Origin of the sequence: Microbacterium zouquanmingi, from assembly GCF_052266675.1 — a bacterium.
GTDB lineage: Bacteria > Actinomycetota > Actinomycetes > Actinomycetales > Microbacteriaceae > Microbacterium.
Genome location: NZ_JBQPRA010000002.1, coordinates 112,771 through 169,983 on the forward strand (window position 1 = coordinate 112,771; position 57,213 = coordinate 169,983).

The 57,213-nt window shown below is 66.3% G+C and carries 50 protein-coding genes (2 of these 50 cut by a window edge); 31 read left to right on the plus strand and 19 right to left on the minus strand.

The window, feature by feature from the left end:
* Positions 1-74 carry the final stretch of a DUF805 domain-containing protein gene (locus tag ACTU6V_RS04605; protein WP_443475069.1) on the plus strand. It extends 643 nt beyond the left edge of the window, so the window shows 74 of its 717 coding nt (coding positions 644-717); the start codon falls outside the window, past its left edge; it ends in the stop codon at positions 72-74.
* A 68-nt stretch (positions 75-142) separates the two neighbouring features.
* Here ACTU6V_RS04605 and ACTU6V_RS04610 read toward each other — a convergent pair whose 3' ends face one another.
* Positions 143-829 (minus strand): NUDIX hydrolase, encoded by a 687-nt coding sequence (locus tag ACTU6V_RS04610; protein WP_443467790.1) that lies wholly within the window; start codon positions 827-829, stop codon positions 143-145.
* 30 nt (positions 830-859) lie between these two features.
* Between ACTU6V_RS04610 and ACTU6V_RS04615 the strand changes: the two genes are divergently transcribed.
* A complete protein-coding gene (locus ACTU6V_RS04615; RefSeq protein WP_443467789.1) occupies positions 860-1,228 on the plus strand; it encodes a sterol carrier family protein in 369 nt (122 codons plus the stop codon).
* 36 nt (positions 1,229-1,264) lie between these two features.
* Positions 1,265-1,579, plus strand: coding sequence for a potassium transporter Trk (locus ACTU6V_RS04620; RefSeq protein ID WP_443467788.1), 315 nt, complete (start codon positions 1,265-1,267; stop codon positions 1,577-1,579).
* Positions 1,580-1,582: 3 nt separating this feature from the next.
* On the opposite strand, the gene ACTU6V_RS04625 is transcribed toward ACTU6V_RS04620, so the two are convergent.
* Positions 1,583-2,188, minus strand: coding sequence for a zinc-binding alcohol dehydrogenase (locus tag ACTU6V_RS04625; RefSeq protein WP_443475070.1), 606 nt, complete (start codon positions 2,186-2,188; stop codon positions 1,583-1,585).
* 79 nt (positions 2,189-2,267) lie between these two features.
* On the opposite strand from ACTU6V_RS04625, the gene purM reads away from it, so the two are divergent.
* Genes purM through ACTU6V_RS04640 form a run of 3 tightly spaced genes read left to right on the plus strand, consistent with a single transcriptional unit; the run spans position 2,268 to position 6,172 of the window.
* A complete protein-coding gene (gene purM / locus ACTU6V_RS04630; RefSeq protein WP_443475071.1) occupies positions 2,268-3,407 on the plus strand; it encodes a phosphoribosylformylglycinamidine cyclo-ligase in 1,140 nt (379 codons plus the stop codon).
* A 6-nt stretch (positions 3,408-3,413) separates the two neighbouring features.
* Positions 3,414-4,871, plus strand: a complete 1,458-nt coding sequence (gene purF / locus ACTU6V_RS04635; protein WP_443475072.1) for an amidophosphoribosyltransferase — start codon at positions 3,414-3,416, stop codon at positions 4,869-4,871.
* Positions 4,868-6,172 carry an MFS transporter gene (locus ACTU6V_RS04640; protein ID WP_443467784.1) on the plus strand — a complete coding sequence of 435 codons (1,305 nt, stop codon included), beginning with the start codon at positions 4,868-4,870 and terminating at the stop codon, positions 6,170-6,172. Before purF ends, ACTU6V_RS04640 begins: the two co-directional genes overlap by 4 nt.
* A gap of 8 nt (positions 6,173-6,180) precedes the next feature.
* On the opposite strand, the gene ACTU6V_RS04645 is transcribed toward ACTU6V_RS04640, so the two are convergent.
* Positions 6,181-7,005 carry an MOSC domain-containing protein gene (locus ACTU6V_RS04645; RefSeq protein ID WP_443467783.1) on the minus strand — a complete coding sequence of 275 codons (825 nt, stop codon included), beginning with the start codon at positions 7,003-7,005 and terminating at the stop codon, positions 6,181-6,183.
* A gap of 106 nt (positions 7,006-7,111) precedes the next feature.
* Positions 7,112-7,300 carry a DUF3073 domain-containing protein gene (locus ACTU6V_RS04650; RefSeq protein ID WP_206494397.1) on the minus strand — a complete coding sequence of 63 codons (189 nt, stop codon included), beginning with the start codon at positions 7,298-7,300 and terminating at the stop codon, positions 7,112-7,114.
* A gap of 149 nt (positions 7,301-7,449) precedes the next feature.
* On the opposite strand from ACTU6V_RS04650, the gene ACTU6V_RS04655 reads away from it, so the two are divergent.
* A complete protein-coding gene (locus ACTU6V_RS04655; protein ID WP_443467782.1) occupies positions 7,450-7,992 on the plus strand; it encodes a universal stress protein in 543 nt (180 codons plus the stop codon).
* A 6-nt stretch (positions 7,993-7,998) separates the two neighbouring features.
* Here ACTU6V_RS04655 and ACTU6V_RS04660 read toward each other — a convergent pair whose 3' ends face one another.
* Positions 7,999-8,631, minus strand: coding sequence for a PadR family transcriptional regulator (locus ACTU6V_RS04660; RefSeq protein WP_443467781.1), 633 nt, complete (start codon positions 8,629-8,631; stop codon positions 7,999-8,001).
* Complete coding sequence (locus ACTU6V_RS04665) at positions 8,628-9,467, minus strand: DUF4097 family beta strand repeat-containing protein (RefSeq protein WP_443467780.1); 840 nt, start codon at positions 9,465-9,467, stop codon at positions 8,628-8,630. The genes ACTU6V_RS04660 and ACTU6V_RS04665 overlap by 4 nt, the downstream gene beginning before the upstream one ends.
* Before the next feature lie 146 nt (positions 9,468-9,613).
* Between ACTU6V_RS04665 and ACTU6V_RS04670 the strand changes: the two genes are divergently transcribed.
* The 3 genes from ACTU6V_RS04670 to ACTU6V_RS04680 are packed head-to-tail and all read left to right on the plus strand — an operon-like array spanning position 9,614 to position 11,643.
* A complete protein-coding gene (locus ACTU6V_RS04670; protein ID WP_443467779.1) occupies positions 9,614-10,402 on the plus strand; it encodes a MerR family transcriptional regulator in 789 nt (262 codons plus the stop codon).
* 46 nt (positions 10,403-10,448) lie between these two features.
* The gene (locus tag ACTU6V_RS04675) at positions 10,449-10,835 is read left to right on the plus strand and encodes a hypothetical protein (RefSeq protein WP_443475073.1); all 387 of its coding nucleotides are present in this window, start codon (positions 10,449-10,451) and stop codon (positions 10,833-10,835) included.
* Positions 10,836-10,839: 4 nt separating this feature from the next.
* The gene (locus ACTU6V_RS04680; protein WP_443467777.1) at positions 10,840-11,643 is read left to right on the plus strand and encodes a nitroreductase family protein; all 804 of its coding nucleotides are present in this window, start codon (positions 10,840-10,842) and stop codon (positions 11,641-11,643) included.
* An 8-nt stretch (positions 11,644-11,651) separates the two neighbouring features.
* Here the strand turns inward: ACTU6V_RS04680 and ACTU6V_RS04685 are convergent, their stop codons facing one another.
* Entirely contained in the window at positions 11,652-13,166 is a 1,515-nt protein-coding gene (locus tag ACTU6V_RS04685; RefSeq protein ID WP_443467776.1) for an FAD-dependent oxidoreductase, read from the minus strand.
* Between the two features lie 105 nt (positions 13,167-13,271).
* On the opposite strand from ACTU6V_RS04685, the gene ACTU6V_RS04690 reads away from it, so the two are divergent.
* From ACTU6V_RS04690 to ACTU6V_RS04700, 3 genes are all read left to right on the plus strand, one after another.
* A complete protein-coding gene (locus ACTU6V_RS04690) occupies positions 13,272-13,661 on the plus strand; it encodes a fluoride efflux transporter FluC (RefSeq protein WP_443467775.1) in 390 nt (129 codons plus the stop codon).
* Entirely contained in the window at positions 13,658-14,017 is a 360-nt protein-coding gene (locus ACTU6V_RS04695; RefSeq protein WP_443467774.1) for a fluoride efflux transporter FluC, read from the plus strand. Before ACTU6V_RS04690 ends, ACTU6V_RS04695 begins: the two co-directional genes overlap by 4 nt.
* A gap of 77 nt (positions 14,018-14,094) precedes the next feature.
* Positions 14,095-17,277, plus strand: coding sequence for an efflux RND transporter permease subunit (locus ACTU6V_RS04700; protein ID WP_443475074.1), 3,183 nt, complete (start codon positions 14,095-14,097; stop codon positions 17,275-17,277).
* A gap of 32 nt (positions 17,278-17,309) precedes the next feature.
* On the opposite strand, the gene ACTU6V_RS04705 is transcribed toward ACTU6V_RS04700, so the two are convergent.
* Entirely contained in the window at positions 17,310-18,206 is an 897-nt protein-coding gene (locus ACTU6V_RS04705; RefSeq protein ID WP_443467772.1) for an aldose 1-epimerase family protein, read from the minus strand.
* A gap of 236 nt (positions 18,207-18,442) precedes the next feature.
* Between ACTU6V_RS04705 and ACTU6V_RS04710 the strand changes: the two genes are divergently transcribed.
* Positions 18,443-20,713: a DEAD/DEAH box helicase gene (locus ACTU6V_RS04710; protein ID WP_443475075.1), complete on the plus strand. Its 2,271-nt coding sequence runs from the start codon at positions 18,443-18,445 to the stop codon at positions 20,711-20,713.
* 107 nt (positions 20,714-20,820) lie between these two features.
* Here ACTU6V_RS04710 and ACTU6V_RS04715 read toward each other — a convergent pair whose 3' ends face one another.
* Complete coding sequence (locus ACTU6V_RS04715) at positions 20,821-21,360, minus strand: YaeQ family protein (protein ID WP_443467770.1); 540 nt, start codon at positions 21,358-21,360, stop codon at positions 20,821-20,823.
* A gap of 32 nt (positions 21,361-21,392) precedes the next feature.
* Positions 21,393-22,442 (minus strand): Rv2578c family radical SAM protein, encoded by a 1,050-nt coding sequence (locus tag ACTU6V_RS04720; RefSeq protein ID WP_443467769.1) that lies wholly within the window; start codon positions 22,440-22,442, stop codon positions 21,393-21,395.
* Between the two features lie 167 nt (positions 22,443-22,609).
* Between ACTU6V_RS04720 and ACTU6V_RS04725 the strand changes: the two genes are divergently transcribed.
* The 3 genes from ACTU6V_RS04725 (at position 22,610) to ACTU6V_RS04735 (ending at position 25,830) form a co-directional block, all read left to right on the plus strand.
* Positions 22,610-23,539, plus strand: a complete 930-nt coding sequence (locus tag ACTU6V_RS04725) for a ribokinase (protein WP_443467768.1) — start codon at positions 22,610-22,612, stop codon at positions 23,537-23,539.
* A 44-nt stretch (positions 23,540-23,583) separates the two neighbouring features.
* Positions 23,584-24,498 carry a M15 family metallopeptidase gene (locus tag ACTU6V_RS04730; RefSeq protein WP_443475076.1) on the plus strand — a complete coding sequence of 305 codons (915 nt, stop codon included), beginning with the start codon at positions 23,584-23,586 and terminating at the stop codon, positions 24,496-24,498.
* A 168-nt stretch (positions 24,499-24,666) separates the two neighbouring features.
* The gene (locus ACTU6V_RS04735) at positions 24,667-25,830 is read left to right on the plus strand and encodes an acyl-CoA dehydrogenase family protein (protein WP_443467766.1); all 1,164 of its coding nucleotides are present in this window, start codon (positions 24,667-24,669) and stop codon (positions 25,828-25,830) included.
* 82 nt (positions 25,831-25,912) lie between these two features.
* On the opposite strand, the gene ACTU6V_RS04740 is transcribed toward ACTU6V_RS04735, so the two are convergent.
* The 6 genes from ACTU6V_RS04740 to ACTU6V_RS04765 all read right to left on the minus strand — a co-directional run bounded on the left by ACTU6V_RS04740 (position 25,913) and on the right by ACTU6V_RS04765 (position 31,660).
* Positions 25,913-26,746 (minus strand): energy-coupling factor transporter transmembrane component T, encoded by an 834-nt coding sequence (locus ACTU6V_RS04740; RefSeq protein ID WP_443475077.1) that lies wholly within the window; start codon positions 26,744-26,746, stop codon positions 25,913-25,915.
* Positions 26,743-28,479 (minus strand): ABC transporter ATP-binding protein, encoded by a 1,737-nt coding sequence (locus tag ACTU6V_RS04745; RefSeq protein WP_443475078.1) that lies wholly within the window; start codon positions 28,477-28,479, stop codon positions 26,743-26,745. The genes ACTU6V_RS04740 and ACTU6V_RS04745 overlap by 4 nt, the downstream gene beginning before the upstream one ends.
* Positions 28,480-28,522: 43 nt before the next feature.
* On the minus strand, positions 28,523-29,065 hold the full coding sequence (locus tag ACTU6V_RS04750) for an ECF transporter S component (RefSeq protein WP_443467763.1): 543 nt from the start codon (positions 29,063-29,065) through the stop codon (positions 28,523-28,525).
* A gap of 9 nt (positions 29,066-29,074) precedes the next feature.
* On the minus strand, positions 29,075-29,602 hold the full coding sequence (locus tag ACTU6V_RS04755) for a gluconokinase (protein WP_443467762.1): 528 nt from the start codon (positions 29,600-29,602) through the stop codon (positions 29,075-29,077).
* A gap of 40 nt (positions 29,603-29,642) precedes the next feature.
* The gene (locus ACTU6V_RS04760; protein WP_443475079.1) at positions 29,643-31,253 is read right to left on the minus strand and encodes an HNH endonuclease signature motif containing protein; all 1,611 of its coding nucleotides are present in this window, start codon (positions 31,251-31,253) and stop codon (positions 29,643-29,645) included.
* A gap of 80 nt (positions 31,254-31,333) precedes the next feature.
* On the minus strand, positions 31,334-31,660 hold the full coding sequence (locus tag ACTU6V_RS04765) for a GNAT family N-acetyltransferase (RefSeq protein WP_443467760.1): 327 nt from the start codon (positions 31,658-31,660) through the stop codon (positions 31,334-31,336).
* 71 nt (positions 31,661-31,731) lie between these two features.
* On the opposite strand from ACTU6V_RS04765, the gene recQ reads away from it, so the two are divergent.
* Positions 31,732-33,756 carry a DNA helicase RecQ gene (gene recQ, locus ACTU6V_RS04770; RefSeq protein WP_443475080.1) on the plus strand — a complete coding sequence of 675 codons (2,025 nt, stop codon included), beginning with the start codon at positions 31,732-31,734 and terminating at the stop codon, positions 33,754-33,756.
* Between the two features lie 10 nt (positions 33,757-33,766).
* On the opposite strand, the gene ACTU6V_RS04775 is transcribed toward recQ, so the two are convergent.
* Positions 33,767-34,183 carry an OsmC family protein gene (locus ACTU6V_RS04775; protein WP_443475081.1) on the minus strand — a complete coding sequence of 139 codons (417 nt, stop codon included), beginning with the start codon at positions 34,181-34,183 and terminating at the stop codon, positions 33,767-33,769.
* 177 nt (positions 34,184-34,360) lie between these two features.
* Here ACTU6V_RS04775 and ACTU6V_RS04780 point away from each other — a divergent pair, with 177 nt between their 5' ends.
* The 11 genes from ACTU6V_RS04780 to ACTU6V_RS04830 all read left to right on the plus strand — a co-directional run bounded on the left by ACTU6V_RS04780 (position 34,361) and on the right by ACTU6V_RS04830 (position 53,734).
* Positions 34,361-36,430, plus strand: coding sequence for an acyl-CoA dehydrogenase family protein (locus ACTU6V_RS04780; RefSeq protein ID WP_443475082.1), 2,070 nt, complete (start codon positions 34,361-34,363; stop codon positions 36,428-36,430).
* A 27-nt stretch (positions 36,431-36,457) separates the two neighbouring features.
* Entirely contained in the window at positions 36,458-37,027 is a 570-nt protein-coding gene (locus tag ACTU6V_RS04785) for a DNA-3-methyladenine glycosylase I (RefSeq protein WP_443467756.1), read from the plus strand.
* 118 nt (positions 37,028-37,145) lie between these two features.
* On the plus strand, positions 37,146-43,241 hold the full coding sequence (locus ACTU6V_RS04790) for an Ig-like domain-containing protein (RefSeq protein WP_443475083.1): 6,096 nt from the start codon (positions 37,146-37,148) through the stop codon (positions 43,239-43,241).
* Between the two features lie 46 nt (positions 43,242-43,287).
* On the plus strand, positions 43,288-44,259 hold the full coding sequence (locus tag ACTU6V_RS04795) for an AAA family ATPase (RefSeq protein ID WP_443467754.1): 972 nt from the start codon (positions 43,288-43,290) through the stop codon (positions 44,257-44,259).
* Complete coding sequence (locus ACTU6V_RS04800) at positions 44,259-45,518, plus strand: DUF58 domain-containing protein (protein WP_443467753.1); 1,260 nt, start codon at positions 44,259-44,261, stop codon at positions 45,516-45,518. Before ACTU6V_RS04795 ends, ACTU6V_RS04800 begins: the two co-directional genes overlap by 1 nt.
* Positions 45,515-47,911, plus strand: a complete 2,397-nt coding sequence (locus ACTU6V_RS04805) for a transglutaminase TgpA family protein (protein WP_443475084.1) — start codon at positions 45,515-45,517, stop codon at positions 47,909-47,911. The genes ACTU6V_RS04800 and ACTU6V_RS04805 overlap by 4 nt, the downstream gene beginning before the upstream one ends.
* On the plus strand, positions 47,908-49,215 hold the full coding sequence (locus ACTU6V_RS04810; RefSeq protein ID WP_443475085.1) for an RDD family protein: 1,308 nt from the start codon (positions 47,908-47,910) through the stop codon (positions 49,213-49,215). The genes ACTU6V_RS04805 and ACTU6V_RS04810 overlap by 4 nt, the downstream gene beginning before the upstream one ends.
* Positions 49,212-50,027: a PP2C family protein-serine/threonine phosphatase gene (locus tag ACTU6V_RS04815; protein WP_443467750.1), complete on the plus strand. Its 816-nt coding sequence runs from the start codon at positions 49,212-49,214 to the stop codon at positions 50,025-50,027. Before ACTU6V_RS04810 ends, ACTU6V_RS04815 begins: the two co-directional genes overlap by 4 nt.
* Entirely contained in the window at positions 50,027-51,241 is a 1,215-nt protein-coding gene (locus ACTU6V_RS04820; protein ID WP_443475086.1) for an FHA domain-containing protein, read from the plus strand. Before ACTU6V_RS04815 ends, ACTU6V_RS04820 begins: the two co-directional genes overlap by 1 nt.
* On the plus strand, positions 51,238-52,857 hold the full coding sequence (locus ACTU6V_RS04825; protein WP_443475087.1) for a serine/threonine-protein kinase: 1,620 nt from the start codon (positions 51,238-51,240) through the stop codon (positions 52,855-52,857). Before ACTU6V_RS04820 ends, ACTU6V_RS04825 begins: the two co-directional genes overlap by 4 nt.
* Before the next feature lie 106 nt (positions 52,858-52,963).
* Positions 52,964-53,734 (plus strand): FHA domain-containing protein, encoded by a 771-nt coding sequence (locus ACTU6V_RS04830; protein WP_443467912.1) that lies wholly within the window; start codon positions 52,964-52,966, stop codon positions 53,732-53,734.
* Positions 53,735-53,736: 2 nt separating this feature from the next.
* Here the strand turns inward: ACTU6V_RS04830 and ACTU6V_RS04835 are convergent, their stop codons facing one another.
* Positions 53,737-54,183 (minus strand): recombinase family protein, encoded by a 447-nt coding sequence (locus ACTU6V_RS04835; RefSeq protein WP_443467747.1) that lies wholly within the window; start codon positions 54,181-54,183, stop codon positions 53,737-53,739.
* 53 nt (positions 54,184-54,236) lie between these two features.
* Positions 54,237-55,226 carry a malate dehydrogenase gene (locus tag ACTU6V_RS04840; protein ID WP_443467746.1) on the minus strand — a complete coding sequence of 330 codons (990 nt, stop codon included), beginning with the start codon at positions 55,224-55,226 and terminating at the stop codon, positions 54,237-54,239.
* Positions 55,227-55,273: 47 nt separating this feature from the next.
* On the opposite strand from ACTU6V_RS04840, the gene ypfJ reads away from it, so the two are divergent.
* Together ypfJ and pip are read left to right on the plus strand one after the other, a co-directional pair.
* Positions 55,274-56,143: a KPN_02809 family neutral zinc metallopeptidase gene (ypfJ, locus tag ACTU6V_RS04845; RefSeq protein ID WP_443467745.1), complete on the plus strand. Its 870-nt coding sequence runs from the start codon at positions 55,274-55,276 to the stop codon at positions 56,141-56,143.
* A 119-nt stretch (positions 56,144-56,262) separates the two neighbouring features.
* Positions 56,263-57,213, plus strand: partial view of a prolyl aminopeptidase gene (pip, locus tag ACTU6V_RS04850; RefSeq protein WP_443467744.1) — the 5' portion only. The gene runs 15 nt beyond the window's last position; 951 of the gene's 966 nt are visible here — the first part of the coding sequence; its start codon is at positions 56,263-56,265; its stop codon lies beyond the right edge, outside the window.

Sequence of the window (57,213 nt, forward strand, 5' to 3'; positions counted from 1 at the left end):
TCGGCTCGCTCGTCGTGCTGGTCTTCACGATCCTGCCGTCGAACCCGCAGGGACAGCGTTTCGACCAGCGCTGACTCGCACTGACCTGAGCCGCCGGCGTCCGCGCTGGCGGCTCTCGTCGTCTCAGAGCAAGGCGGGCTGTTCAGAGAGTGACGGGGCGTTCGTCCGTAGTATCCCAGGGCACGGTCCACCCGCAGTTGTCGAAGAGTCGATCGAGCACCATCGCGGTGAATCCCCACACGATCGTGCCGTCGATGTCGAACGCCGGACCCTTGAACACGTCCGACCCGCGAGCGATCGTCGACGTGTAGCGCGTCGCAGGATCGAGCAGCTGTGCGACCGGAACCCGGAACACCTCGACCGTCTCGGCATGGTCGACAGCGGCGACCTTCGAGGGCTTCGTCCACCAGCCGAGCACCGGTGTGACGTTGTGGTTGCTGGCGGCCAGCGGCAGTTCGGGCAGAGCGGCGAGCACCTCGACCCCGGCCGGATCCAGCCCCGTCTCCTCTTCGGCCTCACGCAGAGCGGTGTCGATGAAGTCACGGTCCTCCGGGTCGCGCCCGCCTCCCGGGAAAGACACCTGCCCCGGGTGAGATGACAGCGTGGACGCCCGCCGCTGCAGCAGGACGTCGAGGTCTCTCGCAACGGCGGCATCCGTTGTGCGGGCGGGGATGCTGTCAAGTACGCCGAACAGGATCAGCACGGCCGAGGCGCGGGCCTTGGCACCCTCGGGCAGCGGCGGAAGCACACGGCGGTCCCAGCCGTTGCCGTGCGCAGCGGCGAGAAGCTGGGCACGCGCGCCTTCCGGTCGCTGGCTGTCGGTCACCATTCGAGCCTAACCCCGCCATAGGCTGAGGGGATGGCTCGCAAGATCGACACCGCTGAAGGGCGCGCGGCTCTGGATGCTGTGCGCACAGCGATGGCTACAGGGGAGAAGCCGGCGCGCACGTCGTCGGCCACCGCGGTCCGGTATCTGCTGCAGCTGCTCGACGAGAAGGCGCCGGGGAACAGTGTCGAAGTGCGGGTGCCGCCCTTCGGGGCAGTACAGGTCGTGCAGGGCCCCCGCCACACGCGCGGCACTCCTCCGAATGTGATCGAGATGGATGCCGCGACCTGGGTCGCGCTCGCGACCGGAGCAGAACCATGGGCGGATGCTGTCGCACAAGGCCGCGTGCATGCCTCCGGCACACGCGCTGACCTGAACGGGCTGCTGCCGCTGCGCCCATAGGGTGATCTCTCGCGCAGACAGTGGGACAATGGATGCATGTCTTCCACCGATTCCAGCGAGACCGTCGAAGCCACCGTGCGGCGAGTGCCTCGCTACGGCGTCTTCATGGCGATCGGCGTGGTGCTCGGCATCATCGCCGCCGGCATCTTGACGATGGTGGGCAGCTACGAGCCGTCCGAGACGCTCGATGTCATCTACACGCCGAACCAGGTCTTCGGGTTCACCCTGCTGTGGACGGTCCCGATCGGACTCGCACTCGGCGGTCTCGTCGCGATCCTGCTCGAGCGGATCGCTCGCCGTCACGACCGCGTCGTGCGCGTCGACCGTGAGACGATCGTCGCCTCCGACTGAGTGCTACGCCAGTTCGCCGATCACCGGGCGAATAGCCGCATCGAAGGCCACGACGTCACGTCGGAGTCCGTCGGTGACCGCGACAGTGAGTGCGCCGATCCACCAGACTCCGCGCTGTGAGAACGGCAGCACCTGCACGTTGAGTTCGAAGGAGTGGGCTCGCCGGCCGATTTCCCGCTCGAACTCGGCGATTGCGCTGGCGTACGCCCGATAGGCGTTTCCGCCCGATGCGGTCTTCATCGTCTGGAAATAGCGGTTGCGCGCGTCCTTCGCATACTGCAGCGCGGCGGCCTTGAGCGGCTCGATCGCCGCGCGAAGCGCTTCTGCTCCCGTGGCGGGCAGCGCGACGAGAGTGTCGAATCCTTCCACGAGTTCGAGCGGAACCTCGGATGTGTGGGCGCGCGGTTCGATGGTCATGTTCCAGTACTCGCGCCACTGCTTCTCGAGTTCCGGCGTTGCTTCGACGGCATCCGGTGCGCGAACCTGCAGGTCGCGCAGCGACGGCAGGTCGTCGGGTTCGCGGATACCGAGCATTTGTCGCAGGGCCAGCGCGATGAGCACCGGAACACCGGCGTCCTCACGAATCAACCACTGCGGCTTGTCGGCCATGGCCCCATCCTAGGGAGATCGCCGGGCAGAAGCTGGCTTCTCGGAATTCAGACCCGTCGCGCGACTGTAGTCTTGTGTCGTGGCTGCCTCCTCCACCAATCCCTATTCCGAAGCCGGCGTCGACACTGCTGCGGGTGACCGCGCGGTAGAGCTGATGAAGACTTCCGTGCGCGCGACGCACGGACCTGAAGTGCTCGGCGGTGTCGGCGGATTCGCCGGCCTGTTCGATGCCTCGGCTCTTCTCAGCTACACCAAGCCGCTGCTGGCGACCAGCACCGATGGTGTCGGCACGAAGGTCGCGATCGCGCAGGCGATCGACAAGCACGACACGATCGGGCAGGACCTGGTCGGCATGGTCGTCGATGACATCGTCGTGGTGGGCGCGAAGCCGCTGTTCATGACCGACTACATCGCCTGCGGCAAGGTCATCCCCGAGCGCATCGCCGACATCGTACGTGGAATCGCCGACGCGTGCACCGCAACCGGCACCGCGCTCGTTGGAGGCGAGACCGCTGAGCACCCGGGCCTTCTTGGCCCGGACGACTACGACGTCGCGGGTGCGGCCACGGGCATCGTCGAGGCCGACGCCGTGCTGGGCGCTGACCGCGTGCAGGACGGCGATGTCGTTCTGGCTCTGGCATCGAGCGGCCTGCACTCCAACGGATACTCGCTCGTTCGGCACATCATCACCGGCGCGGGCATCGGCTACAGCGACCAGGCAGCAGAGTTCGGCAAGACCTGGGGAGAGACGCTACTCGAGCCGACCCGCCTGTACACGCTGCCGCTGCTGCGCCTGCTCGAGACCCTTCGACAGGCTCAGGGGCCGAATGAACCGAGCGCGGTTCACTCGCTCAGCCACGTCACCGGCGGCGGCATCGCAGCCAACCTCGCTCGCGTGCTGCCGGTCGGCAGCTGGGCCGAGGTCGATCGCTCGACGTGGTCGCCGAGTCCCGTGTTCCGGGTTCTCAGCGAGATCTCCGGCACCAGCCTCGAATCGACCGAGGGCACCTGGAACCTCGGCATCGGCTTCCTCGCGGTCATCGACCAGCGTCAGAAGGATGCCGCGATCGCAGCGCTCGCCGCAGAGGGCATCGATGCCTGGCAGGTCGCCACAGTCGGCACGGGTCAGCGCCCGGCCGGAGAGTTCGAAGAAGGCGCCAAGGGCGTCGACGGCGGAGCAGTGCGCCTGGTGGGCGCATACGCGGACGGAGCGAAATAACACCCCATGTGCGGAATCGTCGGAGTGGTCGCAGGCGGCCAGGTCAACCAGGACATCTACGACGCTCTGCTGCTTCTGCAGCACCGCGGTCAGGATGCCACCGGCATCGCTACGGCTGAGCCCAGCGGCATCATGCACATGGCCAAGGCCGAGGGGATGGTTCGCGAGGCGTTCCGCACCCGCGACATGCGCTCGCTCCTCGGCAACGTCGGGCTCGGTCACGTCCGGTACGCCACCAAGGGCACAGCATCCAGCGAAGAAGAGATGCAGCCGTTCTACGTGAACGCGCCCTACGGCATCGTCCTCATCCACAACGGCAACCTCACCAACACCCGTGAGCTCACCGCCGACATGGCCAAGCGCGACCGCCGCCACCTGAACTCCTCCAGCGACACCGAGCTGCTGCTGAACGTGCTCGCCGGTGAGCTGCAGGCCACGACATCCGATGTCGATCTCGACCCGGAGCGCATCTTCGAAGCAGTCGCCCGCACGCATGAGCGGATCGAGGGTGCGTACGCAGTGATCGCGGTGATCGCCGGCTACGGTCTGCTGGCATTCCGTGATCCCTTCGGCATCCGTCCGCTGATCCTCGGGCGCCGCGAGGGCAGGAAGCACGACGAGTGGATCGTCGCGAGCGAGTCGCTGGTGCTCGAGAACGGCGACTACGAGGTCGTCCGCGAGGTCGCACCCGGTGAGGCCATCTTCATCACCGACGAGGGCGAGCTGCACTCGCAGCAGTGCGTTGCCGATCCCAAGCTCTTCCCGTGTGCCTTCGAGTACGTCTACCTCGCCCGGCCCGACTCGACGATGAACGGCATCGCCGTGTACGAGTCGCGTCTGCGCATGGGCGAGCGCCTTGCCGACACGATCGCCAAGCACGTACCGCGCGAGAAGATCGACGTCGTCATGCCGATCCCGGATTCGGCGCGTCCCTCTGCGATGGAGGTCGCCCGCAAGCTGGGCATCGAGTACCGCGAGGGCTTCTACAAGAACCGCTACGTCGGCCGCACCTTCATCATGCCGGGGCAGGCGGTGCGCAAGAAGAGCGTGCGCCAGAAACTCAACGCGATGTCCACCGAGTTCCAGGGCAAGAACGTGCTGCTGATCGATGACTCGATCGTGCGCGGCACGACGAGCAAGCAGATCATCCAGATGGCACGGGATGCCGGGGCGCTCTCGGTCACGTTCGCCTCTGCCGCTCCCCCCGTGCGCTATCCGCACGTTTACGGAATCAACATGCCGTCGAAGCACGAGCTCATCGCGCATGGCCGCACGATCCCAGAGATTGCCGAAGAGCTGGGCGTCGATCACCTCGTGTTCCAGGAGGTCGAAGACCTCAAGGCGGCCATCATCGACGGTTCCGAGCTGACCGATCTCGATATGAGTTGCTTCGACGGGCGCTATGTCACCGGCACCGTCACCGAGGAGTATCTCGACTGGGTGGAGAGCTCGCAGAGTTCGTGACGGCGACCTCTCGGCCGCTGTGGCGGGGGCGGGCCCTTGCAGTCCTCGGCATCCTGTTGTGCGCGTTCTCGTTGCGCTCAGCGGTCGCGTCGCTCTCGCCCCTGCTCGACTACATCTCCGCAGACTTCACCCTGCCGGCCGCGATCGTGGGGCTGATCGGCACGGCGCCCCCAGTGTGCTTCGCCATCTTCGGCCTGAGCACTCCGCTGCTCGAGCGGCGCTTCGGTCTCGAACGCGTCACCGTGTTCGCGCTCATCGTGATCGCCGCAGGTCTGGTGCTGCGCGGGCTGTCCTTCGGCGCTCTGCCGCTGCTCGGCACCTCTGCGCTGATCTTCGCCGGAGTCGGCATGGGCAACATTCTCGTGCCGCCGTTGGTGAAGAAATACTTCCCGGATCGCATCGGCATGATGCTGACGCTCTACACGACCGCGATATCGGTGTCGACGTTCCTGCCGCCGCTGGTCGCGGTACCGCTGGCGGATGCCGCCGGCTGGCGGACCTCGCTGGGGATCTGGGGCGTCTTCGCCCTCGCTGGAGCGGTGCCGTGGGTCATCATGCTCGTCACAGGACGAACGGATGCGGTGCGCCCCGTGGCCGCGGCCGAGCCGGCTGCGCCTCGAGACGCTTCGGACTTCGACCCTGCTGAACTGTCGACCGGGCCGGTGATGGTGGCACCGGCGAGCTCACGGGCGTTCGCGCGACTGGCCAGGCTGCCGCTGGCCTGGTCGATCGCCGTCGTCTTTGCCACGTCATCGATCATGGCGTACGTGTCGTTCACCTGGCTCCCGGCGATCGTCACAGATCTCACCGGTGTCTCGGCAAGCGTGGCTGGGCTCCTGATGTCGCTGTTCGCGCTCATGAGCCTGCCGGCATCGCTGCTGGTGCCCGTTCTGGTCGTGCGCTTCCAAGCGACGCGGACGCTGTTCTTCGTCGGCATCGTGTGCGGCCTCGTGGGTATTGCCGGCCTGCTGTTCTGGGCGAATGCGGTCACGGTGTGGCTGTGGGTGCCGATCTTCGGAGTGGTCGGTGTGCTTTTCCCGCTGGCACTGGTGCTCATCAGCATCCGCGCCCGCACGCCGGAGAGCGCAGTGGCGCTGAGCAGCTTCGTGCAGGGCGCCGGTTACATCTTCGCCGCCGTCTTCCCGCTTCTGGTGGGCGTGCTGCACGAGATGACGTCGGGATGGACAGTGCCGCTGCTCGTCATGGCCGCGGTGCTCGTCGTCGCAGCCCCCTTCGGCTACATCGCCGGCAGGCGGCGCACCGTCGAAGACGAGTGGGAACGGCGCCACGGCCGCTGGTGACGCAGAGCTCAGTCGGCGACGACTTCGTCGCCGACGCGGATGACGCCGCCGTGCCCTGAGCGATCGTCGACGTCGCCGCTCACGCCGGAGAGCAGCAGCAGGCGGCCGAGTGCGGGCTCTGCGAGCCCCAACGCGCCGGTGAGTGTGGTCAGCACCGGAGCATCCCGAACGCCGGTGTCAGGATTCGCGTGGGTCGCCAGACACCGGATGATGGGACCCGCGGCCTCGAACGTCACCTCGCCGATCCGGATGCTGCCGGTCCACTCGAGCTCTTCACTGGCTCCGATTCCGTCGATCACGACGTTCGAGCGGAATCGTCGATCATCGATCGGAAGCTGAAGCGCGCCGCCGAGGGCGCTGACGCTGGCCGTGCTGTGCACGGTGACGTAGCCGCGCGATCGGTCCTGAAAGCGCGAGCGCTCGCCGTCACCGACCAGACGCAGCGGCAGCCTCCCCGCGCGCTGCAGGCGGCGCGCATCGGCGGTGCCTTGCACGTACTCCGTGACCACTGCCTCGAGCTGCGCGCGACCGTCGGCATCGAGGGCGGCATCGACCAGGAGCGTCTCGTCGTGGAACAGACTCACCTGCAGGGTCGACTGATCGTATTGGAGGCGGAGCGCGGCGAGAGCGGGGAAGTCCTGCAGCGCCAGGCCCTTGGACTTCGGCCAGTAGTCGAGGCCATCGCGCAGCTCGGGAGTCGCGGCATCGGCGAATCGGAATGCCAGCACGCGATCGCCCGCCACGCGCCCGTCCGGCTGGATCGTCAGCTCGTCGAGGCGCTCGGGAGTGAAGCCCTTGATCGGGTGGCGGAAGAGAGCGACGACGCGAGGCATGATCGTCATTCTCGCAGGTGCGGGCGACGACAGACCCCGCCACGCGCGCCGGATACCGGCGGCGTGCGGGTCAGTGTCCTGCGATCAGCACGGTGCGAACTCGGGCTCAGGCCTTTTCGAGTTCGTCTTCGTCTTCGTCCGCGTACTCATCGGCCCACTTGTCGACGTAGGCGTTCTCGTCGTCCGACGGGTGAGCAAGCTCACGCTCAAGCGCGGAAGTGTTCAAAGACGGACTGTACGCCTTGAGTTCGCGGGCGATCTTGGTGTGTTTCGCTTTTTGACGGCCACGGCCCATGCGCGAGACCCCCTTACGAGTTAGGCTGTGGGCTTTTGGAGGCCCACAGCATTTCACGACACCGGCGTGCGGCCGGTAAGAGTAGCATTCAGGATAGCACGAGGGCCAGGGCATCTGGCCTTCGCCGGCAGGTGAAGGGAACGATCCATATGACTGACCAGACCTCCTCCCCGTCCGACGAAGCAAGCCAGAATGCCGCGCTGCAGAAGGCTGTGATCGTCGGCATGCAGCCGGGCCAATCACCGCACGTTCTCGAAGAGGCTGCGCGATACGCGAAGGTGTTCGGTGTGCCCCTCGTGGTCGCCCACGTCGACGTCACGCGCTTCGTGACCTATGAGGACCCGGACGGCTACGTGCACTCCGCCCCCATCGATCTGAACGCCGACGCAGGCGCTGCCGAGTTCGAAGATGTGCAGGCTGAGGCCGGATCCGTGCTCGAGGACACCGGCATCACGTGGACCGCTCGTCAACTGGTCGGCGACCCGGCACTCGCGATGAAGCAGCTCGCGAACAAGATCGATGCCCAGCTGATCGTCGTCGGCACCCGCAACCGCGGACTCGGCGAATCGATCCGCGAATTCTTCACCGGCTCTGTGGCCGCGCGTCTTGCTCACCGTCAGCACCGACCCATCCTCGTTGTTCCGCTTGAGGAAGAGGTCCCCGACGATCAGCCCGAGATCTGGTCTGAGTAGACCGGCTCAGCGCCCGGCAGATCCCAATGACTGGGTGAGGGTGCGTGCCGCGGCATCCAATGCGTTCTCGAGGTCAGTCACGACCGACTCGGCGAGCACGCCGCCGCGGGCGACATGCGTGCGCAGATCGGTGCGCACGCGAGCGCGGAAGGCGTTGATGGATGCATCGGCGCGGTGCAGCTGCTCACGGCTGATGATCCGCTCATCGCTCATCGGCGTTGCCGTGGATGGGCGCGCCTTGGCGGCTGTTCGCTCATCGTTCGCCGCAGCCGCCAGGTCCGCGCGCAGGCTCTTCATTGCCTGCTGCACGCTCTGGCGCACCTCGTTTGCGATGAGGCGCACGGAGTCGGCGAGACCGGACTCGATCCCGGCGAGGTCGCCTTCGCGATCCGCGAGTTCGGTGCGGCCAGCATCCGTGATCGCATAGATCGTCGTGCGTCCCTCGACCGTCTTGGTGACGAGTCCCTCTTCTTCGAGCTTCGCGAGCCTGGGATAGATGGTTCCCGCGCTCGGCGTGTAGGTGCCGCCGGTGCGGTCGGTGAGCGCCTGGATGATGCCGTAGCCGTGCTGCGGGGCCTCGGCGAGGAGCGAGAGCAGATACAGCCTCAGGTCGCCGTGCGAGAAGACGGGGGGAGTCATGAGTCCCACTCCTCGTCGTCGGCCACGGTGGTCAGGGGGCGGCGGAGCACTGTCGTATCGCCCGAGACGGAGTTGCTGCGGATGTCGACGAACGATCCTGCGAGCTCCCCAGTGGAGCCCGTGTAGCTGCGGGGGCCGGAGCTCGCGCGGTCGACGCCGTCGATCAGCATGCCGCCGCTCATCGAGCGCACGACGTAGTTGGCGGGGAGCGTCTCTTCGAGGCGGATCGTGCTGTTGCCCGAGACGGTGTTCAGGGTGATCGTGTTGACGGCCCCGGTGGCATCCACCCAGATGGAGCCGGAGACCGTGTCGACGGTCGCCTTGCGGACGGAGCCAGTCAGGGCGACATCTCCCGAGACGCTGTTCGCGTTCGCAGCTCCGGTGAGACCGCGCACCTGCACGTCACCCGAGACGGAGTTGAGCGTCAGATCACCGGTGTGCGTGTCGACGATGATGTCGCCGGAGACGGTGTTCAGGCGTGCATCGTTGGTGAGTCCGGAGACCAGAGCGCCGGCGCTCACGACGCCGAGGTTCAGGGCGATGCTGCGGGGGACGGCGACGCTCACCTCTGCGCGAGGGCCGCCGGAGCCGAAGTTGCGGAACACCTCGAGGAAGTTGTCCCACCCCAGCTGCGGGTGGTCGATCTCGATCTGTGTTCCGTCGGATTCGATGCGGAGGTCTTTTACGGTCACGCCGCTCACCTCGACGCGGATGCCTGGTTCGTCGTGGGCGATGACGTCGACCTGCCCGCCGATCAGGCCGACCTTGAGCCGGGAGGCGTGAGCGATGTCGATGACGCGTTCTTCGCCGGGGGCGATGAGCCACTTCTCGGTCATGGGATTCTCCTCGATGGTAGATCGCGATATATCGCGTTCGAGAACGATAACACGATATATCGTGAGTTTGTCAAGAGGGTTCGGGTGTTCTTCTTGACATTGACGCGACGTCAACTTTTACAGTGGCGTATCGAGAGGAGGTCGCTGTGAGCACACAGGATTGGTCGATCCAGGAGATCGCACGGCTGGCGGGAACCACGAGTCGAACGCTGCGTCACTACGACGACATCGGACTGCTCGCCCCATCGCGCATCGCCCGCAACGGCTACCGGCACTACGACCAGACGGCCCTCGTGCGGCTGCAGCGCATCCTGCTGCTGCGGGAGCTGGGGCTCGGCTTACCGCAGATCAGGGAGCTGCTCGATGCAGCCCATACGGATGCCGGTGAGGCATCCGCTCTTGAAGCGCATCTCGCGTATCTGCGCGAGGAGCAGAACCGGCTGTCGCGGCAGATCGCGTCGGTCGAGATGACCATCAATGCAATGAAAGCAGGTGAATCTCTCATGGCAGAGAACATGTTCGACGGCTTCGATCACACCCGATACAGGGACGAAGTGCAACACCGGTGGGGCGAGAAAGCCTACGCCGACGGCGATCGCTGGTGGATGGGGATGGCGGAGGTCGAGCGCGCTGAGCGGCAGCGACGGGTGTCCTCCCTCGCACGCGACTGGATTGCCGCAGCCGAGACGGGAGCCGCGCCGGATTCAGACGAGGCACAGGCGCTCGCGAAGCGTCACGTGGACTGGTTGCGCGACGTACCGGGCACACCGGCATCCGTGGACGGTGGGGACGGGAAGGCCTATGTCACCGGCCTCGGCGAGATGTACGTCGCTGACCCGCGCTTCGGTGCGAACTATGCCACCGCCGACGGCGGGACCCGCGGGGCAGAGTTCGTCCGTGACGCGCTGCGCGTCTACGCGGAGGCGAATCTCTAGGCGCCCGATCGGGACTTCGGCGGCCACCGGGACGTAGGGTCGTGACATGAGCTGTCGCTCGGAGTCGACTGCGCCGCCGCTGTTCGCAGCAGCGGCGGTCAGCTATGCGGCGAACTGCGCTCTGGGAGCCGTGGTCGCCGCACGGCTCGTCGACAGCAGCGGCTTTCGCTGGCTGCATCACGCGCTGTACATCGCCACGTGCGCCTCGGTCGTCGCAGCGATCGGCGCGGGCTTGGTCGGTATGGGCGCGTGGGGTGACCGGCGGGAGGCAGGTCGCCGAGCGGCCCTGGCGCTGATGCCCGCTGCCGTGCCGCTGACGGTGATCGCCTTCGTGGGAGCACGCACCCGGTGGCATCCTCTCATCGCGCTGTCGGCCGCCCCCTTCATCGCCGCGGGCCTCGTCTGCTCTCGGGCGGACTCTCATCGAAAGTGAACGCATGGAACTGCTCGATGCCATTCGCCGTCGCAAGACCACCAACGGGGCCTTCCTGCCAGACCCGGTCTCTGAGGAGCACCAGCGCGTGCTGCTGGAAGCGGCCGGGCGCGCTCCCTCTCAGCTGAACAGTCAGCCGTGGCGTTTCGTCGTGATCGAGAACCGCGAGACGATCGACGAGATCGCTCGGATCTCCGGCGAGAGCATGACCGAGGCGATGTCGAATGGCACGTTCTTCGAACGGTACAAGCCCTACTTCCGTTTCAGCCAGGCCGAGATGGACGCCACACGCAGCGGGATGCTGTTTGACAGGCTGCCCGCGGCGCTTCGACCCTTCACCAGCCAGGTGTTCACGAAGCGCGGGCAGGCGCTCATGAACGCCTTCGGTGTGCCCAAGACGCTCGGCGCCGACAACCGCAAACTCGTGGCGGGCTCGCCGCTGCTGCTCGGGGTCATGCTCGACCGCAGCGAGAATCGTCCGGGACAACTGTCGTCGTTCTACTCGGTGTTCAGCATGGGGGCCGCGATGGAGAACGTGTGGCTCACGACCCTCGAGCTCGGCATGGGGATCCAGTTCGTCTCGTTTCCGATGGAGGTCCCCGGCCGCTGGGACGAGATCGTCCGGCTGCTGCACGTTCCCGACGATCTTGAGCTGATGGCCGTGTACCGCCTCGGCTACCTGCCGCCCGAGCAGCGCCGTCCGTCGATCGACTGGTCCAGCAGCCAGCGCAAGCGCGTCTCGCAGTACGTCTTCCGAGAGGACTGCGAGACGCCGCAACAGGGATGGGACTCGCCGCCCACCGCGTGACTGCGGCGTCAGTGCTGCTGCGTCAGATCGCGCAGCGCGGGCCCCTCGATGCGCGTGCCGTCGGGGCCGAAGCGCGAGGCGTGCAGCGGACAATCCCACGTGTGCTCGGCGTCATTCCAGTTCAGGACGCCGCCGAGATGCGTGCACACCGCGCGGACAGCCCGAGTGACGCCATCGACCGTCGAGACTCCGACCGGGCAGCCGGCTCGGTTGGCGACGACTCCGGTGCCCTCCGCAGGACGCGGTACCGGGACAGCGTGCTTCTCGGCGTCGGTCCATCCACGCGCCAGGAATCCCGCGACCCGGCCGCCTTCCGCCACCCCTCGACCGATATCGGCCGGCACGGTCAGGCGGGTTCCGATCGTGGTCATCCATTTCGGACGGTCGGATCTGGGGGTGCCGGTGATCTCGCTCGTCAGGCGCAGGGCCGCAGCCGGAGCGTTCGACAGCCCCCACTTCGCGTAACCGGTGGCGAAGCGGATGCGTCCGAGACCTCGGGGCATCGCACCGACGAACGGAATGAGGTTGTGCGATTCGTAGTCCTGCGCTGACCAGCGGTGGGTCTCCTCGGCATCCGGGAAGTGCTGCTGGGTCCATTCGATGAGATCCTCGACTGCTGCCCCCTCGTCGTCGTGGCGGCCGACCGGGTGACCGTTGCCGCTGACGACGAGCTGCGCGGCCTCCGCCGGGCCATCCGCCTCGGACACCGGACGAATCGATCGGGTGGGTCCGTCCACGGAGATGAAGGTTCCAGCGGGCAGTTGTCCTGGAACCCGGAACGAGACGCAGGAGGAGCGCATCCCTCGCACCTTGGCGAAGTAGAGACCGCGGTCGATGACCGGGGTGCCGGTCGCGAGCACGATGTGGTCGGCGAACAGGGGGCCAGCGGCGGTGTCGATGTGCGGATGGGGCAACGCGTGCGCACCGGTTGCTCGGATGCCGGAGTGCAGCGTCCCGCCCGCGACAATGAAGCTCTCCGCCAGAGCCCGGGCCACCCGCACGGGATCGATCGTGACCTGATCGTCGAGTGCAACGCCGCCGGCTGCGGGGAAGGGCAGCGTCGAGAAGTCTCCCGCTGCCAGCATCCGAACGCGCAGGCCCGTCTCTCGGGCGGCGGCATGGACGGACGCCGCAGAGTCGAGTCCATCGGGACCGGTCGCATAGGAATGATCGGTACGGCGCCGATAGGAGACGCCCACCTCGTCGGCGAAATCTGTCAGCCACTGCATTCCGGCCCGGTTCGCGTCCACGTAGGCCTTCACGAGCGATGCGGGATGGTGTCGCCGGATCTTCGCCAGGGTCTGCCCCTGCAAGAGGGAGAGCTTGCCGGTGTTGCCGCCGGAGGCGAGCTCCGCGACACCGCCGGAATCGACCACGGTGACGTCGAGTCCCCTGCGGGTGAGCATCAGCGCGGTCGAGAGGCCGGTGAGCCCGGCGCCGACGATGACCACGTCGTGCCGTGCTCCCGGCTCGAACGGAGAGCCAGTGGGAAATGCCGGGGTGATCTTCCACAGGGATGTCATGGCGTCAGTCAACGTCTTCTGCGGCGTCGTTCCCACAGCCTTGACATCTGCCGCGTGCGCTGGCAGGAGTCATGAAGCGCGGATGCCGCGACTAGAGTTGCCGACGTGAACCTGCGCCGGCTTCTCCTCGTCATCCTCGGCGGGATGCTCGGCACGGCGGGCAGGCTCGGAATCGAGCTTCTGCTTCCGAACTCGGGGGGCTTCCCCTTCGCGACGCTCATCGCCAACGGGCTCGGGGCGCTGCTGATCGGAATTCTCGCCTCGCGGCCCTTCGGCGAGCTCAGGGACCGAGGGCGGGATGCGAGGCTGTTCCTCGGCACCGGCATCCTGGGCGGGTTCACCACCTACAGCGCGTTCGCGGTCGGCTCTGTGGGGCTGTGGGTGGACTCTCCGTTCGCCGCTGTCGTCTACGTCGTGCTGACGCTGGGACTCGGAATCGGCGCGGCCGCACTCGGTCTCAATCGGCGTCGGTCGCGGGCGGGGGGCGCCGAATGACGCCGCTGCTCTTCCTCCTGGCATCCGTCGCCGGCGGCGTGGGCGCGGGCCTTCGCTACCTCGTTGACCTCGGCGTCATGTCTCTCACGCGAGGGCGGTTTCCCTGGGGGATCGTCGTGGTGAACGTCACCGGCGCCTTCGCGCTCGGCGTGGTCACCGCGGCCATCCCCGATACGGCGTTCATCGTCGGGGCAGGCCTACTCGGCGGCTACACGACGTTCAGTACAGCAATGCTCGACACTCTTGCGCTGTGGCGCGACGGTGAGCGCCCCGCATCCGTTCTGCATCTTCTGGGAACCTTCGCGGCATCTGTTCTTGCGGCGCTCGCCGGACTCTGGATCGGATTCGCGCTCTGACACAGGTGATAGCCCGATCCCTGTGAAAGACTGGCCGCACACCCTCGCGCTAACTTCACAACCGAGAGACACACGCCTTGTCGAACCTCGCCGTTCTCAGCCTGCGCAATCGCGCGCTGATCGCCCTCATCACGATCGTCGCCGCCGTCTTCGGCGGGCTTGCACTGACGAACCTGAAGCAGGAGCTCATTCCTTCCCTCGAGCTGCCAGCGCTCATCGTCATGACGACGTACCCCGGCGCCTCTCCCGAGGTCGTCGAGAATGACGTGTCGACGCCGATCGAGACCGCCATCCAGGGGGTCCCTGGGCTCGAATCGACGAGCGCGACGAGCACGACCAACGCCTCCATCATCCAGGCGACGTTCACGTACGGTGAGAATCTCGCCACGGCAGAGCAGAAGATGCAGCAGGCGATCAACCGCATCTCTAATCAGCTTCCGGCAGACGTAGAGCCCCAAGTGCTGTCGCTCTCGCTCGATGACTTCCCCGTCATTCAGGTCGCTGTGACCGGCTTCGACAACGCCGAGACCGCGCAGGCAGATCTCGAAAACGTCGCGATCCCGGCTCTGGAGGATGTCGATGGCGTCAACGCGGCGCAGATCGTCGGTGGGCTCGGACAGCAGATCACGATCACCCCTGATCAGGCGGCGCTCGCAGCGGCCGGCCTCAGCACACAGGCGATCCGCGATGCGCTGGAGCAGAACGGCACCCTGTTCCCCGGTGGAGACATCACCGAAGACGGTCAGACGCTCACGGTGCAGACCGGAGCGAAGATCACCTCAGTCGAGGAGATCGCCGCTCTCCCGCTCGTCGGTTCGGATGCCACGATCGCCGACGTCGCGACCGTCGCACTCGAGACGGAGCCGGTTTCGTCGATGTCGCGCGTGAACGGCGAGGACGCGCTGTCGATCTCGATCACCAAGCTTCCCGCCGCGAACACCGTCGAGGTGTCACACGGCGTGATCGCCGCGATCGATGACTTGAAGAAGACATTCCCCGACGCCGAGTTCACGATCGTGTTCGACCAGGCGCCGTTCATCGTGCAGTCCATCGAGACGCTCGCCACCGAGGGCCTGCTCGGACTCGTCTTCGCGGTGCTCGTCATCCTGGTGTTCCTGATGTCGATCCGCTCGACGCTGGTCACCGCGATCTCGATCCCGACGAGCGTGCTCATCACGTTCATCGGTCTGCAGGCATTCGGCTACTCGCTGAACATCCTCACCCTCGGCGCGCTCACGATCGCGATCGGCCGCGTGGTCGACGACTCCATCGTCGTGATCGAGAACATCAAGCGGCACTACGTCGGTGATGCGAACAAGGGCGATGCGATCCGACTCGCGGTGCGCGAGGTCGCCGCGGCGATCACCGCATCGACCATCACGACCGTCGCGGTGTTCCTGCCGATCGTGTTCGTCGGCGACATGGTCGGCGAGCTGTTCCGTCCGTTCGCGATGACCGTGACGATCGCGATGGTGGCATCCCTCCTGGTCTCGCTCACGATCGTTCCGGTGCTTGCGTACTGGTTCCTGAGGCCCGGCAAGGAGCTCACCGACGAGAACGGTCAGGTCATCGACCCCGAGCACCAGGATGCTCCGCCCACCAAGCTGCAGCGCGCATACCGTCCGATCCTGCACTGGACGCTCAAGCACTCCGGTCTCACCGTGATCCTCGCGATCGTCGTGCTCGGCGGAACGCTGGCTGCCGCCCCGCTGATGAAGATCAACTTCCTCAGCGACTCCGGCCAGAACACCATGACCGTCACTCAGGACCTAGGTCCCACCGCGAGCCTCCAGGCGAAGAATGACGCCTCGCTCGTCGTCGAAGAAGCGCTGGACGGCATCGACGGAATCCAGAACGTGCAGGTCTCGGTCGGCTCCAGCGGTTCGCCGCTGATGGATGCCTTCTCGGGCGGCGCCGGTGTGACGTACTCAATCATGACTGAATCGGGTGCTGACCAGGAGAAGCTCCGCGCCGATGTGCTGGATGCCGTCGACGGGCTCGAGGGCGTCGGCGAGATAAGCGTCAACGCCGCGGCCAGTTTCGGATCCAGCGATATCGAGGTCAACATCACCGCGCCGAGCGGCGAGGTGCTCGCCGAGGCGACGGATGCGGTGACCGAAGAGCTCAGCGGGCGTGACGGCATCGGCCAGGTCACGAACAACCTCGCAGCATCCCTGCCGTACATCGCAGTCGTCGTCGATCGGGATGCTGCAGCCCAGCGCGGCCTCTCGGAGGTCGCGGTCGGCGCGCTCGTCTCGAACACGATGCGGCCGCAGCAGATCGGCTCGGTCGAGATCGACGACAGCGCTCTCACGGTGTACCTCGCCGCGGCAGAGCCTCCCGCGACCATCGAGGACCTCCGCGCACTGACGATTCCGACGATGACCGGCTTCGTGCGCCTCGATGAGATCGCGAGCGTCGACGAGGCCGAAGGCCCGACGTCGATCACGACTCAGCAGGGACGCCGGACTGCCACGATCACTGTGCCCCCGGCATCCGACAACCTCGCGACCGCGACTGCGTCTGTCACTGCGGCCCTCGAGGCTGTGGAGCTGCCCGACGGTGCCTCCGCAGAGGTCGGCGGCGTCGCATCGCAGCAGGCTGATTCATTCTCGCAGCTGGGGCTCGCGATGCTCGCGGCGATCCTGATCGTCTACGTCGTGATGGTGGCGACCTTCAAGTCGCTGCGCCAGCCGCTGCTGCTGCTGATCTCGGTGCCGTTCGCGGCGACCGGCGCGATCCTGCTGCAGATCGCGACGGGTGTGCCGCTGGGGGTGGCATCCCTCATCGGAGTGCTGATGCTGATCGGCATCGTGGTGACGAACGCGATCGTGCTCGTCGACCTCGTGAACCAGTATCGCGAGAAGGGCCTGTCCGCGCATGATGCGGTGATGGCCGGTGGCGAGAAGCGTCTGCGTCCGATCCTGATGACGGCTCTCGCGACGATCTTCGCGCTCACGCCGATGGCGCTGGGAATCACCGGTCACGGCGGCTTCATCTCGCAGCCGCTCGCGATCGTCGTGATCGGCGGACTCATATCGTCGACCGTGCTGACGCTGGTCGTTCTACCTACGCTCTACAACCTCGTCGAGGGCGCGCGCGAGCGTCGCGCTGCCCGCAAGACCGGGCCGAACGAGGGCGGGGCAGGGCCTGACGAGGGCGGCGCCGGGGACGGGCCCGCGCCCGAGGGCCCGGATGCTCCGGAGGATGCTGCCGAGCACCCGCTCACGCGTCGCGAACTGCGTGGGCAGCGAGCGTAGCGCTCGCCGCAGGCGGGAGGATCTCGCGGGCGTTAGCTGAACTCGATACCCCAGCTGAGCGTCCAGGTCTCACCGGATGCGAGCCGGCGGATGCCGAGACCGCTGTTGAGTCCGTCGACCGGCGCCGTCATCGGCTCGATCGCGACGGCGAGGTCGTGGCCGGGATAGTTCGTGGTCGTGAACACCTGGACGAACTCGAAATCCTGTTCCTGCCACACCGTGACGCGCCGGCCATCGGGCGCGGTCAGCGAATGCCGGATCAGGCCGTCCTTGTCGGGGATCAGATCGGCGAAGCCTGTGTCGAGGGTGATGCCGCCGAGGCGCACTCCGGTGCGCAACTCGTCTGACGCCGGAGTGGCTTTGAGTGGAAGCATCCGCTCGTCAGTCTCGAGCTGGGTCTTCGCCGGCACGCGCAGCACGAGGTTGCGGGGATCGACGTCGCCGATCGTCACGAAGGGATGCGTGCCGAGTGCGACAGGGGCTTTCTCGGCCGAGCGGTTCATCAGCGTGTGGGTGACCTTGATGCCGGCCTCGGTCAGCGCGTACGTGACCGAAGTCGCGATCTCGTACGGGTAGCCGGTCTGCGGGTGAATCGTCGCCCGAAGAGTGGTGGCAGCATCCGTCTGCTCGATCCCGTACGCGGTGTAGCGGAGCAGTCCGTGGATGGCGTTGTTCAGCTTCGGCTCTGAGATCGAGAGCTGCCGGACGGTCCCGGCGTCCTTCCACACACCATCGCGCACGCGGTTCGGCCACGGGGTGAGGACGACGCCCGAGCACGAGGGGGTCGGGATGTCTTCGGGGTAGCGCGAGACGAGATCGACACCTCCGACGGTCAGTCCACGAAGGGATGCTCCGACCTGGGCGATCTGCGCAGTGACTGCACCGCGCGTGAGGTGGATCTGAGTGCCGGTGGGAGAAAGGGAGTTCACTCCGACTATCGTAGGGGCACCTTCACAGGTGGGTCGGGTAATCTTGTGCGGTCGGCTTCGGGCACCCGCGACTGCGCGGGAGAATTCTGAATCAAGTGTGAGCCCAGGGGCCGATGGTTACTAACCATCACATGAATGGCCCCGGCCGATGGATGCTCGGGTATGTCCGCTCTGCGCTGATCTCTGTGCGCTGTCCGCGGATGCTGTTCTCGTGTCAGAGACAGTCAGGAAACACCATGCCCAAGAATGGCAAGCCCAAGGGCGGCCGCCCGTCCCGTAACTTCGAGCCCCGGTACGCGAAGAAGACGTCGTTCCACGACCGTCACGCCGGTGGCCAGCCCGCCGCTCGCGATTCACGCGACTCCTACGAGTCGCGTGACTCTCGTGATTCGCGTGACTCTCGTGATTCTCGCGACTTCCGCGGTGCGCGGCCGGATGCTTCGGACCGTCGTTCGTCGGCCCCGCGCGCAACCGGCGGCGACCGCTTCGAGCGTCGGCCAGGAAGCAAGAGCCCCAGCCACCGCGGCTACCGTCCTGCGGAAGCAGAGGGAGGCGCCCCGAAGCGTCGCTGGAGCGACCAGGATCGTGCCGGTCGTGATGAGGTCCGTGGCATCCGCGGCCGAGCCGAGTCCGGGCGTCGCGAATCGCCGAACCACCAGGGCGAGCGCCCGCGTTACAACAGTGAGCGCCCGCGATTCCACGGTGAGCGCCCGCGTTTCAACAATGAGCGTCCCGGCTACAACAGCGAGCGTCCTTCGGGGGAGCGTCGTTACAACGACCGTCCGAATCGCGATGACCGCGGATCTGAGCGTCCTCGTTTCAACCACGACCGCGGATCTGAGCGTCCTCGTTTCAACCGTGACGAGCGTCCGAACCGCGACGACCGTCCGCGCTTCAACAACGATCGCAACGATCGCAACGATCGCGGTGGCGAGCGTCCTCGCTACGACCGTGGCGAGCGTCCGCGCTACAACAACGATCGCGGTTCCGAGCGCCCTCGCTTCAATAACGAGCGCAATGAGCGTCCGAGCCGTGACGAGCGTCCCCGTTTCAACAACGACCGCAATGAGCGTCCGAGCCGCGATGAGCGTCCGAGCCGTGACGAGCGCCCCCGTTTCAACAACGACCGCAATGAGCGTCCGCGCTACAACGACGATCGCCGCAGCGAGCGTCCGCGTCGCGATGACCGCGAGCAGCGTCCGACCCGTGACAACTGGAACGGTTCCGCCCCGGCGAAGAACGCGAAGTTCGAGCCGACTGAGGATGTCGTCCACGAGCGCCTCGAGGCCAAGGTCGTCGCCGCTCCCGAGGTCGAAGGCACGACGTTCGCTGATCTCGGGCTCGGCTCGAACATCGTCGAGACGCTGAGCGGAATGGGGGCGGCAGCGCCGTTCCCGATCCAGGCCGCGACGATCCCTGCGATCCTGCAGGGCCGCGACGTACTCGGCCGAGGACGCACTGGCTCCGGCAAGACGATCGCCTTCGGTGCTCCGCTTGTCGAAAGCATCCTGAAGGGCCAGGCCGGAAAGCGACGCGAATTCGGTCGCAACCCGCAGGCGATCATCCTCGCTCCGACGCGTGAACTCGCGCTGCAGATCGACCGCACTGTGCAGCCGATCGCTCGCAGCGTCGGCCTGTTCACCACCCAGATCTACGGCGGTGTGCCGCAGGGGCGCCAGGTCGGTGCGCTGAAGAAGGGCGTCGACATCGTGATCGGCACTCCGGGCCGCATCGAAGACCTCATCAACCAGGGCAAGCTCGACCTGTCGGACTGCCGCATCGCGGTGCTCGATGAGGCCGACCACATGTGCGAGCTCGGTTTCGTCGAGCCTGTGCAGCGCATCCTGCGTCACACGGCAGAGGGCAGCCAGAAGCTGCTGTTCTCGGCGACGCTTGACCGTGAGGTTGCGGCGCTCGTCGAAGAGTTCCTCGTAGACCCCGCCGTGTACGAGGTCGCCGGCGAGGACCAGGACTCCGGCACCATCGACCACCGCGTGCTCGTCATCGACCACCGGGACAAGGCTGAGATCCTGACCTCGATGGTCGACCGTGCGGGCAAGACCCTCGTGTTCGCCCGCACTCGCGCCTATGCCGAGATGCTCGCCGAGCAGTTCGACGATGCCGGCATCCCTGCGGTGTCGCTGCACGGTGACCTCAACCAAGCCAAGCGCACGCGCAACCTGCAGCGCATGACCTCTGGGCGTGTGAGCGTGCTGGTTGCGACGGACGTCGCGGCTCGCGGCATCCACGTCGATGACATCGATCTGGTGATCCAGGCCGATGCGCCCGACGAGTACAAGACGTACATGCACCGTTCTGGTCGCACTGGCCGTGCCGGAAACTCCGGTCGCGTCGTTACGCTGATCACACGTCAGCGCGAGCGACGGATGAGCGAGCTGCTCGGACGCGCAGAGATCGATGCGCCGTTCGAGAAGGCGCGCGCCGGCGACGACGTCATCGAAGAGATCGCGGGGCGCATGCCCACTGAGGCCGAACTGACGGCCTGATCACTCGATCTCCGCAGTCAGCTGCGGGAGGGGGCTCGGAATCTGATTCCGGGCCCCTTCTGCGTCCTTCAGGCTTTATAAGGGTGCAGCGGCGTACGGATGAAGCCTCAGACGGCGGAGTGCGCGTGCACGGTGCTGCTCAGCGTCGTGCCGTTCAGGTCGAGATACAGCTGGCCTTCGGTGACAGTGAGAGTCACGGTGCTTCGACGCTCGAGCAGCTCGACGGCGGCGGTGATGAAGTCGGATTCGAAGCTGAAGACCTCGAGCGCTTCGACGTTGTGGATGCGCTTGCCCGACCACGTGGCGATGACCTTCGCCGGGTCGCGATGCGTGTAGACGGCGGCGCGTTCGGCGATCCGGCTGCCGTGGTGCAGGCGCTCGGCATCGGGCGCGCCGACCTCGATCCAGGCCATCACGGCGCCGGTGAGGTCGCGCACGATGACCGTCGGCTCATCGGCCGACGAGATTCCTTCACCGAAGGCGATTCCTTCGGTGTATTCCAGGCAGTACGCGAGCAGCCTGGTCACCATGTACGCATCGGTCTCGGACGGATGCCTGGCCACCCGCAGCGTGAAGTCGTCGTACACACCCCGGTCCATGTCTGCCAGTTGCACAGTGAACGTGTAGATCGTCGAGCCGATTGCCATAACTCTCGAGCCTACGGGGCGCGGCAGATCGGTCAGAACAGCATCGGCTGCGGGGCTGGTGCCGGGATGGTCGGTGTGAGCACCGACGGGCGGATGAGCCGGCGGGCGGGGTACGCGTCGTCGGAGTACCGCGCCTCGAGACCGTGCGCGCGGATGAGCGGTCTGATCCGCTTCGCCAGCCACTGCCGGTATGCCCCCGGAGCATCGGCTGCGGCGCCAGGGTACAGCCCGTGATACGAGGCCATCAACTCCGGATGCTCGCGCTGAAGCCACTGCATGAACCAGGGCTTCACCCCGGCGCGCAGATGCAACGCGCCGTAAATAGCGTGGTCGGCACCGGACTCCGTGATCCGGCGCAGCGCGTGGTCGATGTGCTCCACGGAATCAGTCAGATGCGGCATCACCGGCATGAGGAACACGCCAACCCGGAACCCGGCATCTGCGAGTGCACGCACTGTGTCGAGGCGCGCTTGCGTCGAGGGCGTCCCGGGCTCGATCGAGTGCTGCAGCGCGTCGTCGTACATTGCAATCGACATCGAGATGTCGACCGGAACGGATGCCGCGGCCTCGACGAGCACCCCGATATCGCGCCTGATGAGCGTGCCCTTGGTGAGGATCGACATCGGAGTGCCGGATTCCGCCAACGTGCGAATGATCTCTGGCATCAGCCGGTACCGCCCCTCGGCCCGCTGATACGGATCGGTGTTGGTTCCGAGAGCCACCGTCTCGTGCTGCCAGTTGCCGCGTCTCAGTTCGTTCCGCAGCACCTCGGCGATGTTCGTCTTCACGACGATCTGCGAATCGAAATCTGCGCCGCCGTCGAGGTCGAGGTACTGGTGGGTGCCGCGGGCGAAGCAGTAGAGACAGGCGTGGCTGCATCCGCGGTACGGATTGATCGTCCAGCTGAACGGCATCCTCGACCCGCCGGGAACGTGGTTGAGCGCGGACTTCGCGAGCACCTCATGGAACGTCATTCCCGCGAACTCGGGTGTGGTGACCGAGCGCACGATTCCGCTGCGATTCTCGAGACCGGGGAGGGCCGCGGAGTCGACGTCGGTGATCGATTGTCCCTGCCAGCGCATGATGAAAGTAGAACATATGAACGAGTAGCTATCAAGTAGTGACCCGCTTCATTCGTGCATAAGAGTCAATACGGCCGTGATGCGCATCGCGATATCGTCGATGCGGACGCTGAGCGCGCGGCCAGCGCGGACGTGCTGCGAACGATGCTCGGCAGAGAGGAGTCCGCATGAGCGTCGTCATCGTCGGCAGCGTCAACCAGGATGTCGTAGCCCAAGTCGAGCGGATCCCCGGCCCGGGCGAGACAGTGCTGGGAACGACGCTAACGCGCTCGGGCGGCGGCAAGGGGGCCAACCAGGCTGTCGCAGCACGCCGAGCAGGAGGGGTAGAAGTCGCCTTCGTCGGAGCCGTCGGCAAGGATGCCGATGGGGTGACGCTTCGCGCTGCGCTGGAGAGCGACGGGATCGACGTCTCGGGGCTCGCCGACGTTGACGGTCCGAGCGGAACGGCTCTCATCTCGGTCGATCGCAATGCAGAGAACACGATCGTCGTCGTACCCGGCGCGAACGCTGTCCTTCCGCAGCTGACCGAAGCCCAGCGCGAGGTCGTGGCGCGATCGCGGGTTCTGCTCACACAGCTCGAGGTTCCTGTTTCGCTCGTCGAGGATGCCGCAGCGCGCCGCCCCGACGGCACCTGGCATGTGCACAACGCTGCGCCTTCTGGTCCGTTCGTCGCAGCGGCCGAGCGACTGCTGCCCGGAATTGACGTGCTGATCGTCAACGAGCATGAGGCGCTGGAGGTTGCAGGTCGCTCCGACCTCGACGCCGCGGCATCCGCTCTTGCGGCGCAGGTGCGCGCGCTCGTCGTGACTCTGGGTGAGCGCGGTTCGCTCATCGTCGTCGGTGATGAGCGAACCGAAGTGCCGGCATTCACCGCGCGGGCGATTGATACGACTGGCGCGGGCGATACGTTCTGCGGTGTGTTCGCGGCCCGTCTCGCCGCATCCGACAGACTTCCGGTCGATGTCGACATCGATCTTCTGGCCGACGCCGCGATGTGGGGCGCTGCCGCATCGGCGATCTCCGTGAGTCGTCCCGGCGCGCAGGATGCCGTTCCCGATGTCGCCGAAGTTGCGAATCTGCGCCAAGACAGGGAGTAACGTGCGCCCATCGTTCAGCAATAATGGAAGCGATGAGACACGCTATGCACTCCCGGTACGCGTCGCCTCGGTCTCGGGTGCTGACGATCGCACTTCCCATCGGTCTTGCCGTAACGGCCCTCGGGGCATTGTGGGCGCTCGCCGAGGTGCCTTCGGTCGCTGACGAAGTGGCACTGCCTGCTCCCGCGGTGGTCGCTCATCTGCCGGGTATCGAGCTCGCATCCGTCGATGCCGCCGACCCCTGCGCCACACCGGAAGTGATCGGTGCGCTCGCCGCTGGTGATGATGAGGCCGTCGTCGCCGGGTTCGGCGGGGGCGTGGCATTCAGAGACGCCGTCTTGGCCGGGAACGCGCCGTGCATCTCGTTGACCGACCCTGTGCATCATTGGACGGTCGTGAACAAGACGCATGCGCTGGCCCCTGTCGACTACGAGCCGGCCGCGATGACCGAGGCACCGATCGAGATGACGACTGCGTCGCGTTTGATCGATCCGGATGCCGCCGCCGCGCTGGGCAACATGGCTGCCGCCCTCCAGATTTCTGGTGCGGGAAAGCTCGGCATGAACAACGCCTATCGCTCCTACCGGCTACAGGTGTCGAACTACTCCGGTCAGGTGAGCGCGGCGGGGCAGGCCGAGGCAGACCTCAGTTCCGCCAGACCCGGCTTCAGCGAGCACCAGACCGGCTTTGCCGTCGATGTCGTCGCGTGCAGCAGCGGGTGCGGAGAGATCGGTGCATTCGGGGGGACTGCCGAGAGTGACTGGATCGCCGCCCACGCGTGGGAGTACGGATTCATCGTCCGTTACGAAGCAGGAGCGACTCCGGTGACCGGGTACGAGCCCGAGCCCTGGCATCTGCGCTATATCGGTCCTGGGCTCGCGAGCGCCTATCACGAGGGTGGCTACCACGCCCTCGAGGAGTTCTTCGGTCTGCCGGCCGCTCCCGACTACGCGCACTGAGCTGCCCGACTCGTCAGGGTCCGAGAAGGGCGCGTTCTGTAGCTTTCCGCAAACGCGATACCCGGTCTCACACATGGTGGGATGCATTCTCACAATCCCCTCCCGCAGCATCCGGTCTCCGACATAGACTCGGCGGTGCAAGGACGCCAATACGTTCGGGAGGACGGCATGGAACGCGATATCTACGATGAAGACCACGAGGCATTCCGGGACCTGGTGAAGGACTTCGTCAAGCGACACGTGAGCACCGAGAGCATCGACAGGTGGGATGCTGCCGGTGAGGTCGACCGTGAGACGCTGCTCGCTGCGGGCGAAGCAGGGATCATCGGTCTCTCCGTCCCCGAGGAATTCGGCGGCGCGGGCATGCTGCAGGACTACCGCTTCCGCGCGATCGTCAACGAAGAGGTCATCGGCTCCGGAGCAGGTTCGCTCGCCGGTGCTTTGGGCATCCAGGACGACCTCGCCGTCCCTTACCTCGTGCACATGGGCACGCAGGAGCAGAAGGAGAAGTGGCTTCCGCGCATGGCGACCGGCGAGGTGCTCGGCGCTCTCGCGATGACCGACCCCGGTGCGGGCTCTGACCTGCGCGGTATCAAGACCAACGCCAAGAAGGTCGACGGCGGCTACATCCTCAACGGCGCGAAGACGTTCATCTCGTCGGGCACGACTGCGGACATCGTCGTGACTTTCGTGAAGACCGGCGAGGGCAATCGCCCCGACGCGTTCAGCCTGCTGATCGTCGAAAAGGGCATGGAAGGCTTCGACCAGGGCAAGAAGCTCAAGAAGATGGGTTTCCACGGCTGGGACACCGCCGAGCTCAGCTTCACCGATGTCTTCGTTCCCGACGAGAACCTGATCAGCGGCAAGGAGGGTCAGGGCTTCATCCAGCTGATGATGAACCTGCCTCTCGAGCGCCTGTCGATCGGTGTGGCCGCTGCCGCTGCAGCGGAGGCCGCCGTCGAGTGGACCGTCGCTTACACGAAGGACCGCGAGGCGTTCGGTGAGCGCATCGCCGACTTCCAGAACACGCGATTCCGTCTGGCCGATATGGTCACCACGACCGAGGTCATGTGGGCGTACGTCGACCGCGCGATGCTCGCGTACAAGGATAAGAAGCTGACGGCGGAAGACGCCGCGAAGGTGAAGTTCTGGGCGACCGAGCGCGAGTGGGAGGTGCTCGACATGGGCGTGCAGCTGCACGGCGGCTACGGCTACATCATGGAGTACCCGATCGCGCGTGCCTTCACGGATGCTCGTGTGCACCGCATCTACGGCGGCACCAACGAGATCATGCGCGACCTCGTCGGTCGCCAGATCGTCGGAAAGCGCTAAGCGCTCAATTCAGGTCGCAGTTTCTGCCGCTTTGGGACTCCCAGAGCGGCAGAAATTGCGACCTGAACGTGTTTACGGGGCTTTAGACCGCGAGCCACGGATACGTGAGCGCGAAGATCACCGCGGATGCTGCGATGAAGGCGACGATGAACACGACGTCGCGCGTGCGGAACGGGACGATATGCCGTTCCGTGCGCGTGGGGTAGGCGCCGAAAGCGCGAGCATCCATCGCGAGGGCGACGCGTTCGGCGTGCCGGATGGCGCTGGCGAGCAGAGGCACGATGTAGCCCCACCCGCGTGCCATCGCCGCGAACGGACCGCGTCCGCGATGGTGCCCCCGCACGCGATGAGCTGCGCGGATCACGCTGAGCTCGTAGCTGAATCGTGGAACGAATCGGTATGCCGCCAGTGCGGTGTACCCGATTCGGTAGGGGATGTGCAGCTGCTGGATGCCCGCACGGGCAAGGTCGGGCCCTGTCGTGGTGAGTCCGCCGATCAATGCAAGAGCGAGGATCGCCGCGATCCTCAGCGCGCTTGCACAGCCGACCTGTAGCGCCCCGGTGAAGAGCGTCCAGCCGCCGATCTGCAGGAAGGGCGCGGTGGCGTCGACGCTCGCGGCATCCACCCAGAGCGAGAAGCCGAAACCGACCGCGACGATGCCGAGCGGAACGGCGAGGAAGAGCAGCGCCGCGATTTTTCCAGTGATGCGCGTGCCGGTGAGGATCAGCACGTAGGCGAGCGCGATGAAGATGAGCGGCGTCATCATGTCGCGCACGAAGACCAGCAGGACGATGGCAGGCATGACGGCTGCGATCTTCGTCAGCGGATTGAGGTGGTTCAGGAATTGCCAAGCGGATGCCGGGACTCCCGGTGCGAACGGATCGATCGTGGCAGTGGGCGAAGTGATTGTCGTCATAGTGCGGTCTCCGCGAGGATGCCGCGCAGCTCGGGGCTGAGCGCACGATGAAGCGCAGGCAGCCGAAGCCCTGCAGCTTCGAAAAGTCCGGGCGTCGCGAACAGTTCGGCAGTGCGCCCCGAGGCATGCACGCGACCGTCGTCGAGGATCACCGTGTGCGTGGCGTGATCCGCGACCAGCTGCAGGTCGTGGGTGACGATCATGATCGTGGTTCCTGCGGCACGAAGGTCAGCGAGCAGATGCAGGAGCTCATCGGCGCGGCTGCGATCCTGGCCGAAGGTCGGTTCGTCCAGAGCGAGCACTTCGGGCCTGGTGATGAGGGCGGTGCCGACGGAAAGACGCCGCTTCTCGCCGCCGGAGAGCAGGAACGGGTGCACGTCTGCCTTGTGCTCGAGCCCGAACCGGCGGAGCATCTCGTCGACGCGGTCGGTGATCTCTGAGACGCTGGTCTTGCGCAGACGCAGTCCGTAGGCGAGCTCGTCGAAGACGGTGTGCGTGATGAACTGGTGCTCGGGGTTCTGGAACACGAACCCGATGCGCGCGGCGAGATCACTGGGCGATGCCCGCCCCGGATCCAGTCCGTCGATCGAGACCTGGTGCCTGGGCGGGGGAACAACGCCAGCGAGTGACTGGATGAGAGTGGTCTTGCCCGCGCCATTGGCGCCGACGATCGCCGTCAGCGATCCAGCCGAGATGTCGAGATCGATGCCGTGCAGGATCCCGGCACGTCCGCGCTTCACGGTGAGGCCACGCGCGCGGACGATCGGTGGGAGTGGCGGTTCCGACAGCTCAAAGCGTTTCGTCTCGCTTCGCGCGCTCAACGAGCCGTGATCGCTCAACGAGCCGTGATCGCTCAGCAAGCCGGGGGAGGGATCCCGCTCCAACGCGCTCGCGAGCGCTTCCGGAGTGAGGGGGAGCGGCACGTCGGCGGGCAGGATGCCGCGTTTGCGCAGCATCCGCCCCGCCAGAGCTGCGGCAGGAAGCCACACTCCCATCTCGATGAGCTCGTCCGTGTGCGTGCGCATGATCTCTTCAGCGGGGCCGTCGAACGCGAGATGGCCCCGTTTGTCGAGGACCAGAACGCGGGTCGCGAAGCGCATCGCGGCGTCGAGATTGTGCTCGACGAGGATCACCGCCCGATCGCCGGCATCGATGAGGGTCAACAGCGCGTCGTAGACATCGTCGATGCCCTGCGGATCGAGGTTCGCCGTCGGCTCATCGAGCACGATCAGTGGCGAACCCATCGCCAGGGCACAGGCGATCGCAAGGCGCTGGCGCCCACCGCCGGAGAGGCGATCAGGGTTCCGATTCCGACGCTCCCACAGCCCGACCTGCCGCAGTGCGCGCTCTGATCTCGAGAGCACTTCGTTGACCGGCAGCAGCAGGTTCTCGAGCGCGAACGCGACCTCGTCGAGCAGCGTGCCGGTGACCAGCTGGGCATCCGGGTCTTGGAAGACCATCGCGACTTTAGCGCTGAGCTCGGCGACAGGAGTGCTGACGGTGTCGCGTCCGTTCACCTCGACGGAGCCGGTGATCGTGGCGGGAACCGACTGCGGGATCAGGCCGTTCAGCGCGAGAGTGAGCGTGGATTTTCCCGATCCGCTCGGTCCGAGAAGGAGCACGACTTCCCCGGGGTGCACCTCGAAGCTCACCTCGACCGGCGACGGCCTGGTCGAGCCCGCATGGGTGAGTGAGAGCCCGCGCACACGGAGGAGAGGCGCGGAAGGGGGCATGCCTCCAGGTTAGCTGAGCCTTACCTCTTGTGAAACTGCGGAATCAGTCCCGGATGACGCCCGCTCGACGAAGGGCGCTGCCGATGGCCAGACCCACTAGAGTCCAGGCCACGGGACCTGCGATGAAGAGCACGGCGAAGCCGATCGCGCCCCAGGTCGGGAGGCTCGAGACGTGGAAGGCGAACCACAGCGGCACGGCGATCACGATGCCGGTGATCGCTGCCGAGAGCAGGAAGCGCCAGGGCTCCCAGTGCCGGTAGCGGGTGAGCGCTGAGACTCCTTCTTGCACGCCGCCGAAGACGACAGCGGCGAGAATGTAGCGTCCTGCCATGGCGGGGACGAACGCCAGCCCGATGAGAGCGGCGATCGCGTGCGTGATGAGGGCGACCCACGGGGCGCGGAGAACCTGCTGAGCGATCACGCCGGGGAGGGCGTGGAATCCGAGCACCAGCCCGTAGAGGGGCACCGCGCCTGCCGCGGCGATGATGTGGAGCCCTGCCCAACCGGCCGAGACGAGACCTGTGGCCACGCCGATCGCCGCGCAGATCAGCAGCACGCGGGTCGAGAGCACACGGGTCTTCTGCACGAGATCAGCTTATCTCCGGGCCTGGAGCTCGGTGCTCTGGAGCCAGGCGCGCACTTCGCGGGCGATCTCATCTGGCGTCGCGCGAAGGTCGACTTCGAGATGAGGCTCGTCGCTTTCCAGGTCTTCGAGGGTCTCGTACTGAGAGGCGAGCAGCGAGTCGGGCATGAACTCATGACCGCGGCCCGCCATGCGCTGGGCGACGAGTTCTCGGGGCCCTGCCAGGTGCACGAAGATCACCGAGGGGTCGCTCGCGCGCAGCGCATCGCGGTAGCTGCGACGCAGTGCGGAACAGGCGACGACCATGCCAGCGGGAGCTGTGGCAAGGTGCTCGCCCACCGTGCGCAACCATGGCCAGCGATCGCTGTCGCGCAGCGGCAGGCCGGCAGCCATACGCTCCTTGTTCTCGCGTGGGTGCAGATCGTCGGCATCGACGAAGTCCGCCCCGAGTTCGAGGGCGATCCGCTTGCCGACTGTCGACTTTCCGCTCCCGGATACGCCCATCACCACGAGGTGCGGTTGCATCGACACATCTGACATGGATCCTCCATAGCTATGACGTCTCCGAGGATACGCGGGCTCACGTAAACATCACGCGCAGTGGAGGCTCATCGGTGTAGGTGCGCCCGAGTGGGCTGGTCCACAAAACCACCCCGTCATCGAGTTGCTTCGCCGTCCACCGATCGCGGTCGTCGACATCCGGATGCTTCAGCGGATGATGACTCGTGCAGAACAGACTGAGATTGCTCAGAGCCGTCGGCCCGCCTTTCGCGTGGTCATGATTGTGGTCGATCTGGCACCGGTGGGCGGGCGCGCGGCATCCGGGGAATCGACAGTGTTGATCGCGTGCGCGCAGATAACGTTTCATTCCGGCAGTGGGGACGTAGTTATCTGTTTCGACGACCATTCCGCGGGTATCGAGGAACGCTCGGTCCCAGCTGCCGGCCTGTCCTGCGAGGATCCGCGCCGCGTCAGGGGTGATCGGCCCGTGGTCGTTGAGTTCGCCCATCGCATCGTCTGCGCCCATGAGCGTGGACATGCCGATCGTGACCTGCACGGTGGCCTTCACCGATTCGAGAGACGTCGACGTGATGCTGGTCGGCGATGTGGTCAGCAACAGGTCAGCGAAGATGTCCGCACGCAGCTGATCCTTGGTGCGGGTGTCGTGCCCACGGGCGCCGTAGCCGTCATGCATCGGTGTGGAATCGACGGAGCCCGCCTCGCCGAGGAGGTCTGATTCATCGAGGAGGTCTGATTCATCGATGAAGGGTGCGGGGGTGAAGGACTCTGCGGCAGCGTGCGCGGCGCGCTCAAGCTCCGCCGTCCATTCCGCGGCTTCTGTTTCTCGCACACCGCGGGCTGCGGAGGCGTCTTCCCACGGCGCGGGTTCGTCGAGCGCATCGAGGAATGCCGCCCCGGGGTGAGCGGGAGGCGCGGGATCGTGCGGCGTCTGCATGCCGAGGGCAGCCTCGCGCTCGGCGCGGATCTTCGCGAGCGTGGACTGTCGGGGCCGACGCTGCCCCTCTGGTCGGGCTCGAGTGACTTCATCTGCCATCGACGTGATCCGATCATGGATCGCATAGGCGAGAAGCTCGGGAAGGATTGCCGTCAGTACGGCCATTCCGTCTCCGTCGGGCTTCACCGTGACAGTGCGCTCGGAGCGGCCACGGCGATGCTGCTCTGCCATCCCCTCGGGGTGCACTCTGGCGGCAATGCCGCGGGCGTGCGTGCGCGTGCGGGCGGCGGTGTCGTTCTCGGCGAACGGCAGGATCTGCTGCTCGTACTCGGCGCGAAACAGATCGGCGTCAGCCTGACAGCTGACGTTCGGAGCTTCTCTGACGATGACCTCGGCGTGCCGTCTGCTGATCGTGCCGGCCGCAAGTGATTCAAGGGTCCGCGGGAACTGGCGTACGAGCACCCATGCATTGGTGATGTGCGCGCCGGCTGTGCTCGGCGGAATGTGCGCGGCGGCGGCGTACTCGGCGCACATCGAACGGAACGCCATCTCGTCGGAGCCCGGGTCGAGTGAGCGCTCCTGTGCGAGCAGATCGAGCCGCGTGGCGAGAAGCTCGGCCCGCCGAGCCTCGAGCGCGGCCATCTGTTGCCCCAGAGTGACCCATTCATCGAGCAGTGCACCGCGCAGAACGAGCGATTCCTCGAGTTTCTGGAGCGTGGGGCTGAGTGGGGCCATGCCTCCAGAATAGAACAAAGTTTCGAACAACGCAATGAAAAGTGGGAGGAATCGATCGGCTGTCGACCGCGTAGCGATGATTACTTCTCGTCGTCCCCGGCGGGGTCGTCCGGCAGCTGGGGCCAGCGGATTTCTGCCCCCTCGACCTGATTGCGCTTGAGGTAGCGGGCGATGTACGGGCAGTAGGGGACGAGCGTCTTGCCGGTTGCCGCGGCATCCGCCAGCGCTTCGCGGGCGAGAACCGGTGCCAGGCCCATGCCCTGGAAGGCCGGGTCGACCTCGGTATGCGTGAACAGGATCTCGTCGTCGCGTTCCTTGTACTCGGCGAATCCCGCGAGGACGTCGCCGGTACGGATCTCATAGCGCGAAAGTTCCGCGTTGCGCGTGACGGTGGTTTCGTCAGTCATGGCTGCTCCCTTGCGTGCGTTTACCCCACCCTAGGACGGCTCGTGTCGCCACGGGTCGTTACGCTGAAGGGATGCCGCAGAATCCTGGAGCCACGTTCCCCGGTGACCCCTATGCGGATCTGCCGTGGGACGACACTCCGCCACCGGAGGACATGGACTGGGAGCCGCAGGGCGACGGGTTTGAACCGCCGCTCGACTGGGGCGATAGTCCTTTCACTCCCGTCGTGGATGTCGTACCGGACCGTTCGACGGGCTCAGAGATCGGACGGCGGGCGACACCATCGCGTTTCCCGACCGCGGGCGAGGCGCTGCATACCGTCTTCGGATATGACGCCTTCCGCGGAGACCAAGCGGCGATCGTCGATCAGGTGATCGCCGGTGGGGATGCTGTCGTGCTGATGCCGACCGGCGCAGGCAAGAGCGTCACCTACCAGGTTCCGGCGCTCGTGCGCGAAGGAACAGGGCTGGTGATCAGCCCGCTCATCGCCCTCATGCACGACCAGGTCGATGCGCTGCGCGCCAACGGTGTCAACGCTGCGTACCTGAACTCCACGCAGTCGGCGTCCGAGCGTGCCGAGGTCGAGCGCGCGTACGTCGCGGGTGAGCTCGACCTCATCTATGTTGCGCCAGAGCGCCTGTCGTCCGCGGCGACGACGCGCCTTCTGCAGCGCGGCATCCTCAGCGTCATCGCGATCGACGAGGCGCACTGCGTGTCGCAGTGGGGCCACGATTTCCGCCCCGACTACCTCGCACTCGGCGATCTCGGCGAGCGGTTCCCCGGCGTCCCGCGCATGGCGCTCACGGCGACCGCCACCCGTGCGACGCACAAGGAGCTCACCGAACGGCTTCAGCTCGACGCTGCCAAGCACTTCGTGGCGAGCTTCGACCGACCGAACATCCAGTACCGGATCGTGCCGAAGGTCGACCCGCGCAAGCAGCTCGTGTCTTTCGTGCGCTCGATGCCGGAGGGAGCTGCGGGCATCGTCTACGCGCTCAGCCGCAAGTCGGTCGAGCAGACCGCGACGTACCTCGCAGCCCAGGGTCTCGACGCGCTGCCGTATCACGCAGGCCTTCCCGCCGAGGTTCGCGCGGCGAACCAGTCGCGGTTTCTCCGCGAAGACGGGGTGATCATGGTCGCGACGATCGCGTTCGGCATGGGAATCGACAAGCCCGACGTGCGCTTCGTCGCACATATCGACCTGCCGAAATCGGTTGAGGGCTACTACCAGGAGACCGGCCGTGCCGGACGCGACGGCGAGCCAGCGGTGGCGTGGATGGCCTACGGCCTCGGCGACGTCGTGCAGCAGCGCCGCATGATCGACCAGAGCCCGGGCGACCGCACCTTCAAGATGCGCATGGGGCAGCATCTCGACGCCATGCTCGGTCTGTGCGAGACGGTCGAGTGCCGCAGACAGAATCTGCTGGGCTACTTCGGTCAAGCATCCGAACCCTGCGGAAACTGCGACACGTGTCTCGAGAGGCCTGAGACCTTCGACGGACTGATCCCCGCGCAGAAGCTGCTTTCGACGATCGTAAGGCTCAAGCGCGAGCGCAATCAGGCGTTCGGCGCCGGTCACCTCATCGACATCCTGCGCGGATCGTCGAACGACCGCATCCGTCAGCAGAAGCACGACGGGCTCGCGACCTATGGCATCGGCGCCGACCTGTCCGATCAGGACTGGCGCAGTGTCGTCCGGCAGTTACTCGCCCGCGGCATCCTCGTCGCGCAGGGCGACTACGGCACCCTCGCGCCGGGCGATGCCGCCGCGGGTGTCCTCAAAGGCGAAACGCCCGTCCCGCTTCGCAAAGACACGATGGGGCGGGTGAGTGCCAGTCGCGCCCGCAAGACATCTGCCGCATCGGATGCTGTCGCAGAAGGCGACCGCTCGCTCTTCGAAGCTCTGCGGGTCTGGCGTGCGGCGACGGCGAAGGAGATCGGCAAACCGGCGTACATCGTTTTCGGTGATGCGACCCTTCGGGCGCTCGCCGAAGTGCGTCCGGCATCCTTGGGCGACCTCGAAGGAATCACCGGAATCGGTGAGAAGAAGCGCGAGGCGTACGGCGATGCCGTCCTCGCGGTCGTCGAGGCGAACTGAGTCTGCGTCGTCAGCCGACGGCGTACGGTTCGCCGTGCACGGCGACCGTCGTCGCGCTGCGAAGCAGCCGCGACACGGGGCAGCGCGCGTGCGCCTGCTCGAGCACGCGCTCGGTCTCCTCAAGAGATGCGCCCTCGACCGAAAGATACGCGTCGACCCGGAACTCGTAACCCGAGCCCTCCGAGGCATCGCGCAACGCGACCTCGACGCGCACGGCGGTCCGGTGTCGTCGCACGGTGACTGCTTGAGCGGTCGAGTTCAAGCAGGTCGCCCAGGCGAGTGCGAGCAGCTGTTCGGGGTTGGTGGCATCCAGATCCCGGTCGGGGGTCAGCGGCGACGAGACGCGGACGGTCATGCCGTCTTCGACACGGCTGACGCCGGGCTCACTGGTGCTGTTGCTCGCTGCGGTCCGATACTTCTCGCTCATCCCTCCACCGTACGCCGGTGTCCAGTCACGGGGCCCGGTGGCCGAACCTGTCGCCTCACAACAACCGCGGGATGCACGGCCCCCCACACTCATTGGAGAGATCGCACAGGAGGCTTTCTTCAGGGTTGGAGGAGTCCTACGGTTGGAGAATCTTGACTTCTCCTTGAGAGGACCACCATGGTTGACGCCGCCGTCCGCAGTACGAAGCCCAGCAGCACACGCAACGCAGAAGACAACGCTCCGCGCGTAGATGTCGACCGTGTCAATGACCTTCTGCTCGGCACCTGGGCCGACATTCGTCGTGAAGCACGCGAGATGATCAAGGATCCCGCGTTCTGGCGCGACGATTCCCTCAACAAGGATGAGCACCGCGAGCGCGTTCTCGCCCAACTGCACCTACTCGTGCAGAACGGAGCGGTTCACCGGGCCTTCCCGAAGAAGTTCGGCGGCGCAGAAGACAACGGCGCGAACATCTCAGGCTTCGAGGAACTCGTCGTGGCAGACCCCAGCCTGCAGATCAAGGCCGGTGTGCAGTGGGGGCTCTTCGGCTCCGCCGTGCTGCAGCTGGGCACGGACGAGCACCACGAGAAGTGGCTGCCGGGCATCATGGATCTCTCCATCCCCGGCGCCTTCGCGATGACCGAGATCGGTCACGGCTCTGACGTCGCAGCGGCTGCGACGACGGCAACCTACGACCCAGAGACCGAAGAGTTCGTCATCAACACTCCGTTCCGGGCGGCGACCAAGGAGTTCCTCGGCAACGCGGCGCTGCACGGCGTCGCCGCAACCGTGTTCGCCCAGCTCATCACGAACGGTGTGAACCACGGTGTGCACTGCTTCTATGTGCCGCTGCGCGACGAGGACGGCAACGACCTGGCGGGAATCACCCGTGAGGACGACGGACTCAAGGGCGGTCTCAACGGCATCGACAACGGCCGCCTCTCGTTCGACCACGTGCGCATTCCGCGCACGAACCTGTTGAACAAGTACGGTGACGTCGCATCCGACGGCACGTACACGAGCCCGATCGACAGCCCAGGCCGCCGCTTCTTCACGATGCTCGGCACCCTTGTGCAGGGGCGCGTCTCTCTCGATGGCGCAGCCTGCTGGGCATCGGCCCTCGGCCTCCATATCGCGATCACGTACGCGACTCAGCGCCGGCAGTTCGACGGTGCTGACGGACAGGAAGTCGTACTGCTCGACTACGGCAAGCACCAGCGCCGCCTGCTGCCGCGCCTTGCCACGACCTACGCACAGATCTTCGCGCACGACGAGTTCGCGCAGAAGTTCGACGGCGTCTTCTCCGGACGCACCGACACCCCCGATGACCGCGAAGATCTCGAGACTCTGGCCGCTGCTCTCAAGCCCTTGTCGACCTGGCACGCGCTCGACACGCTGCAGGAAGCACGCGAGGCCTGCGGCGGCGCGGGGTACATGTTCGAGAACCGCCTGGTCGGGCTCCGGGCCGACCTCGATGTCTACGTCACCTTCGAGGGAGACAACAACGTCCTGCTGCAGCTGGTCGGAAAGCGCCTGCTCACCGACTTCGCGAAGCAGTTCAAGGACAAGGATGCCGCCGCTCTCGCCAAGTTCGCTGTCGGACAGACAGCGGGCAAGGTGTTCCATGGCGCTGGCCTCCGCCGATTCGGGCAGAACATCGCCGACTTCGGCTCCACTGCGCGCTCTGTCGAGAACGGTCTGCGCGCCGATCAGCAGCACGAGCTGCTCGCCGATCGCGTGCAGCAGATGGTGGCCGACATCGCAGGCCGCCTGCGTCCCGCGGGCAAGGACAGGGTGCTCGGTGAGAAGCTGTTCAACGAGAACCAGGCGGAACTCATCGAGGCCGCTCGCGCGCACGGCGAGCTGCTGCAGTGGGAGGCGTTCACCGATGCAGTCAACAGCGTTCCGGATGAAGACACGAAGCAGGTCCTCACCTGGCTGCGCGACCTGTTCGGGCTGCAGCTGATCGAGAAGCATCTCGCCTGGCACATCATCAACGGTCGCCTGTCGACGCAGCGCGCCGCCGCAGTGTCGAGCTACATCGACCGGCTCTGCCTGCGACTTCGCCCGCACGCCCTCGACCTGGTGGGCGCCTTTGGCTACGAGCCCGAGCACGTGCGTGCGCCGATCGCGAGCGGGATCGAGCAGCAGCGTCAGGACGATGCGCGTGCGTATTACGCCGAGCTCGAAGCGTCCGGAAAGGCGCCGATCTCGGAGAAGGCGCTCAAGCGAGCCGCGAAGAAGTGATCCGCCGGCGGTGCGTACGCTGAATCCATGACCTCTCTTCTCGCCGGACCCGATGGGCGCGCCCGCTGCGCATGGACCGGAGAAGATGCCGAGTACCGGCGCTACCACGACGAGGAGTGGGGCGTTCCGCTGCACGGCGACCGAGCACTGTTCGAGAAGATGGCGCTCGAGGGGTTCCAGGCCGGGCTCAGCTGGATCACCATTCTGCGCAAGAGACCGAGGTTCCGCGAGGTCTTCGACGGTTTCGATCCAGAGCGCGTCGCAGCCTTCGGCGATGATGATGTCGAGCGTCTGATGGCGGATGCCGGGATCATCCGCAACCGCGCCAAGATCCTCGCCACGATCGGCAACGCGCGTCTGGTCGTGGAGATGTCTGATGGCGAGCTCGACGCGCTGATGTGGTCGTTCGCTCCGGCCCGTGGCATTCGCCCGCGCTCTTTCGACGACGTGCCGGCAGTGACAGCTGAGTCGACCGCGATGAGCAAGGAATTGCGCAAGCTGGGGTTCCGTTTCGTGGGTGCGACGACGATGTACGCGCTCATGCAGTCGACGGGGATGATCGATGATCATGTCGAAGGATGCTGGCGCGCGCTCTGACCGCATGGGCATCTCTGCCCGTCGAGGGTTTCAGATCGGGCAGTTAGTATGTACCGGTGTGCCCCGCCCGTGAAGGGTCGGACCGCAAGTGACGAACCACCCGGGGGGGAAACGGAAGATGAAGGCGCTGTCCTGGTTGCGCGCGAAACCGAAGACAGCGGCATCCGTTGCAGCTGTGACTGCAGCGGTTCTCACCGTTGGCACGCTCGCGTTCGCGTATGAGGGAAATCCCACGACGAAAGTCGATCTGAACGACGGCGGCGTGTGGATCACGAAGTCCTCGGCGCTCATGGTCGGCCACTTCAACAACGAATCGACTCTTCTCGACGGCGGTCTGCGCACGACGGGTGAGAGCTTCGACGTCCTGCAGGACAAGTCGACGGTCCTCGTTACGGACCGCTCGAATTCGACGCTCACCGCCGTCGATCCTGCTCGAGTCTCACTCGGCGACAGCGCTTCTATCCCCGGGTCGGCGAAGGTCGCGCTCGGCGCTCAGACGACGGCGATCCTCGATGGCGATTCCGGACAGCTGTGGGTCGTCCCGGTCAAGGCGATCTCCAACTTCGAGCACCAGGGTACGGATCCGGTCGCCAAACTCGGCAAGAACTCCGATGTCGTCGTCGGTCAGGATGGCACGGTCTACGCCGTCTCCGGCGACAACGGCGAAGTCATCACGATTCCCGTAGACAATGAGGGCGAAGCCCTCGACCCCTCGACCGCATCGCTGGGTGAGATCGACACCTCGGTTGCGCCGACCATCACCGTCGTCGGGTCGACGCCCGTCGTTCTGTCTCCGGCAGACAGCGCCCTCATGACTCCCGGCGGCTTCCGCACTGAGATCGCCGAAGCAGACACGGCGGTCCTGCAGTACGCATCCGCTGCGACGGACGAGGTCGCTGTGGCGACGGCATCCCATCTGATCGATGTGCCGCTCGACGGTGGCGAACCGCAGATGACGAACGTCGGCGGCGGCGGCACGCCCGCGGTGCCGGTGTCATTGCTCGGTTGCAGCTACGGCGCCTGGGCGGGTGCGGGAACCTTCGTGCGAGAGTGCCCCGGCGAAGACAACGATGTGAACGCCGACGTGCCAGGTGTCGAGAACTCCTCGTCGCTGACCTTCCGCGTGAACCGTGACGTCATCATCCTCAACGACACAGTCGGGGGAGCGGCCTGGCTGGCAGATGAGAGCCTGCAGCAGGTCGACAACTGGAACGACCTGACCCCGCCCGAGGGCGAGACCGAGGACGAAGAGGACACCACCGAAGAGACCGTCGAGACGACGCTGCCGGTGCGCACCGACGCCAACACCCCGCCCGTCGCGGAGAACGATGAGTACGGTGTGCGTCCCGGCCAGACCACGGCTCTGCCCGTGCTCGACAACGACAACGACGCTGATGGAGACGTTCTTGTCGCGGCGCTCGCCGAACAGCAGCCCCCTGTCGGCACGGTGCAGCCCATCTACGACGGCGGGTCGCTGCAGATAGCCGTTGATGAAGAAGCATCCGGCGCTGCTTCCTTCAGCTACGAGGTGAACGACGGTCGCGGAGGCAAGGACACCGCGACGGTCAGCCTTTCCGTCAAGGGCTGGGACACCAACACCGCCCCCAAGCCGAAGCGCTCGACGACTCTCGCGATCGAGACCGGCGGCACCGTCTCGTACAACGTGCTGCCTGACTGGATCGACCCGGAGGGGGATGACATCTACCTCCGCGAGGTGATCGCAGCTCCAGGTGATGAGGTCGAGTTCACCACCGACGGACAGGTCACCTACCGCGCCACCGCGAGCGTGCAGGGCCGCAAGGAGGTGCAGGTCTCAGTTTCCGACGCGCTCGGCGAGATCGCGCGAGGAGTGCTCATCCTCGATGTGCGGCCTTCGGGCACGACGCTGCCGAAGACGAACGCGGACCACGTGATGACCCGCGTCGGCGAACAGGTCACCGTGTCGCCGCTCGCGAACGACTCCAGCTCCGGTCGTGAGCAGCTGCGTCTGACCCGTGTGAACGGCGATGAGACGCCGGGCGCGACGATCACCCCGGACTATCCGAACAAGACATTCACGTTCAGCGCGCCGACAAAGGGCGTCTATTACGTGCTCTACGAGGTGGCTGCAGGACCGAACGGCGTGCAGGGCATCGTGCGCATCGACGTCGCCGACGCGAGTGAACAGGACCTGCCTCCCGTCGCCGTGCGCGATGTCGCGCTGCTGCCCTCCGGCGGCGAAGTGCTGCTGGGAGTGCTCAACAATGACTCTGACCCCTCTGGGGGCATCCTGGTCATCCAGTCGGTCAGCGTCGAGCCCGGCAGCGGCATCTCGGTGTCAGTCCTCAACCACGAGTCCCTTCGCATCGGCGATCAGGGCGCACTCGATGAGCAGGTGCGCATCACCTATCGCATCTCGAACGGATCGAAGACGGCCGAGGGCGAGGTCGTCGTCATTCCCATCCCCGCGCCGGAGAAGATCCTTCCGCCGGTCGCGAGCCCTGATACGGCCGTCGTCCGTGTCAACGACGTCGTCACGATCCCCGTTCTCGACAACGACACCAGTCCGACTGGTGACGCCCTCACGCTCGAACCCGAGCTCATCGAACCGTTCGTCGCTCCCGAGGACGGCGAGATCTTCGTCTCGCAGGATGTGGTGCGGTTCAAGGCGGGCCCCGAGGCGAAGACCGTCTACGCGACGTACGAGGTCTCTGATACCCGCGGCAACAAGGTCGGCGGATACATCACGATCCAGATCCTTCCCGAGCAGGAAGAGAACGCGGCTCCGCGTCCACGCGACATCACTACGCGTGTGCTCAGCGGCAGCGTGGCGAACATCGCCATCCCGCTTGACGGCCTGGATGCCGACGGCGATTCGGTCGAGCTGATCGGACCGGCGTCGAACCCGGCCAAGGGACGCATCACCGAGGTGGCGCAGAACTACTTCGTCTACGAGGCGTACGCCGACTCCACTGGAGTCGACAACTTCACCTACCGGGTGCGCGACCGCCTCGGCAAGGAAGGGCTGGCAACCGTCCGCATCGGCATCGCGCCGGCAGAAGACGTCAACCAGGCGCCGTTCGCGGTGAAGGATGCTGTCGTTGTGCGACCTGGGCGCGAGATCGCCGTTCCGGTGATGTTGAACGACTCCGATCCCGAGGGCGATGAGATCGCTCTGGTCGAGGACGGGCTCGTCCTGCCCGAGATCGAGGGGATGACCGCCCGGGTCTCCGGTGATCGCGTGCTCGTCGAGGCCCCGAATCGTGCGGCAGAGACCTCGCTCCAGTACACGATTCGTGACGCGCGCGGTGCGTCGGCACAGGCCGTGCTCCAGATCACCGTCGACGAAGATGTGCCGCTGTTGGCGCCCATCGCTCGAGACGACCGGATCCTCCCCACCGATCTCACCGACGGAGAGCTGGACGTCGATGTCGAGATCCTCGCCAATGACGAGGACCCTGACGGCACCACTGACGGACTCCGCGTAGAGGTCGGCGAAGGCGGCACTCTGCAGGACGACGGCAAGGTCAGCGTCACCATCGGCGAAGAGATGCAGCTGATCCGGTACACACTCACCGACCGCGACGACCTGCAGACCTCGGCGTTCATCTTCGTCCCCGCGGTGCAGGAGCTCCGCCCGACGCTGACGTCGACGAAGCCGCTCACGGTCAAGAGCGGTGAGACCAAGGCGCTGCCGCTCTCCGAGTACGTCACGGTCGCCGGCGGCGGAAGCGTGACGATCACCGAGCACGCGAAGGTCAGTGCAGCGCACGCCGACGGATCCGACCTCGTCAAGGACGGCAGTACGCTCGTCTACACCTCCGCTCCCGGGTACTTCGGAGAAGACGGCCTCTCCTTCGAGGTCACCGATGGCACGGGTCCCGACGACCCGGAGGGACGCAAGGCGACCCTGACCATCCCGATCACCGTGCTGCCGCCGGAGAACCAGTCGCCGAGCTTCACCCGAGGAGAGGTGAACGTCGCGCCCGGTGAGGATGCGACCACACTCGACCTCGAGGCGCTGACGAAGGATCCGGATCCGGAGGACGCCGGAAAGCACAGCTACTCGCTCCAGGGCAATGCCGGGCAGGGCGTCACCGCGCGGATCGCCGATGGCGAGCTGTCGGTGGAAGCGGCTTCCAACGCGAAGAAGGGTACGACGCAGACCCTCACGATTCGCATCTCCGACGGAGAGAGCGAGGCCATCGAGGGTACGGTCACCGTGCGTGTGACCGCGTCCACGCGCGCGCTCGCCACAGCGAACACCGACACCATCGATGAAGCAGACCAGGGCAAGACGATCACGGTCCCGGTGCTCGAGAACGACTTCAACCCGTTCCCCGATGCGCCGCTGAAGCTCGTCTCCGCGTCGCCCGAGACGGGCGCGGGAACCGCGAAGCTCGACGGTACCGGAGTGCAGGTGACCCCCAGCAAGGACTTCGTCGGAACCCTCGTGGTCCGCTACACGGTCGAGGATGCGACAGAAGACACCGACCGCCGCGTCGACGGTCGCATCGTCGTGACCGTGCAGGGCGTTCCCGAGGCGCCGGGCCGACCGCAGGTGACGAGCGTGCAGGATCGCACGGTCGTCGTGTCGTTCTCGGCCCCGTCGAACAACGGTGCGGAGATCACCCACTACACGGTCAAGAGCACCAGCGGCAGCGCGTACACCAAGAAGTGCCAGACGACCACGTGCACGCTGGATGGCCTCACCAACAACGTCGAGTACACCTTCGAGGTCGTGGCGACCAACCGTGTCGGTGACTCCGAGCCCTCCGGGGCATCGGCGATCGCGCGTCCGGATGCGCGCCCCGACACCCCGGTCGCCCCGACTCTGGTCTTCGGCGACAAGTCACTCAAGGTCGCGTGGAAGACGCCTTCCACCCCTGGCTCGCCCGTCGAATCGTTCAACCTGCAGATATCGCCGGCGCCGCCATCGGGCATTACCGAGAAGAGTGTCACCGGCAACTCGATGACCTGGGAGGGGCTCGAGAACGGCTCCTCATATCAGGTGCGCGTGCAGGCGGTGAACAGGGCTCCTGAGCCATCGACGTGGAGTGGATGGTCGCTGGATGAGATTCCGGCAGGGCCCCCTCTGCAGCAGAAGGCGCCGACGACCGCCGAGCTGTCGCCGGTGGGCGACCAAGCGCAGATGAATGTCATCTGGGCGGCACCAGACAACAACGGCGCGGCGATCGACAGCTACGAGATCCAGGTGCTCAAGGGCGGATCGACGTGGAAGACGACCACGGCAGCCGCCGGCCAGACGAGTCAAGCTCTCGTCGTCCCCACGTCGGAAGACGGTTACACCTACATTGTCCGGGCGCACAACAAGGCCGGCTGGGGCCAGTGGAGCCCGCCGTCGGCGGAGCGCCGGGGGGCGATCAGGCCGGATGCTCCGGCTACGCCGAAGATCGTCGCGCGTGACCGCGCGATCGAGATCACGTCGTCGTACACGCTCTCAGCCGACCAGCGAAACGGTGCCAAGGTGAGCGAGATCTCATACCAGTACCGCCTCAACAGCGGCGGCACGTGGACGGCGCTTTCGGGCACGACGATCTCTGGCCTCGCGAACGGCTCGTTCTACACGCTCCAGATCCGTGCGCTGTCGAACACCGGAACCGGCAGCTACACCGGCGTGGAATCTGCAGCATCCGTCGCGGCGATCCCGTTCGGCAAACCGCATACGCCGACCGCGAGCGCGTCCGGGCTCACCACCCAGGTGCGTCTGGGGTGGAATGCCACGGGATCAGATAACGGCCGATCGATCCAGGTCGTGCAGATCAGCATCGACGGCGGATCCTGGCAGAACGTGGGCCTTCAGGGAACGCGAGACGTCGGAACCGACTACGAGCAGAGCCACAACATCAGAGTGCGGGCGATGGATACCGAGCAGCAGTGGTCGGATGTCAGCGCCCAGAAGTCAGCCAGATCCAGCGATCGTCCGCAGCCGCGGGTCTGGGTGACCCAGGGTGATGCCGCCGGAAACTGCGTCAACGGATGCCGCCAGTTCGTCGTGCACTGGGAGAACCTGAACATCGGCACGTACGACGTGCAGTGCATGGTCGAGGGTAAGGGCGCGATCGGCAACTTCCGGTACAGCGTCAACTTCAACGGCGCCGGACAGCAGCAGCTCGCCTGCTACCAGGGCCGTGATGGCGTCAACGTCTGGGCCGACATCGTCGGCTGGGGTGACGGGGTTGACACGGAGCAGGCGTTCTGGCCACGGCCGTAGTCGCCCCACACACGCGAATTTTCAGAACGAAGAGAAACGAAGCGAAATGACAATGACTCCTGAACAGGCGACCTGGTTCCAGGGGACCTTCACTCGGCTCGTCGAGAACATCGATAAGGCTGTGCAGGGCAAGCACGAGGTGATCAGCCTGGTGCTGGCATCCATGCTGGCCGAGGGTCACGTGCTGCTCGAAGATGCGCCGGGTACGGGTAAGACGAGCCTCGCCAAGGCGCTCGCCGCAACAGTGCAGGGTACGAGCTCGCGCATCCAGTTCACCCCCGACCTGCTGCCGTCCGACGTCACCGGTGTGACGATCTACGACCAGAAGGACCACCGGTTCGAGTTTCACAAGGGCCCGATCTTCGCGTCGATCGTGTTGGCCGACGAGATCAACCGCGCGTCTCCCAAGACGCAGTCGGCACTTCTCGAGGTCATGGAGGAGTCCAAGGTCACCGTCGACGGTGTCACGCATGAGGCGGGTCGCCCGTTCCTTGTGATCGCGACGCAGAACCCGGTGGAGCAGGCGGGAACGTACAAGCTTCCCGAGGCCCAGCTCGACCGCTTCCTGATCAAGACTTCGATCGGCTATCCCGACCTCGCGGTCACCGAGAGCATTCTTGCCGGAGCATCCGACCGCAACCCCTCCGCGAAACTGTCTGCGATCATCACGACCGGTGCCGTTGCCGACATGGCAGACCTCGGCGCCAGCGTGCACGTCGAACCGGCCGTGCTGCGCTACGTGGCCGAGCTCGCCGAGGCGACGCGCAACGACGCCGGAGTGCGTCTGGGCGTTTCGGTGCGCGGCGCGATCGCCATGGTGCGTCTCGCCAAGGTGTGGGCCGCAGCCCGCGGGCGCCACTATGTGCTCCCCGACGACATCAAGACGCTCATCGCTCCGGCCTGGCAGCACCGCCTCATGCTCGACGCAGAGGCCGAGTTCGCCGGTACGACTGCCGATGTCGTGATCGCCCGCGTGCTCGAGCGCATCGCGGCGCCGCAGGCCCGTACGGCGGCGTGATGACGTCGCAGACGCTGCCCGTCGCATCCGACAACGCTCGCGACGCCGGATGGCGTGACGTCGCGGCGCTGCTCGGCGCGCGTGCGGGTGAGCGTCTGCGCAAGATCGTGTCCGTCATTCGCCCGCTCGCGTGGGTGCTCATGGCGTTCGCCGTCGTGTTCTGGATCGTCGGCGCCTCGCTGGGGTGGAAGGAGCTGACCGTCACAGCGGCGATCGTCACGATCACCCTGATGCTGTGTGCGCTGTTCCTCATCGGTCGCACCGAATACGACGTCGATCTCGATCTCGCTCGCACGCGCGTCATCGTCGGTGAACGCGCGGTCGGTGCGCTCACGCTGTCGAACCCGAGCACCAGGGCGATCCTGCCATCGCGCATCGTGCTGCCGGTCGGCGGCGGTCGCGGTGAGTTCGGCATCCAGCGTCTCGCCCCCGGCGAGAAGGCCGAAGAGCTGTTCGCGATTCCCACGCAGCGACGAGGCGTCGTCAAGGTCGGGCCGGTCAGCGTCGTCCGTGGCGACCCGCTCGGGTTGTTCGAGCGCGCACATCGGCGCGATGACCCCGTCGATCTCTTCGTGCACCCGCAGACGGTGCTCTTCGACGGGCAGTCCCTCGGCTTCCTTCGTGACCTCGAGGGTCTCCCCGCGACGGATCTCTCTCGTGACGACGTGTCGTTCCACGCCCTCAACGAGTACCAGCCGGGGGACGACCTGCGGCACGTGCACTGGCGCTCCACCGCTCGGACCGGCGTGATGATGGTGCGTCAGTACGAAGAGACGCGCCGCTCGCATTTCGTCATCGCGCTCTCCCGCTCCAGCGGAGACTACGCAAGCGTGGCCGACTTCGAACTCGGGATCTCGATCGCCGGCTCCATCGGTCTGCGCGCGCTGCGTGACTCGCAGCGCGTCGATGTGCGCGTACAGGGGGGAGAGCTGCGCGCCGGCACGGGCAAGCAGCTGCTCGACTCGCTCTCCGCCGTCGAGAACAGCAAGCCGCGAGACGGCGGCATCTCAGAGCTCAGCGGTGTGATCGCCGCCACCATGCCCTTGGCCAGCGTCGTCGTCCTCGTCTGCGGCTCGAAGGTCGCGAATGACGATCTGCGCGTGGCCTGCGCGCGGCTCCCGTTCGGCGCGAAGGTCATCGTCGTCATCGCCGACACCACGGTGGAGACTCCCGCCCTGCGGCGCATCACCGACGCCGATGTCGTCAGCGTCGGTGCGCTGGCGCAGATTCCGCTTGCACTGCAGAAGGTCCTCGCATGACATCCGACGCATCCACTGAGGTGCCCGTCATCCCCGTGCGCCGCTGGGCATTCGACATCGTCATGGTGCTCGTGCTGATCGGCGCGTCGATCGCGGGATTCTGGCCGAGCTTCGCCGGTCCCAGCTACCTGACAGCCGCGGTGGGGGGTGTCGTGCTCGGGGCCGGGATCGCTGCGGTGTCGGCATGGCGCCGATGGGGAATCCTCGTCGTCGCCGGACTCACGATCGTCGCCTACTTCCTCTTCGGCGGCGCGTTGGCGCTGCCGAAAACGACGATCGCCGGGTTCGTCCCGACCCTCGACACTCTGCGAGAGCTTGCGGTCGGCACTGTCACCTCGTGGAAGCAGCTGCTCACGACCGTCGCACCGGTCTCGGGTGCCGACGGGCACTTCATCGTGCCGTTCCTTCTGACGCTGGTGACCTCGGTGCTCACAGCATCCCTCGCCCTGCGTCTGACGCAGCCGGCCTGGGCGCTGATTCCTGCCGGGGTGCTGCTGGGCCTCGTGATCGCCTTCGGAACCCCGCAGCCCGCTGTGCCCGTCATTCAGGGGGCGATCTTCGCGATCGCGAGCGTCGCCTGGCTCGCCGTTCGTCAGATCTGGGCGCCACAGAGCGCCGCAGTCTCGGTGGAGGCCGGTGACTCCGCGCGCGCCAATCACATGCGTATGCGCCGCCTCATCGCAGGCACCGTCGTGCTCGTCGTCGCTGTGGGCGCCGGTATCGCGACGAGCGCATTCACTGCGCCGACGGAGGCGCGGCATGTGCTGCGCGACACGATCATCCCGCCCTTCAACGTGCGCGACTACCCGAGCGCACTGCAGTCGTTCCGCGGCCACGTGCGCGATGACGCGGAGAACACGCTGTTCACGGTGCGCGGTCTGCCCAAGGGCGCTCGCGTCCGGCTCGCGACCATGGACGAGTTCGACGGCCAGGTCATCAACGTCGTCGACGGCGGGCCGGGAACGTCGAGTGCGTTCTCGCCGATCCGATCCAATATGTCGCCCGATGCCGAGGGCATTCCTGTCACCCTCCAAGTCGACATCGACACGTACTCCGACGTGTGGGTTCCGCAGGCGGGTCTCGCCTCCGAGATTCGATTCGAGGGCGAGGATGCTGACGCGTTCCGCCGCAGCACCTACTACAGCAGCGGCGCTGAGACCGCCGTCACCACGAGCGGCCTCCACAAGGGAGACAGCTACACCGTGCAGACGGTGATCCCCGCCACGGTGACCGATGAGCAGATCGGCGATGCCGAATTCGGCAAGGTGCGTCCGGCGAAGAACGAGAACGTGCCGGAAGAGCTCACCACTCTCGCCGCCGACGTCGTCACTGAGGCGAAGACGCCGGTCGAGCAGGCGAGGGCGCTTTCGACCTTCCTCTCCGAGGACGGTTTCTTCAGTCACGGGCTCGAGGGGGAGGTCCTCTCGCGGGCCGGTCACACCTCTGAGCGCATCTCGACGCTCATTGGTGGAGACCAGATGATCGGCGACGACGAGCAGTACGCGGTCGCGATGACTCTGCTCGCGGGAGAGCTGGGCATGCCCGCACGAGTGGTCATGGGCTTCTACCCCGACGAGAAGGATGCCGGAGCGGCCGACTTCGCGGCCAACGGCGAGAACATCCACGCGTGGGTCGAGGTCAACTTCGACGGGTTCGGGTGGGTGCCCTTCGACCCGACGCCGCCTGAGGACCAGGTGCCCAACGACCAGAACACGAAGCCGCGCGCTGATCCCAAGCCGCAGGTGCTGCAGCCGCCGCCCCCGCCGCAGGAGCCGGTCGATCTTCCCCCGACGCTGCCGGACGACCGCGAGTCCGAGGACGAGTCGCTGAACATCCTCGGTGTCATCGGAGCGATCCTCCTCATCGGCGGCATCTCGCTGGCGGTGCTCTTGCTGCTGGCTTCTCCGTTCATCATCATCGGAGCTTGGAAGGCCTCACGGCGCCGGGCACGTCGCTCGGCAGAGCGGACGGCTGACCGGATCGCCGGTGGATGGGATGAGCTCACCGACCGCGCTGTGGACTACGGCGCGCGGGTCATCCCCGGTGCCACCAGAGGCGAAGAAGCGGTCCTTCTCGCCGACTCGATGGCAGTTCCCGCGGTCACCGCTCTTGCTGACCGTGCCGACGCCGAGGTCTTCGGACCGAACGACCCGAGCGCTGAGGATGTGGACGCATTCTGGAAGGAAGTCGACGGCATCGTCGTCGGCCTCGGCAGTGAGGCGGGCTTCTGGAAGCGGATCAAGGCCAGGCTGAGTCTGCGGTCGCTGCTGGGCGGGTCGGCATTGCAGACCGGCTTCCAGGGGCTGAAAACGGCTGCGACCGCGCGCATCCGTCGAGAACCTGGCACCATCGAGAACAGCCCGACTGACGCACCCGAGAGCGAGACACCATGACGCAACTGTCGTTCGGCACCGTTGCCCCGACATCCCGACGTGCCGTGGCCTACATCATCGACGCCCTGATCGCTGCAGCCATCGGCATCGTCCTGATGATCGTCCTCGTGGTGATCGGCTTCGCGGCGGGTCCAGATGGCCTGCTGGCCGTCGTCAGCCTCGGTGCGCCAGTGGTGTGGCTGCTGATGCTCGGCTGGTTCGTCGTCTACACCTGGATGCAGGGCGGCAAGGGTTCCATCGGCATGCGCGCGCAGGGACTGCGCCTTGCCCGCGAGGCGGACGGTGCTCCCCTCGGCTTCGGGAAGTCGCTGCTGCGCAACATCATCTTCGGTCTTTCAGCCAGCATCGTCGTCGGCTACTTCACCCCGCTGTTCGACGGCACGGGCCGTTTCCAGGGCTGGCACGACAAAGTCGCGCATTCCCTGATGCTGGATGCTCGTGGCGGCGCAGCCGCGGCGTCGTCCGCGCCGGCGACTCAGGCGATGCCCGTCCCGCCGCGCCCAGCTCTGCCGGACGGCGCCCCGCCGGTCCCGGACGGGCGACCAGCACAGTTCGCCCCTGGCTTCGCTGGCACGCTGGCAACGCCGCAGAGCGCGCCGCAGTTCGCGGCGCCCGCCCAGAGCACCCAGGCTCCGACGTTCCCACCGGCTCCGTACTCGAATCCCGCGGCCCCAACGGAACAGGCCCCAGCGCTTGACGAGACCGTGCGCTCGGTAGATGCGCTGCGGCAGCAGCCCGCCGCTTCGCAGACGTCGGCGTTCCCGCCCGCAGCGGCGGCCCCGCCCGCGCCGATCGCGCACCCCGCCGCACCCGCACCGAGTGAAGAGTCGCTCATCGCGTTCGTGCCTGGCATCACGCAGGACGGACCGCCCGCGCGCAGCACACCGGCGCCTCCGGCACCGGCTCCTGCCGAGCCGGCCGCTGCTGAACCCGTCACGCAGTCCTCTGACGACATCGAGGACACGCGTATCAGCATCCCGGGCCATCGACTCGTGTTCACCTGGGATGACGGCACCAGGGTCACCGTGTCGCAGCGCACGGTGTTCGGTCGCAACCCCGCCCCAGAAGTCGGCGTAGCGACGGTCTCCGTACGCGACGAGACGCTGTCGCTGTCGAAGACGCACTTCGAAGCGGCCGCAGAGGCATCCGGCGGATGGGTCATGGACCGGCACTCGACCAACGGCACGGCGATCGTGCGCGATGGTCACCGCATCGTCTGTCCTCCGGGGGAGCAGGTGCGCGTGCGCCTGGGAGATGCGATCGAGATCGGCGACCGCATCGTCACCATCGGAGGATACGCATGACGGCGCCGTTGATCGTCTCGGCCGGCTCATCGACTCATGCGGGTCTGCGCCGCGCGCTGAATGAGGATTCGATGCTCGCCAGTGCACCGGTCTTCATCGTCGCCGACGGGATGGGCGGCCACGAGGCGGGCGAGCGGGCAAGCGCCGCAGTCGTCGCCGAGTTCTCGCCCTACATCGGCCGACAGAGCCTCGAACTCGACGACGTGCTCGATGCGCTCAGCCGCGCTCGCGAGTCGGTCGAAGCGCTCTCGGTATCGGCGAACGGACGGGCAGGGACGACGCTCAGCGGTGCCGTGCTCGCAGACGTCGACGGCATGGGCTACTGGCTGACCTTCAACATCGGCGACTCCCGCACCTACCGGCTCTCCGAAGGGGAACTGGAGCAGATCAGCGTCGATCACTCGGTCGTGCAGGAACTCATCGAGTCCGGCGAGCTCACCGCTCTCGAAGCGGCGACTGACCATCGACGCAACATCATCACCAGGGCCATCGGCGCAGGCAGCACAGGCGACGCCGACTTCTGGATGTTCCCCGCCGAACTCGGCGACCGCATTCTGATCTGCTCTGACGGGCTCTCTTCAGAGGTTGCAGATGCGCAGATCGGTGCGATCCTGAGGATGGAGTCCGATCCGCAGACCGCGGCATCCGTGCTCGTGGGTGAAGCAGTGAACGCTGGCGGACGAGACAACATCACCGTCGTCGTGGTCGATGCAGTGTCGGTGGCATCCCGCCCCGGCGTGCTCATGCGGGCAGATGAGGATATCGACCAGGACACCCGGCCGCGCGCGGCCGCCGTAGGAGGGATGAGCTGATGCAGACGACCTACCGACCCGGAGACTGGTACATGCTGGTGACCCCCCGCGCATTGATCGCGGTGGCACCGGATGCTCCGGAAGAACTCGTCTCACGCCTCTGGGAGCGTGAGAGCGCAGCGGGTGATCTTGGCAGCGTGATCGACCTGCTCACAGACCAGGCCGCCGGCTCTTTCGCGGCGATGCTCCCGTTCGCCGCGGTCGTGCTCGATGGCGAGAACGCCCGGATCGCGGTGCGCGGAGATGCGACCGTCCAAGTGACGGGACCCGAGGGGCAGGATGCCTTCACCGGAGCGAACGTCACGACGTGGAGCGAACGCTTCGTCGCGAATGCGAGCCGTATCGCCATCGCCATCGGCGACGCTGAGGATGGTTTCTCGCTCCCGATCGCGGGCGGCGTCGTGCGGGCAGCCCGCGTCAGCGCGGACGTCGAGCCCGGTGATGTCGAACCAGCGGATGCCGCCGATGGCGTGGATGTCGTGGTGGACGCGCCGGCTGTCCAGGCGGAGCCCACGCCCGAGCCGGAGCCCACGCCCGAGCCGGAGCCCACGCCGGAGCCCACGCCGGAGCCGGAGCCCACGCCGGAGCCGGAGCCCGAACCCGTCGACGATGCTGTTGAAGGCATCACGCTGTTGCCCACAGACGTGACGTACTCTTCGGACACCGACGAGTTCGACCAGCTGTTCGGTGCGACGGTCGTCGCGCCTGGCGCCCCGCCCGCACCGCCTGCGCCTCCGGCACCGATCGCTGCGGTCGAAGGTGACCACGACGGCGCGACGATCTCGGTCGCCGAAGCGCGTGCTCTGCGGCAGAACATCCCCACCGCGGCTCCGGATGCCCCGACCGCGGTTCTTCCCGTGGTCTCAGGCAACACCACCGGACGAGTGCGCGTATCCACGGGGCAGATGGTCACGCTCGACCGCACCGTGATCATCGGCCGCCGGCCCCGCTCGACGCGCGCGTCCGGAGCGGATCTGCCGCACCTGATCGCCGTCGAAAGCCCCCAGCACGACATCTCGCGCAGCCACCTCGAGATCCGTCCGGAGGGCGACACTGTTGTCGTCGTCGACCTGCGCACCACGAACGGATCGACGTTGTTGCGTCCGGGATCGGATCCGCTGCGTCTGCACCCGGGAGAGCCCACCCTCGTGCTCTCCGGCGACGTGGTCGACCTCGGCGACGGGGTGACGGTCACGTTCGAGGACCTGCCGTGAGCAGACCTCCGTCCGCGCCACCGGAGCTTCCCGGCTTCACCTATCTGCAGGCGCTGGGGACGGGCGGTTTCGCCGACGTCTTCCTCTACGAACAGCAGATGCCCAAGCGCCGCGTCGCGGTCAAGGTGCTGCTCGCTGACCGCATCTCCAGCGGTGCCGCGAAGGAGTTCGCCGATGAGGCGAATGTGATGGCGATGCTCTCGACGCATCCCGCGATCGTCACGATCTATCAGGCGGGGGTTGCCGGCGACGGCCGTCCCTACCTGGTGATGGAGTACTGCCCGAGGCCGAACCTGCAGACACGCGCCCGCAAGGAGCCGTTCTCGGTCGCAGAGGCTCTGCGCGTCGGCATCCAGGTTGCAGGCGCCGTTGAGACCGCACATCGCGCAGGCGTGCTGCATCGCGACATCAAGCCGGCCAACATTCTCGTCACGGAATACAACAGGCCGGCCCTCACTGACTTCGGTATCGCCTCGACGACGGGATCGGTGGGCGAGGCGACCGGAATGTCGATTCCATGGTCACCGCCGGAGTTCTTCGCCGAGAACCCGCAGAGCGGTGCGCGCTCTGACGTGTTCGCACTCGGCGCGACCCTGTACACGCTCCTTGCGGGGCGGTCGCCGTTCGAGCGGCCAGGAGAGCGCAACACGAGCGTCGATCTGATCGAGCGCATCGAGCGGATGCCGCTGCCTGCGCTGTCGAGGCCCGACTCTCCTGGCAGCCTGCAGCAGGTGCTCGAGCGCGCGATGGCCAAGAACCCGGACGCGCGCTACCCCAGCGCGGTTGCGTTCGCGCGGGCGCTGCAGAAGGTGCAGATCGAGCTCTCCCACTCGGTCACGTCGATCGATATCGTCGACGATCACCCCATGCCGGAGGACTTCAACGACGATGGCGAAGGCCTGACTCGCGTCCGCGACATCGTCAACATCGAACCGGATGCCGGAAGCACCCGCCCCTCCGCGACGACGCGCCAGTTCGGCAAGCCGATGCCTGAGCCGGTTGCTGATCCTGGACCGCGCTTCGCGCCGGCTGTCGCGGATCAGGCATCTGACGACACGGTGATGCGGGTGGCTCCGGCTGCCGCTGCGCCGTCTGCTGACGACGACGAGCGCACTGTCCGCGGTCCGCGCACCGTTTCGCCGAACGCTCCGCTGACTCCCGCTCCCGCTGCGCCTGCCAGCGCGCCGGCTCAGGAGTCTCCGCGCAAGCCGCGTGTCGGTATCTGGATCACAATCGCCGCGGCCGCTGTGGTTCTCGTCGGCGGTGTGATCGTCGGGGTGAACCTGATGAACACCGGCGAGGAACCAGCGCCGGTCGCCACGCAGGATGAAGTGATCCCACAGGACCCGGTGTCGGACGCTGTTCCCATTGTCGGAGATCTCACCGGTGTCAGGAACGGCGCGGCCGTCACTTTCAGCTGGACGAACCCGTCGCCGGAAGACGGTGACATGTACCTGTGGCACACGGTAGATCTTGCCGGGGCGGGAAAGACCGAGACGACCGAGGACACCTCTGTGACGGTCGAAAGCGGTGCCGCCGGACAGGTCTGCATCGACGTCATGCTTCGCCGCGGTGACGGCCGTGCGTCGGAGCCGGCACGGGGCTGCGCGGAGTGACATCCCTGCGTCCGATGACGTTCTGAGGGCCTCAGAAAGCCGCAGATCACACGCTGAACGCTCCCACGTGGCAGGATATTCGCCAGGGGGTCGATACGTGACTGAGGTGAATCCTGCTGAGCTCGTTCAGAACGCGGAATCGGACGGGGCGAGTGCTGTAGCGCCGCTTCGCCTGGAGTTCGCCGGTGAATGGCATGACCTATCCCCGGGGAAGCCGTTCATCATCGGCCGCGAGGGCGATCTCGAGGTCGATGACAATCCCTACCTGCACCGGCACTTCCTTGAGCTGCAGCATCGCGACGGACTCTGGTGGCTGGCCAACGTGGGGGTGCGTCTCGCTGCCACGATCTCGAGCGCCGGAGGCGCGGTGCAATCCTGGCTGTCGCCAGGTGCGCGGATGCCGCTCGTCTTCGAGCGCAACGTCATCGTCTTCACTGCGGGACCGGTCACGTACGAGGTGAATCTGCTCACGGATGAGGCTCCCTACGAGGTCTCTCGCGCTGTCGATGCCGCAATGAGCGGTGAGACGACGGTTATGCCGGTCAGCTTCACCACCTTGCAGAAGCAGCTCATCGTCGCGCTCGCCGAGCCGATGCTGCGCCGCGAGGGTGTGAGTATGAATGAGCTTCCGTCATCCAGTGCCGCGGCCGAACGCCTCGGATGGACCATGAGCAAGTTCAACCGCAAGCTCGACAACGTCTGCGACAAGCTCGACCGCATGGGTGTGCAGGGGCTGCGCGGCGGTCCGGGAAAGCTCGCCACGAACCGTCGAGCCCGACTAGTGGAGTATGCGGTCACCTCGCAGGTCGTCACCCGCGCGGATCTGTCGCTCATCGACGACGAAGCGCTGCGGAACCAGAGCGACTCCGACGATTGAGGTCAGCGCGCGGCGTCGGTGAGATGCCGCGCGTGGTGTCCGAGCACCTTCACCATGATCCCGCGGCTGCGCAGGGCGCTCGCCGTGCGCGTCTCTTCGTCGCGGTCACGGCCGAGTGCATGCACGTTGGCGACGACGAGCACGTCGCCGCGCTGGAGAGTATCGAGAAGACGAGTGACGCGATCCTCCCAGCTCTCGAGGATGTCGGGAGCCGGATGCCGGAACCCCGAGATCGGCACGCCGAACCGGGTGAGGTCCTCTCGCTGCTGGGTGACCGACGGCATTCCCTCGCGAGAGACGACCAGCCCGACCAGTCGTGCGTCCGCTGGACGCGCCGACCACCAGTCGTGATCGTCGTCGGCAAGGCACTTCGGGCACTCGGCCGCAGCATGCGGCAGATGCAGTGGGCTCGTGAGAGCAGCATCCGCGGTGTTATTCATGTCACTCATCTGAGACCTCCCGCATCCATTCTGCCCTGTCGCGGCTGAACCTACCCAGCGAATCAGAGCGCGCCGAGCGCGCGCACCGCGTCGCGCTCGGAGACGAGCTCCGCCACCGTTACGTCGATGCGCTCTCGCGCCCACTCATTCAGCTCGAGTTCTTCGACAATCTGCCACCGGCCATCGACCGATCTGACCGGGAAGGACGACACGAGACCTGCCGGAACCCCGTACTCGCCGCGTGAGACGACGCCAGCGCTGGTCCAGTCGTCCGTTCCCTGGACCCAGTCGCGGGTGTGTTCGATCGCCGCGTTCGCGGCGGATGCCACCGATGACGATCCTCGCACCTCGATGATCTCGGCTCCGCGCTTCGCCACCCGAGGAATGAAGGTGTCTTCGAGCCAGCCCTGCACATCATCCACGCGCCCCGCGAGAGCGTCGCGCAGCGGCCGTCCATCAATGGTCGCGTGGGTGATGTCGGGGAACTGCGTCGCGGAATGGTTCCCCCAGATCGACACCCGACGGATGCTCGAGACCGGGGCATCCAGCGCGGCAGCGAGCTGCGCTCTGGCGCGGTTCTCGTCGAGGCGCGTGAGCGCGGTGAAGCGGTCAGCCGGCACGCCATCAGCGGTTGCCGCGGCGATCAGAGCGTTCGTGTTGGCGGGGTTGCCGACGACGGTGACGCGCACATCCGCGGCGGCACGGTCCGCGATCGCCGCGCCCTGGGGTCCGAAGATTCCCGCATTGGCTGCGAGCAGATCGCCACGCTCCATGCCAGGTCCACGCGGGCGGGCGCCCACGAGCAGGGCGATGTTGGATCCGTCGAACCCGGTCTTGGCATCGTCGGTGACCTCCACGCTCTCCAGCAGGTCGAATGCGCCGTCGTGCAGTTCGAGCGCTGCGCCTTCTGCGGCTCGCATCCCCTGCGGAATCTCGAGGAGCCGCAACCGCACCTTCTCGTCCGGGCCGAGCATGTCGCCGGCCGCGATGCGGAACAGAAGTGCGTATCCGATTTGTCCGCCAGCACCTGTGATCGTGATCGTCGTCGCCATGGGATGAGCCTACGTGCGCGCGACGTGCAGCGGGGTAATCTCAACTCATGACGTTCAATCCGGATGCTGACATCTCGGGTCACCGCACGCGACGGCCAGGGCGAACAGCCGCAATCGCCGGCGGCGGCGTCGGTCTGCTCGCCATCATCGCGCTGATCGCAGGTCCCCTGCTCGGCATCGATCTGTCGGGCCTGGTCGGCATGGGGCAGCAGCAGAGCGGCAGTTCCGACTCCGGCAGCTCCGTGCTGGCCTGCGAGACCGGTGAAGACGCCAACACCCAGGACGATTGCCGAATGGCTGGTGCCCAGGTGTTGCTCGACGAATACTGGGGTCAGCACGTCGAGGGGTATACGCCGCCGCAATTGTACGTCTTCCAGGGGCAGACGTCTACGCAGTGCGGCACAGCATCCAACTCGGTTGGCCCGTTCTACTGCCCGCCGGAGCAGGGCGTCTACATCGATCCCGCGTTCTTCCAGATCATGCGTCAGCAGTTCGATGCATCCGCCGGTGAGCTCGCGCAGCTCTACATCGTCGGGCACGAGTGGGGCCACCACATCCAGAACATCACCGGCACGATGGACGCATATCCCCACAACGGAACGGGCCCCGACAGCAACAGCGTGCGCACCGAACTACAGGCGGACTGCTACGCGGGCGCATGGCTCGCGTCGGCCGCGGACGAGACGGATGAGAACGGCGTCCACTACCTCGAGAAGCCGACGGACGCGCAGATCACCGATGCGCTGAACGCGGCATTCGCCGTCGGTGACGATCACATCCAGGAGCAGTCCGGATTCAGCAACCCGGAATCCTGGACGCATGGATCCAGCGAGCAGCGTCAGTTCTGGTTCGCGAACGGTTATCAGAACGGTCTTGGCAGCTGCGACACCTTCGCGGTCGCAGGCGACCAGCTCTGACTCGATCAGGACGAGCTGATCGCGGTCGGTGCGCCGTGGTTCCGCGGGAGAACATGGGTCGCGCGATACGGTGAGAAAGTTGCCGATGGCGACCGATATCGATTCACCGGGGGAAGACCATGAACACGGATGCCCTGTATCCGCCGATCGAACCGTATGAGAGCGGCATGCTGCTCGTCGGAGACGGACACCGCATCGCCTGGGAGGTCAGCGGCAACCCGGAGGGCAAGCCCGTCGTCTTCCTGCACGGCGGACCTGGCGGAGGAACAGCTCCGTGGCACCGGCAGTTCTTCGATCCCGAGAAGTACCGGATCGTGCTGTTCGACCAGCGCGGGTGCGGACGGAGCACGCCGCACGCGAGCGCCCCTGATGCCGATCTGCGGTTCAACACCTCGGCCCATCTGGTCGCCGATATAGAGCTGCTGCGCAAGAACCTCGGCATCGAGAAGTGGCAGGTGTTCGGGGGATCGTGGGGGAGTGCGCTGGCCCTCGCGTACGCGCAGGCGCACCCCGAGGCAGTCACCGAGCTCATTCTGCGCGGCATCTTCACCCTGCGCCGGGTAGAGATCGAATGGTTCTACGAGGGCGGGGCAGCGGCGCTGTTCCCCGATCTGTGGGAGGGATTCATCGCGCAGATCCCTGTGCTCGAGCGCAACCGAATGATCGAGGCGTATCACCGACGCCTGTTCGATCCCGACCCCCAGGTGCACATTCCGGCCGCGCGGGCCTGGTCGAAGTGGGAGGGGTCGACGATCTCGCTGAAGCCGGATGCCGACACCGTCGAGAGAATGACGGAGGATGCCACGGCAGTGGCGTTCGCGCGGATCGAGAACCACTTCTTCATCAACCGCGGCTGGTGGACGGAGGGTCAGCTCATCGCCGGGGTGGACGCGATCCGGCACATCCCCGCGGTGATCGTTCAAGGGCGCTACGACGTCTGCACTCCGATGATGACCGCGTGGGACCTGCACCGGGCATGGCCGGAGGCGGAGTTCGTCGTGATCGACGACGCGGGCCACTCGGCGTCCGAGCCCGGCATCCAGCAGGCGCTCCGGGACGCCGCCGACCTC

Excerpts from the sequence above, each read along its gene's own strand:
- ACTU6V_RS04610 (WP_443467790.1), bottom strand. The coding sequence starts at position 829 with ATGGTGACCGACAGCCAGCGACCGGAAGGCGCGCGTGCCCAGCTTCTC.
- ACTU6V_RS04615 (WP_443467789.1), top strand. The coding sequence starts at position 860 with ATGGCTCGCAAGATCGACACCGCTGAAGGGCGCGCGGCTCTGGATGCT.
- ACTU6V_RS04620 (WP_443467788.1), top strand. The coding sequence starts at position 1,265 with ATGTCTTCCACCGATTCCAGCGAGACCGTCGAAGCCACCGTGCGGCGA.
- ACTU6V_RS04625 (WP_443475070.1), bottom strand. The coding sequence starts at position 2,188 with ATGGCCGACAAGCCGCAGTGGTTGATTCGTGAGGACGCCGGTGTTCCG.
- purF (WP_443475072.1), top strand. The coding sequence starts at position 3,414 with ATGTGCGGAATCGTCGGAGTGGTCGCAGGCGGCCAGGTCAACCAGGAC.
- ACTU6V_RS04645 (WP_443467783.1), bottom strand. The coding sequence starts at position 7,005 with ATGCCTCGCGTCGTCGCTCTCTTCCGCCACCCGATCAAGGGCTTCACT.
- ACTU6V_RS04650 (WP_206494397.1), bottom strand. The coding sequence starts at position 7,300 with ATGGGCCGTGGCCGTCAAAAAGCGAAACACACCAAGATCGCCCGCGAA.
- ACTU6V_RS04655 (WP_443467782.1), top strand. The coding sequence starts at position 7,450 with ATGACTGACCAGACCTCCTCCCCGTCCGACGAAGCAAGCCAGAATGCC.
- ACTU6V_RS04660 (WP_443467781.1), bottom strand. The coding sequence starts at position 8,631 with ATGACTCCCCCCGTCTTCTCGCACGGCGACCTGAGGCTGTATCTGCTC.
- ACTU6V_RS04665 (WP_443467780.1), bottom strand. The coding sequence starts at position 9,467 with ATGACCGAGAAGTGGCTCATCGCCCCCGGCGAAGAACGCGTCATCGAC.
- ACTU6V_RS04675 (WP_443475073.1), top strand. The coding sequence starts at position 10,449 with ATGAGCTGTCGCTCGGAGTCGACTGCGCCGCCGCTGTTCGCAGCAGCG.
- ACTU6V_RS04680 (WP_443467777.1), top strand. The coding sequence starts at position 10,840 with ATGGAACTGCTCGATGCCATTCGCCGTCGCAAGACCACCAACGGGGCC.
- ACTU6V_RS04685 (WP_443467776.1), bottom strand. The coding sequence starts at position 13,166 with ATGACATCCCTGTGGAAGATCACCCCGGCATTTCCCACTGGCTCTCCG.
- ACTU6V_RS04695 (WP_443467774.1), top strand. The coding sequence starts at position 13,658 with ATGACGCCGCTGCTCTTCCTCCTGGCATCCGTCGCCGGCGGCGTGGGC.
- ACTU6V_RS04710 (WP_443475075.1), top strand. The coding sequence starts at position 18,443 with ATGCCCAAGAATGGCAAGCCCAAGGGCGGCCGCCCGTCCCGTAACTTC.
- ACTU6V_RS04715 (WP_443467770.1), bottom strand. The coding sequence starts at position 21,360 with ATGGCAATCGGCTCGACGATCTACACGTTCACTGTGCAACTGGCAGAC.
- ACTU6V_RS04720 (WP_443467769.1), bottom strand. The coding sequence starts at position 22,442 with ATGCGCTGGCAGGGACAATCGATCACCGACGTCGACTCCGCGGCCCTC.
- ACTU6V_RS04725 (WP_443467768.1), top strand. The coding sequence starts at position 22,610 with ATGAGCGTCGTCATCGTCGGCAGCGTCAACCAGGATGTCGTAGCCCAA.
- ACTU6V_RS04730 (WP_443475076.1), top strand. The coding sequence starts at position 23,584 with ATGCACTCCCGGTACGCGTCGCCTCGGTCTCGGGTGCTGACGATCGCA.
- ACTU6V_RS04735 (WP_443467766.1), top strand. The coding sequence starts at position 24,667 with ATGGAACGCGATATCTACGATGAAGACCACGAGGCATTCCGGGACCTG.
- ACTU6V_RS04740 (WP_443475077.1), bottom strand. The coding sequence starts at position 26,746 with ATGACGACAATCACTTCGCCCACTGCCACGATCGATCCGTTCGCACCG.
- ACTU6V_RS04745 (WP_443475078.1), bottom strand. The coding sequence starts at position 28,479 with ATGCCCCCTTCCGCGCCTCTCCTCCGTGTGCGCGGGCTCTCACTCACC.
- ACTU6V_RS04755 (WP_443467762.1), bottom strand. The coding sequence starts at position 29,602 with ATGTCAGATGTGTCGATGCAACCGCACCTCGTGGTGATGGGCGTATCC.
- ACTU6V_RS04760 (WP_443475079.1), bottom strand. The coding sequence starts at position 31,253 with ATGGCCCCACTCAGCCCCACGCTCCAGAAACTCGAGGAATCGCTCGTT.
- ACTU6V_RS04765 (WP_443467760.1), bottom strand. The coding sequence starts at position 31,660 with ATGACTGACGAAACCACCGTCACGCGCAACGCGGAACTTTCGCGCTAT.
- recQ (WP_443475080.1), top strand. The coding sequence starts at position 31,732 with ATGCCGCAGAATCCTGGAGCCACGTTCCCCGGTGACCCCTATGCGGAT.
- ACTU6V_RS04775 (WP_443475081.1), bottom strand. The coding sequence starts at position 34,183 with ATGAGCGAGAAGTATCGGACCGCAGCGAGCAACAGCACCAGTGAGCCC.
- ACTU6V_RS04780 (WP_443475082.1), top strand. The coding sequence starts at position 34,361 with ATGGTTGACGCCGCCGTCCGCAGTACGAAGCCCAGCAGCACACGCAAC.
- ACTU6V_RS04785 (WP_443467756.1), top strand. The coding sequence starts at position 36,458 with ATGACCTCTCTTCTCGCCGGACCCGATGGGCGCGCCCGCTGCGCATGG.
- ACTU6V_RS04790 (WP_443475083.1), top strand. The coding sequence starts at position 37,146 with ATGAAGGCGCTGTCCTGGTTGCGCGCGAAACCGAAGACAGCGGCATCC.
- ACTU6V_RS04795 (WP_443467754.1), top strand. The coding sequence starts at position 43,288 with ATGACAATGACTCCTGAACAGGCGACCTGGTTCCAGGGGACCTTCACT.
- ACTU6V_RS04800 (WP_443467753.1), top strand. The coding sequence starts at position 44,259 with ATGACGTCGCAGACGCTGCCCGTCGCATCCGACAACGCTCGCGACGCC.
- ACTU6V_RS04805 (WP_443475084.1), top strand. The coding sequence starts at position 45,515 with ATGACATCCGACGCATCCACTGAGGTGCCCGTCATCCCCGTGCGCCGC.
- ACTU6V_RS04810 (WP_443475085.1), top strand. The coding sequence starts at position 47,908 with ATGACGCAACTGTCGTTCGGCACCGTTGCCCCGACATCCCGACGTGCC.
- ACTU6V_RS04815 (WP_443467750.1), top strand. The coding sequence starts at position 49,212 with ATGACGGCGCCGTTGATCGTCTCGGCCGGCTCATCGACTCATGCGGGT.
- ACTU6V_RS04820 (WP_443475086.1), top strand. The coding sequence starts at position 50,027 with ATGCAGACGACCTACCGACCCGGAGACTGGTACATGCTGGTGACCCCC.
- ACTU6V_RS04835 (WP_443467747.1), bottom strand. The coding sequence starts at position 54,183 with ATGAGTGACATGAATAACACCGCGGATGCTGCTCTCACGAGCCCACTG.
- ACTU6V_RS04840 (WP_443467746.1), bottom strand. The coding sequence starts at position 55,226 with ATGGCGACGACGATCACGATCACAGGTGCTGGCGGACAAATCGGATAC.
- ypfJ (WP_443467745.1), top strand. The coding sequence starts at position 55,274 with ATGACGTTCAATCCGGATGCTGACATCTCGGGTCACCGCACGCGACGG.